Consider the following 57,671-nt stretch of genomic DNA (forward strand, 5'->3'; position numbering starts at 1 on the left):
GACTATCTTTTAATTCAAACAACATGCCGAATTCAGGCAGTTCAGGCAGCCCCACTCCTGGAACGAGGGTTTGACTGATTTCAAGCTCGCTATTCGGTTTGATGTGATAGGTGATGGATAGCGTACTTCCCGGACTAGCGTCCCACGTATAGTCCGTTGTCACATGACAACCCTGCGCATCCGTGTGATGTTCAAAACGAATCAGTTTGTTCGTCGCATGAGCATCCCGCCAGAAGGCAGCACGTTCATTCAGCTTGTTACCCAGATCGTTATCGGTCATCGCACGCCAGAAGTTCGCACGAGCAGGTGCCAGTAACTGCTCCTGAGAGTTAATCTGATAGGAAGTAAGTGCGCCAGTAACCAAACTAAAGCTTACGGAAACTTCACCCGCATTCACTTTCAATTCACCCGTTTGCAGTTCTTCGACTTGAAGCGCGTCACTTGCTCCCGCAGCAGGTTGCTGAATTGCACGCAGACGAGGAGATACGACGAATTGCTCCCAACCAATCTCATGTCCTGCTTCCGCCCACTTCGTAGCCTTCTTGGTTTCCAGAGAGACAGTAAGAACAGCTTCTGTGTACAGGTCGGAAGATGGTGTGTAAGGGATATGAACTTCAACGGATTCAGCAGGCTGTGCAGCAATGTCCAGATGCCCTTTTTCCACAGGTACACCGTTATGGGACAACGTCCAGGCGAGTGCATATTCGTTCAGATCCGTGAACAGGAAATGATTCGTGATGCGAATCAGCCCGGTTTGCAGATTAAGTGCCTGCATGCGGACGTTCTGATAACATTTTTTCACTTCTTCCAGCTTAGGTGTAACGGTTTTATCTGCCAAAATGAGCCCGTTACCGCAGAAGTTGCCGTCATGCGGAGACTCGCCAAAATCTCCACCGTAAGCGAGATATTCTACACCGTCTGCTGTCTTGGTACGGATGGATTGATCCACCCAGTCCCAGATAAATGCTCCTTGTAAAATCTCATATTTATCAAACATTTCCCAGTACAGGTGCAGTCCGCCACAGGAGTTGCCCATCGCATGGCTGTATTCACAGATGATATAAGGTTTTTTGTCCCCTTTCATACGTGCATACTGTTCAATATCATTCGGGCTGATATACATCGTGGACTCAATATCGCTCGCCGAATCGGAAGGGCGGTAGTGATACGTGCCTTCATAATGAACGAGTCTTGTTGGATCGGCTTGTTTCAGATAGTCGTACATCGCGATAAAGTTATCGCCGCCAAACGATTCATTACCAAGCGACCAGATGATGATGGACGCATGGTTTTTATCCCGTTGGAACATCGAATTACAGCGATCAATGACGTTGTCGCGCCATTCCGGCTTGCTTGCCGGGATGTTGTCGTCGTTCATTTCTTTTTGCCCATAGTACCATGTACCATGTGTCTCCAGATTGGTTTCATCAATGACATACAGTCCGTATTCGTCACACAGCTCATACCAGAGCGTCTGGTTCGGATAGTGCGATGTGCGCACAGCGTTGACATTATAGGCTTTCATCAGCTCGATATCACGAATCATATCCTCACGGCCGATGGCCCGTCCTGAATCCGGCGAGAATTCATGGCGATTGACACCCTTGAACACGATGCGTTTGCCGTTAATTTTCATCAAGCCGTCCTTGATCCCAAATCTGCGGAAGCCGACACGGGTACGCACAGCCTCCACCGTTTCGCCCGACGTATTCTGGATGGACAGCACCAGTGTGTATAGGTTAGGTGTTTCAGCACTCCACAAGAGCGGGTTCGCAACTGAATCAGAGAGATGTAACGTCACTTCTTCTTCATTATTAAAAGAAACCTCTGCCGCAAGCGGCTGATTCAGAACAAGCTTCTGCTCCCCATCATAAAGCTGCGCTTGAACCGTCAAGCCGTCTACATGCTGTCCGGCGTTATGATTGAAGAGCTTCACATCCAGCTGCAGTTCTGCATTCTGAAAAGCCTCATCCAGTTCCGTACGAACGAAGAAATCAGCGATTTGAACCGGTGAAGGCGAGTGCAGATATACTCCACGGAAAATACCGCTAAGACGCCAGAAATCCTGATTTTCCAGCCAGCTTGCATCACACCAGCGATAAACTTCAACCGCGAGCTTGTTCTCGCCTTCTGTCAGGTATGCCGTGATATCAAATTCCGCAGGTGTGAAGGTGTCCTCACTGTAACCAACAAGCTCCCCATTCACCCACACATAGAAGGCAGATTCAACGCCTTCAAAGTGCAACAAGACCGGACGGTCTTTCCAGTCCGCAGGGACTGTGAACGTGCGAATATAGGAACCGACAGGATTATAGGTTGCTGGTGCAAAAGGTGGTTTTAACTCAGGCTCGCGCTCCACCCAAGGATACGTCATGTTCGTGTAGTGAGGGTAATCATAGCCCTGCAACTGCCAGTTGGATGGGACAGCGATGTCATCCCAGTTGCTGGCATCATAGCTGGTTTCGTAAAAAGAAGTAATGCGCTGTTCTGGCGTTTCGGCAAAGCTGAACTTCCATGAACCATTCAAAGTCTGATACCAAGGGGACGAAGTGAATTCATTGGACAAGGCTTCTTCTATCGTTGGGAACGCTATCATATTGGCATGGGCTGGCAACCTATTGACCTGAAATGTCTCAGGATTATTATTCCATTCTGGATATCCGTTAGCCGGAGGGGTGTGCACGAGTTTCTTTCGCATATCAGCAGCTCCTTTGATCATGTTATAATATATTCACAGTATAGAATTGATCAGGTACTTAGAAAATAAAGAATATTGCCCATATATATCACAATATGAAACTAAAACTGGAGAGCGTGGTGTACCGCATGAATACACGAATCTTTTTTGGTAAAACAGACGAAGCCGCACGTCTGCCAGTCTATATGACAACCGTTGGGTATTGGGAACATCAATTTGAAACGGAGCGCCCGGAAGGCTTTCCCGATTACCAGATTCATCAGGTCATTCAGGGACAAGGCAGGCTGATTATAGAGGGTGAAGGAGAATATATCGTTGGCCCAGGGGAAGTGTTTATCACCTACCCCGACATTCCGCATGAGTATAGACCTATTACGGGTCAATGGGAACTGGCGTGGGTATCCTTTCAGGGGCGGGAGGCAAGTCAGCTACTGGCCTATGCGGGAATCACCAGTTCAGGAGTATATAAGCTTAGAAAACCCGAACTGCTGAACGCTCTGGAACTGTTGCTTGTAAGGGGGGAAGGTACAGGGGATACGATGAATGCTGCCGATGATCGGGACAGTTCCAAACATCTGTATGGCTTGCTTCTGGATTTGAAGCCTTTGCTTATTGTGTCGGACAACGATAATGACGAGATGGAACGTCTGAAACCCGTGCTGCGTTACATTAAAGAGCACTTGGATCAGCCTTTGTCGCTGAAAGAGCTGTCGGATGTAGCTGTCGTATCCCCTCAATATCTATGTCGGTTGTTTCAGAAAGCACTTCGTGTCAGACCTGTGTTCTACGTCAACCAGGAACGAATCAATCGCAGCAAACAGCTGATGTTCAGTGAGCGGGAGCTCCGAATTTATGAAGTGGCCGACCGGGTAGGATATGAAAATGCGAGTTATTTCTGTACGATATTTAAACGACATACGGGCATGAGTCCCGAAAAATTTCGCAAACTGCATGGTTTAGGCTGAAAACGAGTAGCTATGTCTAACACATGTATCATTCGTTCTTCGTTCATTTTTTGATCTGTTCTTCATCTGGATTTCAGTTTCTCTTAAGGTTGAGAGACTAATATAAATCTTGTAAACCCCTTCTCGTGTTAAATAGATGTGTGACTGGCCCTGTTCGGATTGTCCTCCGAGCAGGGCACTTTTTTTATGTTTAGCTGAGCGATCATACTCATGATATGATGAGAGAGAAGAATGAGCATAATAATATAATGTGAACCAAGAGATACTGAGAGATACCGATCGGATGAAGCTCTATTTTCACAATAATGATGGGAAGGCAGGGAAGTGCATGGACGCTCGTCTGCACGCATTGTATCGTCCAGTACAGATGAATGGAATGGACCCCCGTACATACTATATAGAGAATAGTCCTTCCCCTGTGCTTACACCTTATGTAGCCTGTTATTGGGAGTCAGGAACTCGGGAACATATGGAATACGGCAAGTATGGCATAGATGGAATGGACATGTACATTAAGGTCAATGACTTAATGTTGAAATTTCCGGCCTCTGCCCGGGTGTTACCAGATGGTTGCACTGACATCCTGATCGATTATAATCCAGAGCAAGAAAGGTATACGTATAGCTATTGTGGCAATTATATGCAGCCTTTTGCTTTTCCGTTATCGTTGACAGCGCCTCCGGCGGGAGCCTATACGTTTGGGGTTCGCTTTTTTCCGGGGGGAGCTCCTTTTCTACACGGTCAGTCACTGGATTTGTTTACAGACCGTCGTGTACCACTGGAAGACTGCTGGCCAGACCGATGGGACGAGCTGCAATTGAAGATGGAGGAAACGAGGGATTTTGCCCAGCGTGTGCAGGTGATGGAGTCTTACCTCCGACGAGTGACCCTGCGTAGCAGCCCGATTCATCATCATGCTGATCAGGATTTGCTTCGTAATGTGCTCTACCGGATCTTCAAGGATAATGGTCGCTTGAGTATACGAGACCTTGCCCAGGGAGAAGCCGTCAGTGAACGTCAGCTGCATCGCAAATTGACCGAACAAGTTGGGATCAGTCCCAAGCGTTTTAGTGAAATTGTTCGTTTCCATCAAGTGTTGCATGGTATCCGTAAAGGTCGAGCTACTGACGGAGCTGAACTGGCACAGACGTATGGTTTTTACGATCAGGCACATCTGATCAGGCAATTCCGCAAATTTTACGGCGATACACCACTAGTTGCTGTCCAGGAACATCAACAGATGTTGTCCGAAAAGTACAATGATGCGGCAGTATCTTCCGTTATACTATGAATCATAGACTTATCACAAAGGAGTAATGAATCATGAATGGAACGTTGCAAATTCGGGAACATCTGTTAACGGAACTGGAAACAGGCGTGCGCACAGGGGCTTCGTTAATTCGGCTAATTCGTCCAGAGGACTGGGCGTATCGTCCGCAGGACAATATGCGTTCCCTCGTGGAACTGGTGCATCATTTTATCCAGATTACGGCTTCGGATCTTGTCATTATGCAAGAGAAAGGTGAAGCTGAAGTAGGTCAAGTGGAGAACCGTTTATCTGGAAACCAGGATATTGTGCAACTGGAGAAGACATTATGGAGTAATTTTGAGGCGTACAAAGCATATATCACAAGTCTCAGCGAAGAGGACTTTTTGAACCGCTCTACCAAAGCTTTCTACGCAGAGCATGGACACCTGCAGGTGCAATGGCAGATCGAAACGCTCACACATGTGTTCCACCATCGCTCACAGCTCTATAATTACCTCAAACAGCAAGGTCACGAATTGAACTTTTTTATGCTGTATGCATAGTTTGTTCTTGGACAAGCAGCTCCGCCGGATCATTCGGTGGGGCTTTTTTTGGTTTATTGCGGGATACGGTATCTATTAAACTTGCATGTAAGCTATAAATGTACGTTCTACCACGGTCTATTCACCGTGGCTTTACTAGATTTCAGACATAGAATACCGTATCAAAGCAAAAAGGAGGTGATTTTGATGGCCATCCTTTTACCATTACAGTTCTACAATCTGCCAGCGGGTGTAGGGAAATCCTACTATGAAAACCTGTCTGGCGGCGCCAATGCAAGTGTTACGGTGAACAACAATGGTCCGTTTCCGGTATCTCTCGTCATCACTCGTGTAAATGCTCCAGTTGTCACTTATGTTGTTCCGGTGAACAGCAGTTTGAGCATTACTGCAAGTCAGGTGCTGGTCTTCGCGTTGTTGGCGAACCAGGGAGGTGCTGCTTCCGGTACGATTGAAGTTGCTTTGGCGTAATCTATCGGATGATAGTAGAACGTATGAACCTCTGCCGACCGGGTCGGCAGAGGTCTTTTTAACCATTTCAACCAGATGATTGTAAGAGGAAGCATATCAAACTACATAAAAATGTTGGGGCCTGAGAGTTTACCCTGAACCGTACACGATTAATGGAATAGTATAAACCGCACGTTGAGATCGTGCCTGTAATTCGGGAGGTTGATAGAATATGAACCGTAAGCGAGCGAAAATATTGGAAACGGAACGACTTGTATTTACGACATGGGACGAAGGTGATCGTGCCCTCGCGTTTGCGCTCTGGGGTGATCACGAAGTGACCCGGTGGGTTAATGGCAAAGAGGTTCTGAGCGAAGAGGAAGTTGAGGCGAGGCTAACTCAGGAAATCGAGCGTGAGAAGCAGGAGGGGGTGCAGTACTGGCCCCTTTTTCGAAAAGATTCAGATGTCTTCATCGGCTGTTGCGGTCTTTGCCCCTATGATCCAGAGGAGAACATCTATGAGCTTGGTTTCCTGCTGACTCGGGGTCACTGGGGACAAGGATATGCACAGGAAGCAGCACAAGGCGCTGTGCGGTACGCTTTTGACAAGTTAAAGGTAGCGACGCTGGTGGGCAGTCATCATCCGGATAATGAAGCGGCGTGTCACATTTTGAGCCAACTGGGATTTGAACAAATGCACGAGCGGCGGGATGAAGCAACAGGTATGATGAAACCCTTCTATAGGTTACGGAAAAACAGTACTGTCCACTGAGTAACATTTTAAAGTATGATATCGCGAGTCGTTTTCATGTATTTTTTATTTCACATTCAGCTTCTATTAAGGTGGGAAGGATAAGATAATCCTTGTAAACCCCTTCTCGTGTTAAATAGATGTGTGACTGACCCTGCCGGGCGACGGTGGGGTATTTTTTTGCTTGTTTTCGACATTTTATAAAAAAAATAAAGATAAACAAAAATAAATAAAATAATTATCTTTGTTTATTATTGACTAACAAACAAAAACAAAGGTATAATGAATGTGAAAAAAGGAACTTACCTTGATCGTGACAGCCCAACTTTATACTTGAACATAGGAGAGGATAAACATGAACGTGACCCTTCATACCGAAAGATTACGACCTGCCGGATTCGATATTCCTTTTGTACGCGAGATGGCAGAGATTACGCAGCATATGTGGAAGAACGGATGGGATGAGCGTAATGGCGGGAATGTCAGCTATCTACTGAAAGAGGAAGAGGTTGCACCGTACATTGATATTCATCGGGTGATCCGCACCATCACACCTGCCTTTTCCGTGCAAGAGCTGGCGGGACAGTATTTGATTGTTACGGCATCGGGCAAATATTTCAAAAACGTGCTGGCAGACCCGGAAGGCAATCTGGGTGTACTGCGTGTATCTGCGGATGGCCAGGAGCTGGAGGTATTATGGGGACTGAATGGTGGTGCGAACCCGACAAGTGAACTGCCGACCCATTTTATGAGCCATATTGAACGGTTGAAAAAAGACCCGAATCACCGGGTGGTCATGCACAACCACGCGACACATGTACTTGCCATGACCTTCATCCATGAGCTGGATGAGGCCAAGTTTACCAAGACACTCTGGCAGATGTGCACTGAATGTGTGGTGGTATTTCCAGATGGCGTTGGGATCATACCTTGGATGATGCCCGGTTCGAATGAAATCGGCCGCGCAACTGCGGAGAAAATGCAGGAGTATCACGCGGTCATCTGGCCGCAGCACGGCATCTTCGGAACAGGCACAACCATCGACGAAGCGTTTGGTCTGATTGAGACCATCGAGAAAGCAGCACAAGTGTATATGCTTGTGGCGGGTCATGATATTCGGCAGCGGATAACGGATGAGCAGCTTCGGGCCCTGGCAGAGCAATTTGACGTAATTCCTCGTCCCGGTATTATTCAAAGTTAATTGCAAACAAGCTACATATGACAAATATGTTATATGACCCTGATCATATGAAATAGTAAACATGGCTTTAGGTTCTCTGAACCGAAGGCCATTTTCTTTTTTCAGGCAAACAATCGTCGTTTTCGCTCAAAAACGTTCAAATTGCCGAATAAGAATGGCTTTGTTATCAAATATTGAATCGTAGAATGCATTATCACGCGCTGGCGATTTTCGGGTGAAATGACGTATTGTCAATGGCTCTGCGATTTTGCATAATAACTATGCTTCATAGATAAGAACAGACATTGTTATCCAGATGAGAAGCAAAGAAGCTTATAGACAAGAGATGGAAGGAAGTTATGATCATGCTTGGCAAAATGAAGAGAATCTTAATCGGCAAGCCAATGAAGTCGGCTGAATTGGATGCAGAAAAATTGGGGAAATGGAAGGCGCTCGCCATTCTGTCCTCCGATGCTTTATCATCCGTGGCCTACGGTACGGAACAGATTTTGCTGGTGCTGGTTGCGGCGGGATTCGCAGCCCTATGGTACTCGGTTCCGATTTCTATCGCCGTGCTGGGATTGCTCGTCATTTTAATTTTTTCGTATCGCCAGACCATATTTGCTTATCCTACAGGGGGCGGCGCGTATATCGTAGCCAAGGATAACCTGGGCACCACACCGAGCTTGATTGCCGGAGGTTCATTGTTAGTCGATTATATCCTGACCGTGGCGGTAAGTTCGTCCGCAGGTACGGATGCGATCACATCCGCTTTTCCTGTACTGCATGACTATAGTGTCATTATTGCGCTTATTATGATTGTGTTTCTGACCGTTATGAACTTGCGGGGGGTTACGGAGTCAGCTTCGGTGCTGGCAATCCCTATTTACCTGTTTATCTTTTCGATTGCCATTCTCATTATTTCGGGTGGTATCAAGTTTATGGCTGGTGGCATGCATGCCGCGGCTCCGGAGTTTGGAACAAGTTTGTCGCATGTTAGCATCTTCCTGCTGCTTAAAGCGTTCAGCTCTGGATGCTCGGCATTGACCGGGGTTGAGGCAGTTAGTAACGCCATTCCGAACTTCAAACAGCCTGCGGAGAAAAATGCTGCCGGGACGCTGCTGCTGATGGGATGTATCCTTGGCGCCATGTTCATTGGTATCACGCTGTTAGCCTTTGGATACGGGATCAAGCCTGATCCCAAAGCAACGGTCATTTCCCAGATTGCCGAAGCAACATTTGGCAGAGGATGGATGTATTTTATCATCCAGGGAGTTACGGCTCTGATCTTGTTCCTCGCGGCGAATACGGCATACTCCGCCTTCCCGCTGTTGTCCTTCATGATGGCTAAGGATAAATATATGCCACATATGTTCATGGTGCGAGGAGACCGTCTAGGCTTCTCGAACGGGATTATTTTTCTCAGCGTCATGTCGGCACTTCTGGTCGTTGGATTTAAAGGGGATACCGGAAACCTGATTCCGCTCTATGCGGTCGGGGTGTTCATTCCATTCACATTGTCCCAGCTCGGCATGATGATACGCTGGATTAAAATCAAGCCGTCTGGCTGGAAAACAAAACTGCTGGTGAATACAATCGGTATGCTGACTACGTTGTCCATTACGCTGATTTTTATTTTCACCAAGTTCACGCAGACATGGGTTATCTTTATCTTCCTGCCACTGGTCGTTTATGTGTTCATGCGCATTCGCAGTCATTACTGCAATATCGCGGACGAACTTCGTATCGATATTCAGGTGGATAAACCGGCGAAGAAAGGCAATACGATCGTTATTCCGGTGGCGGGCATTACTCGGGTGGTGATGAATACCATCAGTTACGCCCAGACGATGTCGGATCATGTGGTCGCCCTGTACATCGGCTTTGATGATGAGGCTATACGTAAGATGGAGCAAAAGTGGGAAGAATGGAATCCGGGCGTCCGTCTGGTCGTGATCAAATCGAGGTACCGCAGCATTATGGGTCCGCTGAAGAAGTTCATTGATACCGTGGAATGGAAAACAGCTGAAACCGACCATATCACTATCCTGATTCCGCAATTTATTACGAAACACTGGTGGCAAAATGTACTGCATAACCAGACCAGCTTCATGATTCGGGCATATCTGATTAATTACAAAGATGTGATTGTGACGACGGTTCCGTATCATCTGAATCGTTAATGGGAGGATGGGCCGCAACGATATAAAAAAGGTTCATCGATGTACGGTGATATTTAGTATAGAATGTACACATCATGTTATCGCAAGGAAAACTCCGGGGTGGAGTGTCCTTGCGTTTTTCTTGTCTATTTACGTTTGTGTAATGTGCAATACGCTTCTATGTTATCTATGTTATGTAAAGTGCTTTCTTCAAACCAGAATCATGATTATGTTAACAATGGAATTGGTAGAAGCAAATACTTCCCAATTACGACATTAGCTTACGTTCAGCAAGTATTGAAGGATAAAATGACGAAATATCCGCAGTTCCAGACAGTAGTCGACTAATTGCACGCCTCAGCCAATTCGACAGCAACATTCGGCGTAGTTATGGGTGTTTTTCCAGCCACGTGGCAAATTGTCGAAGGAGCGATTGAAATGGTGTTGAATGGACAAGGAACGTCACAAGAAACACTTGATGTAGCTGCAAAGTAAATTACAGACAAAATCACCCCGTACACTAGCACAGTGAAGAAGTAATTCATTACTTGTAGGGTTGACGAGTGGGAAAATGAATGCGGGCTGTATGCCGCATTCATTTTTTTGTAATTGATTAACAAAGAGGATGAATTTTTAAAAAAAATACTGAAAAAAGATGTATAGTAAGGAAGGGAGGCAAAGTTACCAATAAACAAAGATGATTTGAAGAAGTGAAGAAGCAAAGAGACAACATACGTGAAGGAGAAGAAAGAATGAAGAAACTGAGTTTACTTGCGATGTTTTTTATGCTTTTATTTAGTTCCAATGTGTTTGCAGAGGATTTAAAAGTGAAGGATGTTGAACTCGATCCTGCCATTACGGCTTCTGTAGGAGATAAGTTTAATTTGAATATCTATGTTATTTATGATGACGAATTCACATTACATGATGCCAATGATCCGTATTATAAGAGAGCTGTCGGTCTTACGAAAACAGATTATACTATTAGTGATCCCCACCTGCTTCAAGTATTAAGCAATGGCATGGTCAAAATTCTAGGAGTTGGCTCTTCCAAAATTACAGTTAAGGTTGAAAATATAGAAAAGTCGGTTATCATTTCAGGAAGCTTAGACAATCCAATAGATGGGGGGTATCTAAAAAATGGCGTGACATTTGTTCCTATGAAAGAGGTAGTCCAAGCTTTGGGAGGCAGTGTCAATTATTTGGCTCAGCAGGGTCTCTTTGAAATTAAAGTTGGTTCTACGCAAGTGAGTTTGCCTAAATCAGGTACAAAGGCTAGTTTGAATGGAAATTCTCTCACTTTAAAGTCTCCACTTCTTGTAGAGAATGGCGTGACTTTAATGCCTGCTTCAGTGCTATCTGATGCTTTCGGAGCAGGATTAAAAAATAATGGCGAAACGATGCAAGTATCTATTGGTCAAGGGAAAATGAATATCCAGATTGAAAAGCCAAAGAAACAAAGCAGTACAACAGTGACTAAACCGACTAAAAAAGGAAAACTATATGCTGTACCGGCAACAGGGGATATGAAAGGCTGGAGTATTCTCAAAGGTCATCCATATGAGAAGAGTGTTATTGTATACTTCAAAGTCGACGGATCGATTGTACAAATCCATACGAAGGACATCAGTAAGGTGGACCTGAACAAAAAGGTAAAGTGGACAGACCTGAACGGTAAAAAGCATACGAATACGGTAAAGGAGCTATACCTCTTTTTCGGAAAAACAAGTGGTCTGTATTCAAGTGAATTACTGTATAAAATGTTCGGAGAGACCTACGCTAACTGGATTGCCATAGGCTCTATTAACGCAGAACAATATGTTGATCAGTATTTACAAAAATAGGGATCTGTTGATCGTCTTCGGAAAATAAAATTTGTTTTAACGAAGACAAGTGAGGATAATTGAATTCATGACTTGTTATTTTCTTCACTATATAAACAGCTTACAGGCAAAAGTCTGTAAGCTGTTTTTTTTGCGAACGAATCGATTAAAGATGATTGACATGCTATCGACTCATATCATATAATCAACACGTTCATTAAATTGATAATGATTATCATTAACGATTAGGGGAGACTATACAGATGAAAAAGAAATGGATTCTACCGTTTATCGTACTGATGTTATTTACGATAATTGCCAGTGCATGTGGTAACGGGGCTTCAAACGGTGCGTCAGACAACGGCAACCAAGAGGCAACTGCAACAGAAGGGACAAGCAGTGAAGCAGCGAATACTTCGGATACGATAACGTATCAATCCGAAACAGGGCCTGTGGAAATTCCGGCTAAACCGCAACGTATCGTGGCTTTGACAAACGGACCCAATATCCTTTCTATGGATGTAACGCCAGTGGGCGTAGATAAGTGGACAGCAGAAAATCCGCTGTTCAAGGATAAATTAAAAGATGTTGCTATCGTAAGTGAAGAAGATCCGGAGAGTGTCTCCGCTTTGAACCCAGATTTGATCATTGCAGGTTCACATATGAAAAATCTTGAACAGCTTTCCAAAATTGCTCCAACGATCGTATACACATGGGGTAAACTCGACTATCTGCAACAGCAGCTGGAGATTGGCAAAGTACTAAACAAAGAGTCAGAAGCACAAGCATGGATTGATGATTTCACCAAAAGAGCCGGAGAGATCGGCAATGAGATTAAAGCTAAATATGGTGACAATGTAACAGTGTCCACGATTGAAATTGCGGATAAAGAAGTTTTTGCCATGGGGGATCACTGGGCACGTGGAACAGAAGCGCTGTACCAAGCGATGAAGCTGAATATGCCTGAAAAAGTAAAGAATGATACGTTAAAAGAAGGCTATCATTCCTTGTCACTTGAAGTTCTTCCGGAATACATGGGTGATTTCATCGTGGTCAGCAGAGACATGACCCGGGATAATGAGATTATGAAGTCGGGAATCTGGAGTAAAATTCCGGCCGTTCAGAACAAACAGGTTATCGAGTTGGATACCAAAGCGGTGACGTACAGCGACCCGATTACGCTCGACTATGTATTGAATATTTTCAAAGAAGGATTTCTTGGCACAGGGAAATAATCAAGCGATTAACACCTAAAAGGATTCCGGGTAAACCTTTCATAATAAAAATGATATAAGAGAAGAGACGAAGAAGGCACAGAAGTCCTTTTCGTCTCTTTTTTTAGTTTAACGAAAACCACCTATCTCGTACATTCGAGATAGGTGGTTTTCATTGAAAGAACAACGTTATAAGAACAATATCAACTTCAACTTAATGCATCAAAGAATAATTGAAAAAGAAATGATTTATTTATCTTTTAAGTCTGCTATAGATTTGACATCCATGTATGCTGGAACAACAAGCCCCGTTTTTACACCTGTCATATTGGCACCAAGGTCATCCAATTGATCCTTGTATTTAGCCCAATAATCAGCATGTGTCAGAGGAAGCCATGCAGCCGGAGAAGCATCCACGTCGCCTGACGCAACACCCGTCCACATCGGTCCGGCTTCAACTTGTAATGCGTTGACTTTATACCCGAGTTTTGTTTCCATTACATATTTCAGTAGATTTGTACTAGCAATCTCGGAGTCCCAAGCAACATAGCCTAGTTTGAAAGTGTCGCCGCCCACCGGTGTCAGACCTTTTGTCCATTCATCAATTTGATCGGCATGTTTCTCGGCATAGGCTTTGGCAGCCTGTTCAGGCGATGTACCGCCTTGAATGGCAATCATCATCTCGCCCATTTCATCGGAATTCCACTTGAAGCGCTTCAGAAATTCATAAGCGACCGGGTGATCTTCCTTCAGACCTTTACGAGCGATCGTATGAATTTCTTCGGCATCTCCATAGACTTTATCTGGATCTTCCAAGTATTTCAGATCATATTGGTTGAACATCCAATGCGGAGTCCAGCCTGTAATGATAATTGGTTCTTTATTCTTGTAAGCTTTGTCCAGCGTAGCCGTCATGGCTGCGCCGGACCCTTCTACCAAATTCCAGTCGGTCAGGCCATACTTTTCAATGGCACTGCCGGTGGATTTCATAATACCGGCACCTGGATCAATACCGATAATCCGGTGATTGACTTCATCTCCAACGTTGGCATTTGCCGCAGGCTCAGAGGATGAAGCAGAAGTTGAAGCACCCGTTTCCAAATCTTCAATCGAGTTAACGTCCGTCATATATTTAGGAACAACCAGACCTGTGCGTACACCTGTCATATTGGCTCCAAGATCCTCAACCTGATCTTTGTAACGTGCCCAGTAGTCTGCATGTGTCAGTGGCAACCAGGCTGCTGGAGAAGCATCTACGTCACCTGAGGCCACACCCGTCCACATCGGTCCGGCTTCTACCTGAAGTGCATTGACTTTATAACCCAGTTTGTTCTCCATGACATATTTCAGCAAGTTGGTACTCGCAATCTCAGAATCCCATGCAACATAGCTCAGTTTGAACGCGTCACCGCCCACCGGTGTCAGACCTTTTGTCCATTCGTCAATCTGATCCGCATGTTTCTCGGCATAATCTTTGGCAGCCTGTTCAGGGGACGTACCATCCTGAATGGCAATCATCATCTCACCCATCTCATCGGAAGTCCATTTAAAGCGCTTCAGGAATTCGTAAGCAACGGGATGATCTTCTTTCAGACCTTTGCGAGCGATGGTATGAATTTCTTCGGCATCACCAAACGATTTTTTCGGGTCTTCTAAATATTTCAGATCATACTTATTGAACATCCAGTGAGGAGTCCAACCAGTGATGATAATCGGTTGTTCATTTTTGATGGCTTTGTCGAGTGTAGCTGTCATCGCGGCACCCGAACCTTCAATCAGATTCCAGTCAGACAAGTTATAATCCTTGATGGCTTTGGCGGTTGATTTCATAATGCCTGCACCTGGATCGATACCGATAATCTGATAGTTCACTTCCTTACCTACAGCATTGGCTGCCCCGTTGTTGTCACCAGCAGATGTTGTGCTGCCTGTGAAGTATTGAGAGAAGCCAGCGACCAACACAACGAGTGTTGCTGCCGCAGTAATCCAAGCTTTTTGTTTCGCGGAGAAACGGGAAGTTTTTTTGCGGCCAGGCATAAACAGGTTTTGCGTAAAGCGGTCAAGCACGATGGCAAGAACTACGACAGCAAGACCAGCTTCAAATCCTTTACCAATCTGTAGCTGCGTTACAGCCCGGTATACTTCTGCACCGATACCCTGTGCACCGATCATGGATGCAATAACAACCATGGATAGGGACAACATGATTGTCTGGTTAATACCGGACATCACCGTAGGCAAGGCAAGTGGAAGCTGTACCTTAAACAATTTCTGAGCCGAAGTTGATCCGAAAGCATCCGCTGCCTCAACCAGTTCGCTCGAAACCTGTTTAATCCCCAGGTGAGTCAGGCGAATGGTTGGCGGGATAGCGAAGATCACCGATGCAATAACGCCGGGAACAACGCCGAGACTGAAGAACGTAACGGCTGGCAACAGATAAACGAATGCAGGCATCGTCTGCATGAAGTCCAGCAGTGGCGTGATAATGCGCGCGGCTGTTTTACTGTATGCCAGCCAAATACCAACAGGCACACCGAGCAGAATTGAGATCAATCCTGACGTAATAACCAGTCCGAGTGTGTCCATGGATTGGGACCAGTAGCCCAGGTTATCCACGAGCAGGAACCCGATAACGGTAAACAAAGTAAGTGGCAACCTGCCTACCAGAAAAGCTAGTACGCCTAATATGGCGATGAACAGAAGTGGATGAGGCAGCATAAACAGCCCCGAGAAAAATCCAACCACATCCTGAATAACGACAGAGATCACTTTAAACAATCCGGAGAGCGAGGAGCTCATCCAGTCAACGATGGATTCAATCCACGATGCTAGTGGTATTTTGGGTATCATTCAGAGCTTCCTCCTTTTCTGCAACTTCACCGCTTAGTGCACCGAGCAGGGCACCGCGAACGATAACACCTTGCAGACGGCCAGTCTCGCTTACAACGGCAAGCGGCACATGGGCTGAACTTACAATCTCAAACAATTCATGAATCAGGGTCTCAGGTGACACTGTCGGCCCATCTGTAATGAGAATGTCGTTTAATACTTTATTTTCGCGCATTGCACGGGTCGCGTCTTCTGCTGTAATGACACCCAGCAGTTTTTTAGAGCGGTCAATGACAAACAGGTTCGATATGCCTCGTTCACGCATTAACTCAAGAGCAACACGAGGACCGCGATCGGTTGTAATGGTTTCAGGACGGCGCATAACGTGTGATGCTGTGAGGACCTTGGACAAGTCCACGTCTTCGACGAAGCGGGCCACGTATGAGTTGGCCGGTTGAATCATAATTTCCTCCGGTGTACCGATCTGCACAACGGCGCCGTCTTTCATAAGAGCAATCCGATCGCCGATGCGCAGCGCTTCGTCCAAGTCATGGGTAATGAAAATAATCGTCTTTTTCATTTTATCCTGAAGCTCAATCAACTCATCTTGCATATCACGACGAATCAATGGATCAAGCGCACTGAAAGCTTCGTCCATCAGCAGTACTTCCGGGTCATTCGCAAGTGCGCGAGCGAGGCCGACACGTTGTTGCATCCCGCCGCTCAGCTCATCCGGCATTTTATCTTCCCAGCCTTTGAGGCCAACGAGTTCTAGTGAGGTCTTGGCTTTCTCACGGCGAACTTCCTTATCTACCTTTTGAATTTCCAAACCATATTCCACATTATCAAGAACAGTGCGGTGCGGAAACAACGCAAACTTCTGGAACACCATGCTGATCGTTTTCCGGCGTACTTCTCGCAATTGTTCTTTGTTCATTTTTCGCAAATCTTTGCCATGAACCAAAATTTCTCCGGATGTTGGTTCAATCAGACGATTGAACATCCGAACCAGTGTGGACTTACCACTACCGGACAGGCCCATAATTACGAAAATTTCACCTTCTTTGATCTCCATGTTGACCCGATTGACACCAACCGTTATCTGTTTTTCTTTGGCCAACTTTTCTTTGCCCCAACCTTGCTCCAGTAATTCCAGACCTTGCTCGGTTTGGGGGCCAAACAGTTTACTTACGTTTTTCACTTCAAGTATGGTCATGTTTTCACCCCTTCTGATGTGTTGTGCACTTCGAACGGCTTTTAGCAGTCACAAGCCCATACACTTGTGCGCCCAGCCACGAAATCCGGTAATTTTTGCTTCGCTTCCCGTCTTTCTGGGTAACGGTTTGTATTCTAACAGTAGTTAACCAGTATAGCAACCGAATAAACAGTACATAATGTTTATACAGTAAAAACTGTACAAAGTTTTCCTGCCATATGCTCTGTTTATCTCCTTTTTCTGGCTAATGAGACATCTTTACATTTATTATTGCTTTTCCTACAATAGAAAATGAGTTGAATTAAAGCTTATTTTTTTGGTTAAATGATCATCGTAGGCAAATTGAAGCATGGTAAAGTTCCCAATATAAACCATTGGGTGTGAGGTGTTTTCTAGCTTATAGAATATCCAGTTGCATGCTTTCCCATGTAAGCAGAGCTTGAACATGTCGATTTTTTGCCAAGACTGGAATGTCAGAATGGAGGTTGCAAGCATGAGCTTGGACCATTTGCAAGAGGATCAGCAGACAGCGGTGCTGAAGATCCGTAAACGCGTTATCGAAGCCATTGGACGAAATATGGATCTATACGGCGTAACGTTGTCCACGGGACATTTATATGGATTGCTATTTTTCGCAGAAAAACCGATGACCCTCGATGATATGGGCCGGGAAATGGAAATGAGCAAAACAAGCATGAGCACCGGAGTACGAACGCTGCTGGATCTCAAAATGGTAAATAAGGTGTGGAGCAAAGGCTCCAGAAAAGATCTATATGAAGTGGAGTATGACTGGCATCAGACGTTTACGGATTTTTTCGCAATTAAATGGAGAAAAGCGGTGGAGAGTAACCTTCAGATTCTTCGCAAATCCGTTGACGAGATGAATCGGTTGATTGACCAGCTTGATGAACAGACGGATGCCGATCTTCTGCGAGTACTACACGAGGACAAACGTAAAGTATTGCAAGCGGAAGCATACTACCGATGGCTCGACAGGCTTATCGATGCGATGGAAGATGAAGAAATCTATAAGCTTGTTCCAAAAGAAGAGATTAAAGAAGAAATGAAAGAACAGTCATAAGAGCGAAACAAAGGACCCATTCCGTCAGGAAGGGTCCCTTTTCATTTTATCGTCCGATAACACTCAAGTTTTCGTGTGCCAATGCTGTAGAGGGGTGCATGACAACGGGCTTCAATAGGTTTTTTCGATGTATGCGCTGTGCAGGAATTTGCAATGCGGAGTCTTTATCTTGTGAGTGAATAAGCCGTGTATTCATTTGGTCTGTCCAAGTGACATGTTTCCGGTCGCGACTAGATGTAAGTGTAGTGGAAGGAGCGACTTCTACTAAACGATGAAGTGCAAGTTCCTTCAAATACAGTTTTGCTTGCTTCTCACGCCCGGTAAGTTCTGCCAATCGGATATGAGTTTCTTCCCAATCATCGGTCACTTCAACAATAACCACAGGGGCAATCCCTTTCATTTGATCATAATAAGGTTGGCAGGAACCGTCGCCAATAATCAGATCCGGTTTAGCCTTGCGAAGTTGTTCAAGGTGGTTTGTAAGGTTACGTTCTTGCTCAGCTGCTTTCTTATTCTGATTATCTCCGACATTAAATGATTCTACCGGCTTAAGTCCTAACGAGTACAGGTGCTCATCAAAGCCAGCGCTTGATACTGTGGCTACACGTAAACGATGTTTCTTCATATATATACTTGGCGCAATGCCAGTCATCTGCTTGAATTTACGACTAAAATAATATTCATTGCCATATCCAACGGATGCTGCAACTTCTTTGAGAACACAGTTTTCCTTTATCAGTTGTTTTTTGGCTTCTTCAATTCGGAGCTGATTTAGATAATCAGTAGGTGACATGCCTTTTGCTTTTTTGAAGCTGCGGGAATATGAGCTTGGGGTCAGACCGGCAATTTTAGCCAGATGATCCATGCTAATGCCTTCACTCATAAAACGACGCATATAAGAAATGCTTCGTTCCAGTGCTGGATCTACCTTTTCAAGGTTCTCTTCCAGTCGATGCTCTGACAGGAATTGCAACAGTTCATGTAACTGACTATGTATGCTGACAAAGTGATCTGTCTGCTCGCCTCGATAGGAATCGTACAACTTGGTCATTCGTTCTGTTACCTGCTGTTCATGGCGGATGCGAATTTTTCCCTCCTGCCATTCAAATGGAAGAGAGGAAGAAGCGGTCATTTTCCATTTGCCTCGTACTCGCTGCATATTGACTTGTTCCATACTTAACATGAGGAATTCAGTCATTTCTGAGTGAGCCACTGCATCGATGGTCAAGCCGGGTTTGATTAGAAATATTTCACCAGCTTGTGCTTCATATACGATGTCGTCCAGAACCAGAATACCTTCGCCTTTTAAAATAAGACAAAGTATGGGCCGGCTTACCGTGATGCCTTGTATACGGAAGTTTTTCCCGCGACGTACTCGGCACATTGAAGAGAGCAGCGGCAAAGAAGAGGTTTCAGTTAGTACGGGAAACGATTCATTCATACGGACCATCCTTTTGTCTTATTTTCTTAATGATAACAATTATCATTCTCAAATGGAAGGTGTTTTTGAAAATTAATTTGGACAAATTAGAAAACGTGAAACGAGAAATGCAAAACGTATCTAGAGAACACGAAAAGAAAATGGAAATGTATCGTCAAGTGTAAGCACAAAAAAATGGCACCCAGCACCAAAGCTGTAGAGCCATCTCATCTGTAATACAACCTGAAATCGGACGAATCTGGAACAAACTTAATTCAGTGTAATCAAAAGAATATTGTCCAGGAAAATATCACTAAGTGCTTGTTGTCCTGTTCCATTGGCCGCTGCATGATATAAACGGAATTCATCTTTCGCGTGGATGTAGAAGATTCCTGGAACATCATCTCGCAAGTGGAATGTTTCCCATTCGTCAGCGGCTATTTTGCTTACTTTTAGTGATGTATTGACCGAATAAAGACCATTTTTGCCGGAAATGTAGGCAACCTCCGGTTTATCATTCATCAGTTGATTCGTAACGTAAGTTACGTTACTCAAGTTGAGATTAGACGTTTTGCTCACCTTGCTCGCAGTAACCGTTTTGGCATACGCTTTTTGATCCGCATCAATGATTACTACCTTGTCTGCTCCAACTGCACTGACTTCTCGCACACTTTTGGAGTGAAGCTGAAATGTTTTACCGGATGTTGTTAATGCATAAGCTTTGCCCAGGGTATAGTTGTAATCCTTATTGCTGTCCAGCTTAATGCCGCTATTGTAGACATAGAGATTGTTGCTCCAGCCACCGGAATAAACGGCGTTCACATCAAGCTTGGCTTTTGCATTCACGGCCTTACCTTTACCTGTGTTGTAGTTGGCCTTGTACATCACAATAGCTTCCGTAGAGTAAAATTGCTCGTCCGGATTGGTGTTAACCATGAGTTGTAATTCGTTTTTGGCAAAGTTCACAAAATAACGACTCTCCACAGCACCTTGGGCCAAGTTCTGTACATTTCCAGTACCGTTTGATGCTTTGGAAGCCACCCACGTAGTCCCGCCAACCAAGGCATTATAGTAGACACGCCCTTTGGTCACGATTAGAAGTGGATAATCCGTATTAACGTTGTCCGCGATTTTGGTTGCTGATGAACTACCTTGGTCGCCATCGGCGCGATAAATACTCCCCTTGGAATCCAGGTAATAGATAAATCCGTTATCCGCATAATAATTGATCACATCGGAAGCAAATGTTTCGGCGGCATCGCTGGAACCGTCATTCGGTACCCGAAGCAGCGTTGTGGAAGTTGGAGACTGGGTGTAGTAAAGATACGATCCCGCCTCAGTCAAATCTACGCCTTCAAAATCAATTAATACCTCGGTTGGATTGCTTCCGTCTCCGGAAACTTTGTAAAGAACGCCATCGGAGTCATAATAGACTGTCGATTGGCTTAGCGAAGCTGCTTGGGCAGTGGTTCCTCCTGCTAGCGTAGCTGCTGTAATGAGTGTAAATAACAGCAATGTACCGATGGTGCGTTGTATGTATGTATACCCTGTTTTCATTCGTTCATCCTCCCTTTGGATCTATAGATGTCGTTCATTTCTTATGTTATATCGGTAAACTATGGAATTTATGTTAGATCCAGAATGGGGGTAAGAATGGAATGGGACAGGAAAGAAAATGAGAAAGAGTGGGGAATGAAATTGAATTTCATACATGTACAAACTTGAAACCGAATTACGCATGATGCTGCCATTCTAGGCCCGAAGCATTCTCCACCTGACCTGGTCGTGATAATATTTATGTGACAGAATCACCAACGACAGGAGCGAAACCATATGATGAATATAGCAACGATTGGTACAGGTTCCATTGTGGATGCCATTTTATCCGCGATTAATGAACTGGAAGATGTGATCGTCACTGCGATGTACTCCAGGAAGAGAGAGACAGCGCAAGAACTTGCAGATAAATATGGGATAAGTACAATATATACAGACTTGGAATCTTTATTTTCAGACCCCAAAGTAGACCTCATTTATATTGCTTCACCAAATAGCATGCACTTCGAACAGGCCTATCAGGCACTTCAACAGGGTAAACATGTCGTATGTGAAAAACCGTTCACGTCCACCCTCAAGGAAGCAGAAACGCTGATCACGCTTGCGCAAGAAAAGAACCTGTTTTTGTTTGAGGCCATCTCCAACATTCATTTGCCCAATATTAAAGTCATAAAAGAGCAATTACCGAGACTTGGTCCAATCAAGCTCATTCAGTGTAATTACAGTCAATACTCGCGTAAATACAATGATCTTCTCGCCGGACAGACACCGAACGTGTTTAATCCCCAATTCTCTGGTGGAGCGTTGATGGATATCAACATTTACAATCTGCATCTGGTTATGAGTTTGTTTGGCAGTCCGAATACCGTGTCATATACGGCGAACCAGCATGCGAACGGGATTGATACATCGGGAGTTGTGGTCCTCAAGTATCCAGAGTTCATTGCAGCATGTGTAGGCGCTAAAGATACGAATGGCATGAACAATGTGCTCATTCAAGGAGAAAAAGGTTACCTTCAGGTTGCGGAAGGAGCGAACGGTTGCCGGGAGATCAAGCTTCAGATCGGGAAAGAGCCACCTGAGGAGTATAATGCGCAGAACAAAGCCAATTGGCTGTACTATGAGTGGGAAGCGTTCAGAGACATTTATCTGGCTAAAGATTATAAGCGGTGTTATGAACTGCTCGAACACAGCCGTTCTGTAATGAACGTACTTGCGGAGGCTCGCAAGCATGCGGGGATTGCGTTTGCAGCGGATAAATGTATACATGTTTAATCTCAATAGTTGTCGCTGATGCTCGCCATATACAGCATATCAAACAGATAGAGTACCGAGATCATGGAAGACATTTTGGACAGCCTCAATTGTTCATTATAACTGTAGGTTAGCAACGTTTCATCACAATGTCTGGACAATCCGGCATGATTGTTTCCGGTCACCGCGATGACGTTCCGTTGCTTATGGTTCAATACTTTGGCGACTTCAATCATGGATGAGTTTTCTCCCGTATGGGAAATGACAAAAGACAGTATGAATTGGCTGGAATTCATCGTGTTCAAATAATGCATATTGGGACCATTGTGCGCAACCGCCGCAATGCCAAGTTCATTCCATTTGGCACAAGCTTGCTGTGCCAAATAATAATTCAAATCACTGCCGTAGATGTCAATACGTGCGGACTGTCTAACCCAATTGGCGACACGCATCAAAACAGGAGCGTTTAACATACGGCGTGTCTCATCCAGCGCCTGGTGATACAGGTATGGAACCGAGTCGATCGCAGCCAGTACATTGCCTTGTTCTGTAAATGCATGATCCGGCGTCCGTAATGAGGGAGACGGTTGTTGTTGATATTCTAGCGCAAGCTTTAACTGAAAGTCTGGGTACCCTTTGGTACCCAGCTTTTTGCATAGGCGAACGATGGTGGACGCGCTTGTATAAGTCTGCTGAGCCAGTTCATGGGCTGTAGAATGGAATACAACTTCGGGGTCGTTCAGAATAAAGTCTACAATATGTTTCTCCTGTGCCGTTAATGGCGAAGCATATTTTAATTTTTGAAGTAGGTTGTATTCCATGCTGTTGTTCCATTCCTCTCTATAATTATCCCCAAGTACACGTCTCCACATCATAACCCGCGTTTGTTTATTTCTCAATCAAATCTGACTCTCCGCAAGTTGCTGACGGCGGTTCCACATGGTTACGAGGCGAAGTAAAACAACGCTCGTGAGCAGCAACACTGCACCAGTGCCTAGCAGCATCCATGGCCCAATCATTAACATACCGGTAGCCTGACCAGCAATCAGGGCGACCAGAGGCAGGACAACAAGTCCGCCAAGCTGGTAGGCTTCCTGAAATCCTCGCACTTTAGCCGAGATGAGCACATTCAGCAGAATGACGGCTAAACTGCATGTAGGGACCACCCAAAGGATCAGAATGATCCAGTTCCAGTTCGGAAACATCAATGTGCCGAAGATCGGATACATCAGGATATTGGCAATAACCCCATAGATGATGAAGGTCACCCAGGACAACAACAGTGACGGAATGAGAGCAGCCAGTACTTTACCTTTGAACAGTGTGCTCATGCTCATTGGTGTAAACAGCAATCCTTCCAGTGTCTTGCGTTCCTTCTCGCCAGCGAAACTGTTGGCAGTCAGGATGCTGGAAGCCATTACTGGAATGATGAGAAACAAGGGGGCGAACATATACAAGCCAAGAAAATAAACAATACGTTGATTGTCTGTGGTCATGGTAGCAAGGGAGGGCAACTGTCCACTCTGAATGAGCTTGTCTAATGTGTCCAATACCACATTTAAGTTACTTATCGAGTGTAGATTCACGCGGGATGCAGCCCACAACATAGCAGACGGAACAAGGATTCCGATGATTAGCGGTACAATCAGCATGGGCAGCCACAGCTGCACGCTGGATGTGACAGAACGGATGTCTTTAAGAATGAGTGCACGTATCGCTTGACGATTATTCATGTGCATTCGCCTCCCTTATCGCAAAATAGATGCTTTCCAGATCATTGCCTTCAATACGTGCCTGATAAACCTGACCATGCTCGGTCAGCTGTCTAAGCAGCAACGGAATATGCTCACGAGACGAGAGTTGGTAGGTTGCTGTGTGCGCTGTAACCGTCTCAGGCGAATATATTCCGGTTTTCCACCCGTTTGGCATATCTGCTTCGACCTCTAGCCGCGGTGCGGATTGATATCGTTGAATGATCTCCTGTTCAGTCCCTTTCTCAACAACACGACCCTTTTCCATAAAAATATAATGATCGCACACGGCGGAAAGCTGAGTAAGCACGTGTGAGGAGATGAGAATGGTCAAGCTCAGCTCCGTATTTAACTGACGAATGATGCGAAGCACCATCTGGATTCCATCAGGATCAAGCCCATTGGTTGGCTCATCGAGAAATAGAATAGAAGGACGGTGCAATAGCACCCGTGCGAGACCCAAACGTTTTTTCATCCCTGTGCTGTAGGTACCGACTTTACGATGCTGGTAATCCTGAATCTCAAGGAGGTGTACCAACTCATCAATACGTTCAGTTGCACGTTGTAGCCCAAAGGCATCCGCAAAAAATAGCAGATTATCCCGCCCGCTCATATTTTCGTACAAACCGCTTTGTTCAGTCAGTGTACCGCAGATCGCCAGCACCTTTTCTGTTTGTTGCGAAGTATCCATGCCTTGGATGGTAACCTGCCCGCTGTTTGCGCCCAGAACTCCGTTCATGATCCGAATGAGGGTTGTTTTACCTGAGCCGTTTGGGCCAATAAGCCCGGTTATACTGCCTTGTTTAATCGTAAAGCTGACTCTCTGCAGCGCTTGCTGCTCACCAAAATGTTTATTTATATCCCGTACCTCAATCATGTATACTCACCGTCCATTTTCTAATTTGATGATTATACGTCCAGTGGTATCAGATCGTTCAACTAAGACTTAAGAAATATATTATTGCTTCAATAGTCCTGAAATCCTAGTGCATAATTCCCCGGCGAATTCCACTAAATCGGGTCTAAGGTTTGTTTTTTTGGGAGGCTGTACAAGGTATCCTTGAAAAGAAGGATATGAAGGCCGTTTCATTGCTGTTTCATTGACATAGATAATGGAGTAATAGAGTATAGGCCGATATATACATAATGAGTTCGTCTAACACATCCATTTATTCAGTGTGAAGATATTAAAGCCCCCTGAGTGTTGTGTTGGACCCAAAGGAAAGGTGAAGTGATTGATTCATGAGTACACCGAACGAATATCGTTTTCAGGTGAACCTGAGCGGAATGATCCAAATTTTATCCAACCATTTATACAGCAGCCCAAAAGTTTTTCTGCGTGAACTTATGCAGAATGCAACAGATGCGATCACGGCACGCAAGGAAGTGGAGCCGGGATACCAGGGAGAAGCCCGTATTGAGCTAACAGGAACCGGAGATCAATTGACGATGATGGTGGAGGATAACGGAGTTGGTTTGACCGAAGCGGACATCCATGAGTTTCTAGCGATGATTGGACAATCCTCGAAGCGGGGACAACAGGCATTGCTGGATGGCGAGACATCGTTTATTGGACGTTTTGGTATTGGTCTGCTGAGCTGTTTCATGGTCAGTCATGAGATCGTCATGCTGACTCAATCGGTGAAGGGCGGCCCTTCAATGGAATGGCGCGGCAAGCCGGACGGTACATATACGATTAGGCAGCTGGACACGCAATTGTCTCCCGGAACGAAAGTATATCTGCGTTGTACGCCGGAAGCGGCACACTACTTTGAAGCGGAGTATGTGAAAGAAGCATTATTTTATTATGGTGCGCTCCTGCCTTATCCGGTTACGCTGATTCATGACGGGGTGCAGTCTGTTGTTAATCAGGATTCTCCAATCTGGTTAACACGTCCAGAGCTTGCTCGGTCCTGCCGCGCGGAAGTTCTTGCTTTTGGTGAACGTCTGCTGGGGGAGAAGTTCCAGGATTTCATCCCCCTGACAACAGCTTCGGGGCGTACTGGAGGCATTGCCTATGTGTTGCCACACGCGGTGAATCTGAATGCTAAGCGTTCTCACCGGGTTTATCTGAAACGCATGCTGATTTCGGAGAAAGCCGAGAACATTTTGCCGGAGTGGGCGTTCTTTGTAAAATGTCTGATTTGGACCGATGAACTACAGCCGACAGCTTCAAGAGAGCATTTTTATGAAAATGAAAAGCTGGAAGAAGTGCGCTCCGAGCTCGGAGACGCCTTGCGGTTGGGACTGACCGAAATGGCTGAACAGCAGACTGAACGTCTACAGAAGTTGATTCGTCTGCACGCCCTTTCGATGAAGGCGCTGGCTGTTCAGGATCAGGAATTTTACGCGATGATTCACCGCTGGTTGCCTTTCGATACAACGCGAGGACACCGGGAACTGGGTGAACTGATTGATGAAGGAGAGACGCTGTACTACACCAGCACCATTGATGAATACCGCCAGATTAACCATGTGGCTTCTGCACAGTCCATGCTGGTTGTTAACGCAGGTTACATCTACGATAAAGAACTGATGGGGATGTTGCCTGTCATCCTGAATCATGTAGAGACCGAGCGAATTGAGCCGGATGAAGTATCGATGACTTTCACGGATGTTGCACCGGCCGAGCGTAATCAGTACTATGATGCGCTGCGTCTGGCAGATTCGGCGTTACAACGTTTCCGTTGCCGCGCAGAAGTGAAAGGATTTAAGCCAGCTGACTTGCCGGTGTTGTTCACCCTTTCGCAGGAGTCATCCACGCTGCGTGCGCTGGAAAAAGCGAGCGAAGAGAGTACAGACTTGTTCTCCTCTGTTCTCGGTTCGTTGTCGTCAGGCATTAATTCGGCAGGGTACTCGACGTTGTATCTGAATGTGAACAATCCCATCATCAAACGGGTGTTGACTTCACCAGATAATCAGATGACACCGATTGCTATAGAAATGCTGTATGTTAACGCACTAATGATGGGGCATTATGCCATGAATAAACAGGAGCTTGAAGTGTTGAACCAGGGAATCGTACGTTTTATTGATTGGGGTTTACGCGCAAATATGAATCCAGAGGGAGATGTCTGATGAAGACAGAGATGGAATTTGAAGATTTGATGGAAGAAGCCTACCAGCTGCCGAATGGTTCGGCAAAGCTTGGTTTTTTGGAGGAAGCAGCGCGGGTGGCCGATCTCAATGGTATGGTTGAGGAGGCGTATGAAGCACGCTCAGAGATTGTGGATGTCGCCACCTTCTGTGGATATCCGATGAAAGCTTTGATCGCTTTCTCCTGGCAACTAGGCAAGTTTGATCAGCAACCAGAGCTGTATGATGAAGAAACGTTATTGTGGTCTTATAAATGGATTCTCGGCAAAATGCCCGATTTCCCTGAAATTTCACGCGAGAAGATTATGGAGCTGTTAGAGGACTTCGGGGCACGCTTCAAGTCTTATGGGTACAGCGAACGTTCTTACTGGTACTACCGTTTCCGCATTTTTATGGATTTCGGAGAGCTGGAAGAAGCGGGGCGCAGTTATGACAAGTTTAGAGCGTTAGACCGCGACTTCATGAGTGACTGCGAGGCGTGTGAGCAGGATGAGATTATGCGTTATTTTATGTTAAAAGGAGACGACGAGAAGGTGTTGGAAGTGGCCAAGCCGATTCTCAAAGGACGCATGAGCTGTGCGGAGATCCCACATCTGACCTTGTCCGAAGTTCTGATGCCGCTGTATCGTCTGGGACGGAAGGATGAGGCAGATAAACATCAGGTCAAAGGATATCGTTTGATCAAAGGCGAAAATGATTTCGTGCAGAGTTTTTCAGAGCAGATGGAGTATCTCACGCTTACGAATCCGGCCAAAGGGATTGATATCCTCGAAGAAACACTGGTGCTGGCAGCCGATCATGAAGATATGTATGCCAAAATGATGTATTATGCGAAGGCGGCTCCGTTATTGCGGCGCTGGTCTGAAGAAAAAGAATCGGAAGGCTATCGCCTGCGTCTGCCAGCTTCCTTCCCGTATGAGGGAGACCCGGGAGATCTCCTCAAACTTGCAGATTATTTTGAAGAGTATGCCCAAGTTACAGCAACCAAGTTTGATCAGCGCAACGGAAACACACATGTATCCTCGTTAATTGCATAATTTAAAAGGCTTGTTCGTAAAGGGGAATCCCTATCGAACAAGCCTTTTTGTTGTTAGCATTTATGGCATATCTATTGAACGGATGCTGCTGGAGGAGTGCTCTCTGTCGTTGGCATTGGTGTAGTCTCTGGCTTGCTCTCAGGCGCTTCAACTTCCTTAGCCGCTTCCTCCGCTGATGGCTGCTGTGGTTGCTCTGATTGCTGTGCGGCCATCAACTCAGCGACAATGCGATTGGTCGGCTGTGTTATTAACGCATACATGATAGCAGCCTGTTCCTGGCGAATGAGCGGTTTGCGGGAGAGGAAGTCCGCAGAACCGTCCTCCAGCATTTTAACCTCAGGGCCGTAGATACCCAGCTTCACCATCATTTGCACCGCAGGCACAGCCCAGGCATCTGTCTGGCCTGCAAGCTTAACATCTTTAAACAGTTCGCTCGGATATTGCAGTTGCATTGTTCTCCACATCATGACCGCTGCTTCCTGCCGAACGATGGCTTGATCCGGTTTGAACTGTTTCTCGTCGGAACCTGCGATCATTCCTATCTCATAACCAAGCTGGATATACCCGGCTGAGGTATGATTGGCCCAGTCGGTATCAGCAGGCGGAGTTGTTTTGCTAGGTTTGAGCCCGCTCAACTTCAGGATATCTTCGATAAATTCAGCTCGCGTTACAGTCGTTTTTGGTTGGAAGACTTGGTTAGCGCCATTCTCCAAATATCCGAGGGATTGCAGCCCATGAATCGCTTGAGCATAAGGACTGTTCTTCGGCACATCTCGGAAACCTACAGCTTTTTGTCCTTTTTTAGCATAACCAAATGGATTGAGATAAGGTTCTCTCATGTAAGTTGTACCGTCTTCGTATGTTTTAAAGGCTGTAAACTGTCCGGTTAATTCATCTTTGAACAGATTGTCTTCTAGTTGAATCAGCTTACGTTCGCCCAGGAACGGATCACTAATGCTCAACGAACTGGACGTTTCGCCGTCAGCTTGCAGTTTGCTGATGATTGTGCTGATACGAAGGTCAGCATACAATCCGTTAAAACGCTTCAGCTCTTCCGCAGATTGCGGTGTGTATTCCTTGAATTGTACGGGTTTAGCGTACTGCGGGAAGAAGTTTTGAATAAAGGCCGAGTAGAGCAGGCTGCGAAGAGCTCCATTCTGATTATAGGTCAAGAAGACGCCTGTGTTTTGCTCAGGAATAAAAAATAGATAAGAGCTGTAACCTGTCAGGTCGCCTGCTTTGGTAATTACTTTGGAACTACTCCCTGCCCCAGTGAGCTGAAATGGTGCTTCGAATCCGTAAGTGGTATCTGGCAGCAGCGGGTGAATGGAAGAGCGATACTGCTCCATACTTTTTACCGTTTCCGGTTGCAAAATCTGCTGGTTGTCTTTCTTGCCGTCATTCAGGAAAGCAATCATGAACTTACCGATGTCTTCGGCAGTAGACAGCATGCCGCCTTGAGGCAATGGATTTGGATCAATGAAGTACAGATCGACCGGCTTGTGTGCTGCATCATAACCAGTGGCAAGCTGTTTCTGGAATTTTTCATTTAGCATAAAACTGCTGTTGTTCATGCCTAAAGGCTTAAAGATATGCTCTTGCATGTACGTCTCAAACGGCTCGCCGCTGACATTTTCAACAATCAACCCGAGTAGCAAAAACGAGAAGTTATCATACATGTAGGCGCTACCAGGCTTTCGCACAACAGGAGGCATATGCTGCTCGGCGTAATCCTCCATCGTTATGTACTTGCCTTGGTCTGTGTGGATGTCTTCCGGCTGTGGATCACGAATCTCAAACCCGGTGGTGTGTGTCAATAGATGTTCTACGGTTACTGGCGCATCGAATGGATTCTCGAAGTGTAAACCCTTCACATAGGTCTGAAAATCAGCCTTCAGGTCGACCTTGCCTTGCTCCACAAGCTGCATGACCGCAGCGGCTGTGAAGGTTTTGGAGACAGAGGCGACACGAAAAGCGGTGTTTTTCGGATCGACAGGTGTTTTTTTGTCCAGATCGGCATGGCCGTAACCTTTTTCTGCAATAACTTGACCATCCTTCACAACGACAACAGATGCACCGACGTAATGTGGTTTAGTTTCAGGCGATGCGAAGAACTTATCCAGAAAAGCATTAGCCGATTCGGCATTCAGTGTTACAGGCTGTTTCGAGCCGTCAGAGACAGGGGCTGTTGCCCCGGTCTGAGCCTGAACCTGGGGAGCGCAGAGGCTGAGAGAAAGAACAAGTGCCATACATGCGCTGGTCAAGGCACTCCATTTGGACCGGGTATTTCGATTGAATAAATGCACATCATCACTCCTTTAGTCATTTTTACCAAAGTAGGTAGTTCACAGTGTATTACTGCTTCTGGGCCCGATAAGTTTCACGAAAATAAACGCCGATGTTGATGATCCAGATGACAGACACCAGTATGATCGGGAAAGCGGCAAAGGAAAACAAGATCGAATATACGACTAAAGCTGCCATGCCGACGCCAAGCAGGAGGTTCAACATCTGAAACGAGCGGTAGGCTGCGCGATACACGATCCATTTCTCGCCCTCATCCAGCTTTTCGAAGTGATTTTTTTGCATGTTGCGGGAGTTCAAGTCCAGTGCGCGATCAGGGAAGTAGCGATTGTAACGTTTGATCGTCACGTTCTGTAACACAACGACGACGATGATTACAGAGATGCAGGCGGCGACCAAATTTCCAAGCGTAAACAGATTTGTAGACTTGGGTAAGTCTCTGCTCGATGGAAGTAGGGACAGCTTGTCATTTCGTGTTTGGTTTATTTTTTTTCAGATTCAGGAAGTCTGGTGAATACAATCGGATTAGCATTCGGTTCTAATACGAAAGGGACGGAGACCGATGAAGCAACCTGCTCCTCGTTTACCTTGAATGTACAATCCAGATTCCAACCAAAATGGGCCAATGAGACGGAGAAACAATCCTTTCCGACATACTGCAGTGGCATATCAATGTCGTTCAGTCTCGTCTGTAAACCGTCATCGGTCTCATGTACAAGCAAATCCCCATAGCCTGGGTGGTTGTAGACTCCCGTATATACAGAGACCGGTCGATCAAGATGCTGAACAGATGGTGATTCCTCATGTTGATCTTTTTGTTGCTGTTGATCAACGTGTTCCTCAACTTCCGCATGTTCTCCTTGTCCCATGAGTCCCAAAAAAGTAGAAGTCCAGTCAGTGGGCTCCAATCCAAGTAGACGATCCATGATATAAAAGGCAACCGTATAGGGAATGACACTTCCGTTGGTATTACTCAAAACGACGATTCCAATCTCTTCATCCGGCAAGAGGGCAACCTGTGAGGCAAAACCATCGATAGCTCCGCCGTGATGAATCATCGAATGTCCGCGGTAAGGCTCAATAATCCAGCCGAGGCCGTATGCACTTATAGGCAACTCTTTGCTAAGGAATGGCGACTCACAAGCCATCTGTGGACTGTGCATCTCGGTCATCTGCTCTTTGGAAACGAGAGTTTTGCCTTTCCATATTCCTTGCTGTACCTGAAATTGAAGCCAGGCTGTCATATCCGTGAGGTTACTGTTGATTGACCCTGAAGGGCCAATGGCATTAACAGAGCGGAAAGGAATTCTCACCTTTTGCTCCCCTTGATTTGTGTAAGGGAAGGCGTAATTGGATTGTTGCTGCATTTTCTCCACGGAAAAGAGACTAGCATTCATCTCGAGCGGGTTAAACAATGTTTCTTGAACAACTTGCTCCCAAGATGTTCCTTTGAGATGACCAATCAGATAACCAGCAGCCATATAAACGATATTCTGATACTGCCATTTGTTACGGAAGTCTTGATTTGGTTCCAGATGACGTAAGTTAAAGACGAGTTCTTCCCTAGAACGTGGAGAGTTGTACCAGACCATTTCATGTCTGGGCAGACCTGAGCGATGACATAGCATGTCCCGGATGGTGAGGCGTTCCGTCGCAACGGAATCACACATTTTGAATTCTGGCAAATAGGTTTTGACTGGAACGTCCCAATCCAGTAGTCCCTCATCCACAAGTTGTGCCGCCGCTGCTGCTGTGAACGATTTGGTACTAGAGCCGATGGCGAATAACGTGTCTGGTGTGACCTCAAGTCCTGCCTCCAAATCGCGATAGCCGTATCCTTTATTCCAGACGACCTGATCCTTATGAACAATTGCGACTGCTGTACCTACGCCGTTCCATTGTTCAAGTTGGCTGGTGATGAATTCATCCAATCCCTGTAGTTTGGACTGAAGCGATGCAGTTGCAGTAATCGTTGAAGTTGAAGTTGAATTTGAATTTGTCATGTAAGTCCCCTCCAAAACGCTTTGATATTCCAGAGATAATCGTTATCGGTTAATGAGATGATCTAGATGGATGAATGTAAAAAGCTGATTAATGATAGGTGCATTGGATTTTAGTATCCCTTATATGGATGGTATTGGCATCCTACTCGAGACTGATTTACTTTTCTAAAACAGTTTCATGCTATGCTTGTCAAACTAGTCCGCATATATCGAACAAGTCCCTCATAACATGTACTAATCAAGTAGGGGTTCTGCTGTACGCACAATCCTGAAGTGAAAACATGTGCTAAAGGGGATGATGTCATGCGCCGAATATCATGGATGCTTGCCATGGTATTGGTCTTATCGGCCTTACTTGCCGCCTGCGGGAAGAAGGATGCGGCAGCTGTGGTCAAAGATCTGAACGAAGTCGTTGGAGAGATGGAAAGTTATCAGGGAGCAGGCGTTATGACGTTGCATACCGGAGAAACACCGCAGCAGTACAAGGTCGAGGTATGGCATCAGAAGCCTTCGTATTACCGCATTGCGTTAACCAATGCCAAGAAGGATGTTACGCAAATCGTTCTTCGTAATGATGAAGGTGTGTTTGTACTCACGCCGAGTCAGAATAAAAGCTTCCGCTTCCAAAGTGACTGGCCAGATAACCAGGGTCAGGTTTACTTGTATGAAACGTTGATCCGAAGCATTACAGGGGATACAACCCGTCAGTTTGCAGATGAAAAGGAAAGTTATGTATTTGATGTTGCTGCCAACTACAATACACATGCTCTTGTAAGACAGAAAATCTGGCTGAACAAGAGTGATTACGCGCCAAAACAAGTGGAGGTATCCGACTCCAACGCCAATGTGGTGGTGGACGTGAAGTTTGACAGTTTCAAATTCGGAGCTGAATTTGGAAAAGATGCCTTTGACATGCAGCGGAACATGACGGCTGCAACCGAAGAAGGAAATAAGACAGGCACTGATGCTGGTGCGGCTCCAGCGGAGAAAACGGATGATGCAGGAGCACAGCAACCTGCCAATCCTCAGGCTGCGCCAGGCTCCGAGGGAACCGAGGGAGCTGTTGATGGGCAGACCGGTGTAAGTGAGGGCACAAATCAACAAGGAACACAAGGAGCAGAAGGTTCAGAAGGGGCAGCAAGTGGACAGGGCACCGAAGAACCTACCGCGGCTGAACCGCAAGAAGCAGACAGCTTTGGTGTCATTCAACCGACATATGCTCCGGAAGGTGTCAAGCTGAAGGATGATCAGATTCTGGAGGAATCCGGTGATTATTCCGTACTGCTGCGGTATGAGGGCACCTATAATTACACCATATTTGAAGCAAGACCTCAGGATCGTGCTGTATCCCTTGCCCCTTCCCGTCTGGTTGATCTTGGGTTTACAGCAGGTATGATTAGCGGAGATGCCTTGCAGACGCTGACCTGGACTTCTGATGGCGTGGAATACCGGATTACAAGCGCGGATCTGCCTGAGAATGAAATGGTACGTATAGCGACCTCCATGCAGGAAGAGTCAGGTAAATAAAACGAGAACGCATAGCTGTTCTATCCCAAGGAATGCTATAGAGCATCGGAGAATTCAATTCTCCGGTGCTTTATCTATTTTTACAGTGCAGAAGAACATGCCGAGTTCAGTCTAAAAATACAAAATACGCTTCTATGCGGAGAGAACCGGGTAATAAGCTGATGTAAGCAAGTTATATACAGCTGTATGTTGAAGACCCAACCGGACTGGAATAACTGTGCTTATCGGCCGTCTTCTGCACTTGATTATGGTTCTCTGCAGGCTCCTACAGCATATGATGTGAGAAGCGAAATTTCTGCATATTTGACAGTGACATGCTGGAGCATTACGATGGAGTCTGACGTGAGCCGGATTAAGAAGATTAGAGAAGGTGACTTAACGTGCAAGGACAATATAGGCCGACCCAGGCGGAGATTAATCTGGACCATCTGCGAGGCAACGTAACCGCTTTTCGTGAGGTGTTGCCTCAGGGTACGAGATTTCTCGCTTGCGTAAAGGCTAACGCTTACGGGCATGGAGCAGTAGAGACAGCCAGAGAATTGGAACGAGTGGGCGTGGATTACTTAAGTGTAGCGTTTCTCGACGAAGCTCTTGAACTGCGTCTGCACGGCATTACAAGCCCGATTCTGGTATTGGGGTATACGCCGCCTGAAGGAGTCGCTGTAGCGTGGCAACATGATGTGACGATTACATTGTTTAGCAGAGAAGTGCTGGAGGCTATTAAACAGGTGAATCCAGGCACATTTGCAAATCAGTTGAAAGTTCACATCAAAATCGACAGTGGCATGGGCAGATTGGGTCTGTTACCTGGCAAAGAGGCCATTGACTTTATACAAGAGGTGTCCTCACTTAATCAGGTAATGCTGGAAGGCATGTTTACTCACTATGCCAAAGCAGATGAAAAAGACAAGACCTATACCCTGGAACAGTATCGACGGTTTCAGAGCGTTACAGAGACGCTTCGGAATCAGGGATGTGTCATCCCGATTATACATACGGCGAACAGTGCCGCTGCCATTGATACACCTGAATTATCCTATGATATGGTACGTGTGGGCATAAGTCTGTATGGATTGTATCCTTCGGTAGAGGTGAATCACCAGGTAGTGAAGCTGCTCCCGGTAATGACACTGAAGACAAAAGCGGTTCTGGTCAAAACACTGCCGTCCCATTGGGGAGTCAGTTATGGAACCCGTTATTTTACACAGGAAAATGAACGAATAGCGACCTTGCCTATCGGCTATGCAGACGGATTTTCAAGAATGCTGACAGGAAAAGCACAAGTGCTTGTACGTGGCCGCCGCGTTCCTGTCGTCGGTACGATCTGCATGGATCAGTGTATGGTGTCGCTACAATCTTTCGCAGAAGAAGCGGAAGCAATTCAAGCCGGCGAAGAGGTTGTTCTCATCGGTCACCAGTCCGGCGGTGTAATTACTGCTGGTGAGGTGGCAGACCAGCTCGGTACGATTCACTATGAAGTGATCTGCATGATGGCACATCGCATTCCTCGGGTCTATACCCGGGGGGGAGAGGTAGTCGCCAGAATCAATCCCCTTTTGACAACGTAATTCGCAAATTGGACACGATTCCCAGCAAAGTTTTTTTCAGAACAGAAGGAATACTGTCGCAGCATCTCGAAATATGTACGATGTCAGGAATTAAATCCTGAAATGTGATGTTTAGTCTGTACGAATAATGATTCCCGTGTTTATAATGGAGTACAGCATACTTGATATACGCGGGGCATATATATTCCTTTGTATAAAAGTTCTGGAAAAGCGTAATACTGGTTCACAATGGCGAAAGGTTTGTGGGGGTGGAAGAAAGGTGGCCAACTTGCAGAACACCAAGCGGATTATGATCAGTTTGCCTGATTATCTTTTGCAGGAAGTGGATGGCATCGTAGCGCTGGAGAATTCCAACCGCAGCGAATTGATTAGGCAAGCAATGAAGCTGTACTTGACGGAGCGGAAGAAACGTTACATCCGTGAATCAATGCAGCGTGGGTACATGGAGATGGCGAAGATTAACCTGACCATGGCATCCGAAGCCTTTCACGCGGAGGAAGATGCGGACAGCACTCTGGACCGCTTAGTTAGCGGGGTGTAGACAGTGATCGTAAAACGTGGTGACGTTTTTTTTGCGGATCTTTCTCCCGTTGTCGGTTCTGAGCAAGGTGGCGTCAGGCCGGTTCTGGTCATCCAGAACGATATCGGCAACCGGTTCAGTCCAACTTGTATCGTGGCGGCTATTACCGCCCAGATTCAGAAGGCAAAGCTGCCGACGCACGTCGAGATTGATGCGGCGGCGCATGGCTTTGACCGGGACTCGGTAATTTTGCTCGAACAGATTCGGACGATTGATAAGCAGAGGCTGACCGACAAGATTACGCATTTGGACGAGGAGACCATGAAACTGGTCAACGAGGCCTTGCAGATCAGCCTGGGCTTAATCGATTTTTAAGGCTACAGAACGGTAGTTTATTCGTTGATGTGCCTGTCCGTTGACAACGGATGTTCCTGGAAGGGAACACACAATTTCAGAATGTTACCTTAAGAGCGTACGATACCTATATGGGTGTTGTGCGCTCTTTTGGCTAAGACTTGGTGAAAGCGTAGAACAATGCTGATCTTTTCGTTATAATGGAACCTGAGAAACCGTTTACCCGAAAGACCTATATAGATAGATGGAGGAGACATATGAGCATTTACATCAATCAGGAGAAACTTCAGTTTCATTTACAGACCCGCGAGGCGAGCTACGTATTTCAGGTATTGCCTTCGGGATATTTGGTGCATTTGTATTATGGCAAAAAACTGCGTGATACCGACCTGAGCTGGCTTCATGTTCGGACGGAAAGAGCATCCTTTAGTCCAAATCCGGTGCCGGAGGATCGTACGATTTCGTTTGACACCCTGCCAGTGGAACTGCCGGTCTACGGAACGAGTGATTTCCGCAACCCGGCCATCCAACTGGAGCTGGAGAACGGCTCAACGGTATCCGAGTTTATGTATACTGGCCATCGTTTGGTCAAGGGAAAAGAGGCGTTAACGGGACTCCCGGCAACGTATGTTGAATCTGAGGATGAAGCGGATACGCTCATTATTGAAATGCAAGATCAGGTGTCAGGCGTAAAAATTGAGTTAACGTATACCGCGTTCACTGCCTTTAACGCCATTACACGCTCGATGCGTATCGTGAATGAGAGCGCTAACGTAGTGAATGTACTGCGCGCACTCAGCTCTTCTGTAGACCTGCCACATGCAGATTATGAATTGCTGCAGCTGTCGGGTGCATGGACTCGTGAACGGGATATTGTTCGTCGTCCGCTCGCTTCCGGATTGCAAGGGATCGAGAGCCGCCGTGGCTCCAGCAGTCACCAGCAAAATCCGTTCATTGCCCTGATGACACCGGGAACGGATGAAGATCAAGGCGAAGTGTATGGATTCAGTTTAGTATATAGCGGCAGCTTTACTGCACAGGCAGAAGTGGATCAGTTCTATACCACTCGTGTATCTGTTGGTATCAATCCGTTTGAGTTCAGCTGGAAGCTTGAACCGCAGGAGTCGTTCCAGACACCTGAGACCGTTATGGTCTACTCAGCTGCGGGTCTGGATGGCATGTCTCAATCCTACCATGAGTTATACCGGGAACGTCTGGCACGTGGACAATTCCGTAATGCTGAGCGTCCTGTGCTGGTGAACAACTGGGAAGCAACGTATTTTGGCTTTAATGCCGATAAGATTGAGCAGATCGCACGTGCAGGGCAGAAGCTGGGCATTGAGTTGTTTGTGCTTGATGACGGCTGGTTTGGTCATCGGGACAGTGATAATTCATCGTTGGGCGACTGGATTGTGGACAAAAACAAGCTTCCGCAGGGACTGGATGACTTGGCTAACCGTGTCACAGGTCTGGACATGCAGTTTGGACTGTGGTTCGAGCCAGAGATGATCTCCCCGGACAGTGAACTGTATCGTAAGCATCCGGACTGGTGTCTGCATGTGCCGGATCGCCGCCGTACCGAAGGGAGACAACAACTTGTGCTGGACTTCTCCCGTCAGGATGTGCGTGACGAGATCGTTCGGATGTTGTCCGATGTTCTAAGCTCTGCACCGATCACTTATGTGAAGTGGGACATGAATCGGAACATGACAGAGGTCGGCTCTGCATTGCTTCCGGCGGACAGACAGCGCGAAACGGCGCACCGTTATATGCTGGGACTGTACGAAGTAATGGAGCGTATTGTTACCTCCTTCCCGCATATTCTGTTTGAAAGCTGCTCTGGCGGAGGCGGACGTTTTGACCCGGGAATGCTGTATTACATGCCACAAGCATGGACCAGCGATAACACGGATGCGATCTCCCGTTTGCGGATTCAATATGGTACAAGCCTTGTATATCCTGTAAGTTCCATGGGTTCACACATTTCGGCTGTGCCAAATCATCAGGTTAATCGCATCACTTCTCTGGAGATTCGCGGTCATGTTGCGATGTCGGGCAACTTCGGATATGAGCTGGATCTGACGAAGTTTACAGACGAAGAGAATGCAATTGTAAAAGCACAGGTTGAACTATACAAGGAAATCCGCAGTACAGTACAATACGGTACTTTCCGTCGCCTGCTCAGTCCGTTTGAAGGCAATGAAACGGCATGGATGTTCATTGCACCAGATGGCAGTGAAGTGATTGTATTCTACTTCCGTGTACTCTCTGAACCGAATGCACCGCTTCAACGCCTGAAGCTGAAAGGGCTTGATCCAAATGCGGATTATCGCCTGAAAGGCGGCTCAGAGACGTTTACAGGCGACGCCTTGATGTATGGGGGTATTGCTGTAGGTAGTGAGTCTGGAGACTACCTGAGCGAAATGTTCCGGTTTGAGCGGGTCTAAATCAGTTGAACTAGAGATTTTACACAGTCCACTCCGATGACAGAATAACCTTCCATTCGCTGTTATCCCCAGATTTTTTTGATTCCCTTTTCTAAAGTGAAAAATCCGGTGATAAGCATATGCTTCCGATGTAGCTTTCCTTCAGAAAGCTTTTAGGCGAGCGCTTTGCTATTCCAGGTTTTTTCTGTTCTCTCCGTTAACGTGTAAAAGAAACTTTCAACTGATTTAGATGAATTGGTTATTTCTAAAGAAGACCCGAGGATGTCATGGTGACGTTCCCGGTCTTTTTTTTCGTCCAACGGGGAAGGATGTTTAGGAGTGCAATAACGCAAGTGACAGACGTGCCATAGGAATGATAGAAATCTCAACGTGATTTTGTGATAATATAGAGTAGAGTGTTATTTAAAGCTTGAGAAGTTTGAGATCAACTTCGGATGATCGACCATACTGTTATTATGCAGCACAGCTGCCCTGAAATGAGTATTATGAACGATTCAGGAAGGAAAGAGGGATTTATTTGTCTGAACAGGAAACGGTTCTGGAACCCAATGAAGAAACATTAAAGGCGGAACGCCAAGAACGAATCATCAAACAGGTAGCCAAGGAACTGTCACTGTCCTTGAAGCAGATTCGCACCACATCGGAGCTTCTGGACGAAGGCAATACGATTCCATTTATCGCCCGCTACCGTAAAGAAATGACTGGAGAACTGGATGAGAACCAGCTGCGGCAGATTGAAGAACGTCTGGTGTATTTGCGCAATCTGGAAGACCGTAAACTGGAAGTTATCCGTATTATAGAGGAACAGGGCAAGCTGACCAAAGAGTTGCAGAAATCCATTACGCAAGCTGTCAAGCTGCAGGAAGTAGAGGATCTGTACCGTCCTTATCGTCAGAAACGGAAGACGCGTGCTAGTGTAGCCAAGGAAAAAGGCCTGGAGCCGCTCGCCGTATGGATCTGGGAACAGCCGAAACAAGGAGATGCACTTCAGGAGTCTGCGCGTTATATCAATGCAGAACTCGGGGTAGAGGATGCAGAGTCAGCTCTTCAAGGGGCTAAGGATATTCTCGCTGAAAATATTGCCGATGATGCAGCTATTCGTGCCTGGATTCGCAGATATACACTGGATCACGGCATGCTGACTTCAGAAGCCAAGGATACGGAGCAAGAGTCCGTATACGAGAATTATTACAGTTATCGCGAATTAGCCAAAAAGATGCCGCCGCACCGCATTCTTGCGATTAACCGCGGAGAACGTGAAGGCATTCTCAAGGTTGGACTGGACGTGCAAGCCGAACCGGCTCATCGCCATATGGAAAGCCAAATCATTCGTGGTGCTTCTGTGGTGCAAGATATTTTGCGTGCCGTTATTGAAGATGCGTACAAACGGTTGATTGCTCCGTCCATTGAACGCGAAGTGCGTGCCGAGTTGACGGAAAAAGGAGAAAATCAGGCGATTTCGGTATTCTCCGCGAATCTTCGTAACCTGCTTTTACAGCCTCCGATTCATGGAAAACGCGTATTGGGTGTCGATCCGGCCTACCGGACAGGCTGTAAACTGGCGGTTGTCGACGATACAGGGAAGTTGCTCGAAGTAGCTGTAACTTACCCGACACCTCCTCATAACAAGAAGCGTGAAGCAGCGGAAGTGTTCCACCGGATGATCAAGCAGTATGATATCGGACTGATCGTTATTGGTAACGGGACAGGTTCGCGCGAAACAGAGCAGTTTGTAGCCGAGATCATTCAGGAGAATGGTGACGAGAGCCTGGTTTACCTGATTGTGAACGAGGCTGGTGCAAGTGTGTACTCTGCATCCAAGCTTGCTCAGGAGGAGTTCCCGGATCTGGATGTTGCCGAGCGCAGCGCTGCTTCTATTGCTCGCCGGGTGCAAGACCCGCTGGCTGAACTCGTTAAAATTGATCCAAAAGCGATTGGTGTCGGCCAATACCAGCATGATGTATCCCAGAAGGTTCTGGAAGAGAGCTTGAAGGCTGTCGTAGAATCTGCAGTTAACCATGTTGGCGTGGATGTTAATACGGCTTCACCTTCCTTGTTGTCATATGTTGCCGGTGTTAATGCAACCATTGCCAAAAACATCGTTAAATATCGCGAAGAGAACGGTCGTTTCACGAGCCGTCGCCAGTTGCAAAAAGTGCCACGTTTAGGTGCTAAAACGTATGAACAATGCGTAGGCTTTATGCGTATCTCGGAAGGGGAAAATCCACTGGATCGTACGCCAATCCACCCTGAATCGTATAAGGTAGTTGATCTGCTCTTCAAAGAGCTTCAGGTCGAGTTGGACAAACTCGGAAGCAAAGAACTGTCTGTCCTTCTATCCGAACAGCAGACAGAACAGTTGGCCGTTAAACTGAATGTCGGGGTGCCTACACTGCGTGACATTTTGGACAGTTTACAGCGCCCGGGTCGTGACCCTCGTGAAGAGATGCCGCTGCCGATTTTCCGCACCGATGTACTCAAGATTGAAGATCTGGTGGAAGGTATGGAATTGCAAGGTACCGTTCGCAACGTCATTGACTTTGGTGCCTTCGTTGACATCGGCATCAAGAGTGATGGGCTTGTCCATATCTCTCAACTGAGTAACGGGTACGTTAAACATCCGATGGATGTTGTTTCCGTTGGGGATAATGTGACCGTCTGGGTGATGAATGTGGATACGAAAAAAGGTCGTGTTGGCCTGACGATGAAAAAACCTGCATCTGCAAATTAATTATGAATTATCGTTCTGGCATCATGATGTGATGTCAAAGTCAGCATACGTCCGCAAAAGTATATGCGTGTAAACGTATAAGGGGACAGCCTTCCCGCATGGGGAAGGCTGTTTGCTGTTAAGTATTATCCTTTTTCGTGCAATGGTATGGATTGGGATGGTTTGGTTTACAAGGCTTAAATTTCGTTCTCCATGTTGCGCTGTGAACCGCTGGCAGGTTTGTTGCGATAGAAGTACCAGCATTCGTTCAGCAACTTGATTTGACGACTGTCCTTTTTGTGGAACGCTCGCATGAGTTGGTTGCAGAGCCATTGAGGCAAAGGAATCTCCTCCTTTTGCTAATTCATCTGTACGTTAGCATATGTGGCAATAGCCTGGACTGTGCGAGATAACTCCATGTCAATTGAAAATTGAAAATGATCATAATCTGTTGAACCGGAACGAATCGCATCCTTTTGGCGACAAACTAAGGTTGCTGGGCTGAAGTGATGTCGTTAGTGCGGTGGGCCAAGCTCAAAAAAACAAGGATGAAAAAACAAGAAAAAAGCACATTCCCCGGTGCGGGAAGTGCGCCTTTTGCATTGTAATGAATTTTGCCTATCAAAAGAGAAGAACTACAATATTGCGTTAATGAATGGTCATACATCAGATTTTTAAAACGAAGTCATCTCCCTATGAAGGAGAACTACTCCATCTCTTCTTCATACCATTGTTCCAATTGGGCCTGTAGTGCCCGGATCTCGGTAAGCAGGGAAATCAAAGGATAATTGCTTTCACGCAGAGCGGCAAAACGAGCTTCAAGGGCATTGATATAATCAAGGCCGCCAATGATGGACAAGTTTTCGTTTAACAGATCGAGATGATCACATTCGGCAATAGCCCAGGGTAGAACGGGTACATCTGTTGCCGTGAGTTTGTCGATTTCCTTGTGCAGACGCAGATTAAGAGCGCTGAGCTGATAAGCATAGTCCGCGGGCATTTCAACAAACTGCAATTGTTGTTCCTGCTGCAGGATGACGTAGCGCATTGTAGGCATAACGAGTATTAATCTCCCCTCATACATTCTACTTGACAGTGTAGCCTACGAAACGGTTAAAATTCAAGTATTGTACAGGAAAAACAGTGTGCTCGAGCGGGTGGAGAGAGAGGAGAATGATGGAAAATAAGGAATTGCAACAATGGATCGAGCAGATTTCTCTGGAGCATTTCGGAGTTCCGTTTACTCATGAAGCAATATTTAACCGTCGTCTAACGACAACAGGTGGGCGATATATGCTCAAAAGCCATCGGATCGAGATAAATCCACATCAGTTAGAAGTCTACGGAAAAGACGAGGTTGAGAAAATTATCAAACATGAATTATGCCACTATCATCTGCATATTCGAGGGCGGGGATACCAGCATAGAGATCCGGAATTCAAGGCGCTATTGCAAAAAGTGGGTGGCTCAAGGTTCTGTCAGTCTCTCCCCGGAGACAAGGGCAGAAAACCGCTGCCGTATCGGTACAAGCTGGTCTGCAAGAGCTGCGGGATGGAATATTTGCGTAAACGGAAAATAGATCCCCAGCGTTATCGCTGCGGTCGTTGTTCTGGCAAACTTACACTTCAAACCATCTGATGTACACTATGAATAATCTGTTGTAGAAAGTGAGTCAAAGGCAGGTTGACTTGAATTATTAATCATGATAAATTAATGTTATTCAAGTTAATTTTCCCTGATAGCTCAGTTGGTAGAGCACTCGACTGTTAATCGAGTTGTCACAGGTTCGAGTCCTGTTCGGGGAGCCATTTCTTGGAGAGATACCCAAGTGGCTATAAGGGGACCCTCTGCTAAGGGGTTAGACTGCGTAAGCGGTGCGAGGGTTCGAATCCCTCTCTCTCCGTTCTGAATATACTTTATACATTTTTAATCCTCTTTACGTGAATGAGTAAACTCTTCATGTAAAGAGGATTTTTTGGTTTTTTAGCATCTGAGCCGTTTACAGGGAAATCCCCAAAAGCTCGTACAAACCTGATTTTCCAGCCTCGGTCACTTCAACAGAGCGACTTCCTGTTTTTTGACGAATCCAATCCAGTTCAAGTAATCGGTGAACGAGCTGCTCACCAAGCAAGCCGGACAGGTGATGACGGCGTTCGCTCCAGTCCAGACATTTACGAGCGATGGCCCGGCGTGATCCTGGCTTCAATTGTAGCTTAATTCCAAATGAGCTAAACCACTGCAATCCTTTTTCCGTAATTAGATAATCCTTGTCTTGCACTTCTTTGTGTTCAACCAGATAACCTCTTTTGAGCAATGCTTCGCAGAGTAAAACCCCGAGTTTCCCGGCTAGATGACCGTAACAGGTGCGAGCATAACTTAATTGTTGCAGTTGATTGGATTGCTTCAATGAGCGAATCTGTGCAGGTGGAGCGATGCTGGCCATTTTCTCAATCAGATCCGCAATGTCCTCGTTCGCGAGACGATAATACCGATGACGACCTTGCTGTTCTACTTCCAATAGTCCTCCCGTTACAAGTTTAGCAAGGTGATTACTTGCGGTCTGTGGACTGACCGCGGCCATATAGGCCAGCTCGCCGGCAGGTAGAGCCCTTCCATCCAGCAAAGCGGAGAGAAATATAGAACGGCTTGTATCAGCAATAAGTGAGGCGATAACAGTGATATTCGGATATGCATTCATACTTCGATGATAATTGAAATAATGCTGTATTACAATTGGCTATGAATTCATTATCTGAACAGGAGAGGTATAAGGTGAGCAACGATATGAAGCAACAGTATAGCACAAAACAAACGACCCAATCGGCTCAGATGAATCAGCACGAGATTATCAACCCCAGTATTTTATACTATGGCACCCCTGTTATCATCCTTAGTACTTTAAACGAAGATGGGTCTACGAATCTTTCCCCATTATCGTCTTCTTGGGCGCTGGGGGATTGTCTGGTGCTAGGGATAGGTACACAGGGCAAGGCTTATGAGAATCTCTGTCATCATCCTGAATGTGTTATTAATCTGCCGGATGACTCGATGTGGGGAAAAGTTGAAGCGCTGGGGCGGTTGACGGGAAGCTCTCCCGTGCCAGAAGTTAAAGAACAAATGGGATATACGTTTTGCCAAGATAAATTTAGGACAGTAGGTCTGACGTCTCAAAGTTCAGTTCAAGTAGCGCCAGATAAAATAGCTGAATGTCCGCTTCAGATTGAAGCGGCTGTACAATATATACGTATCCCGGAGCATACGCCGAATATGGCGATTGTAGAAGTGAAAGCGGTGAAGGTGCATGCACATTCTCATTTGATATCAGATAGCAATAAGATTGATCCGAAGCAATGGCATCCGTTGATTTATAATTTCAGGCATTATTACGGACTTGGGGAGAGACAAGGGGAGAATTTTCGGGCATAGAAATAAATGGCTGATGAGATCGAGTAAGAGGCCAAATAAGAGGTCGAGTGAGAATTACACTCCTTGGCATGTTGCGGAACCAAAAAAACAAGCACAGGCTGGCTCGGTTAAGGAGACTGCTGTGCTTGTTTTCACTTCACTAATGTCATTAACCTTTCATTGGCCTTGTATTAGCCCTCCGAGACAATCGTTTCTTCTGGAGCGATCGGTTTGCCTTCTAACAGGCTATGAATCGCATGAGCGACGCCATGCTCCACATTGGTCCGTGTAATCGTTTTAGCCAACGCACGAATTTCGGGTTCGGCATTGCCCATTGCGATACCTAGCCCAGCCATTTGCAACATGGAAACATCATTAAAGTTATCTCCGATAGCGGCTGTGTCTTTCATCGAAATGTTCAAATGCTCCGCCAGTTTGGAGAGGGCATTGCCTTTGGATACATCCGGGTGCTGCATTTCAAAATTATGCTCAAAGGAGACAACCATTGCAACATCGGTTCTGGAAGAGAAGTATTCTCGTCCGAGTTGCACTTTTTCAGGATTCATCGAGAAGGCCATAATATTGTAAATGCATGCTTCTGCCGGAATTTCAAGGTGGCTGTTCACACGATGATAGTCTTTTTTAGTGTAATGTTTCTTGATTGAATGGATCATCCGCTCGATATCTTCACCGGGTTTTGAACCTAGGACACGTTCGAGCTCGGCGAGCATCGTTTCATGCGTACTGATTGCAGCGAAGATGCCCATCTGAGTTGAAGCTTCATAATAGATATGCTGATCTTCCAGCCATTGCATGACAGAAGCGGCTGTTTCGCGTTCCAAAGGGAGGTGGAATAAGCGTTCTCCATTCTCATCATGAATGGTCGCGCCGTTGGAACCGATAATTGGTGTTTTGATTCCCCCTTGGCGGCTGATCGCCACAACATCTGAATATACGCGTCCGGTCGCTATGGTGACTTTCATGCCAGTCTGTTGCGCCTTCTGGATGGCATCGGCGTTCTCGCGGCTAATTTGGCTGTCTCGATTCAACAATGTTCCATCTAGATCGGTAGCAAATAATTTCATATCTTTTACAACTCCTTATCTTGTGTAGGTTCGGGGATTAAAATCTCAACCTTTTGCTCGTTTAAAAAATCTAGCCATTCCTGATCCGGCCATTGATCTGTAATTAATACATCTACCAGTGACCAATCTGCAAAACGATAACCGTAACGTTTGCCCATCTTGGAATGATCGGCGAGCACAATGACCTTTTTGGCGGATTTCATCATCTGATGTTTGATCTTGCCTTCTTCTTCGGAAGCACTGAATCCATCCATCGTAAAACCACCAATGCCAATAAAGGCTTTATCCACATAGTAGTGGGAGAGTGTCTCAATAACAGGTGTTCCATAGACATAACGCTGTTCCTTATCTAATCGGCCCCCGAGCAGTCGAATCTGGACAGCTGTGTGTTTGGAGAGCGAATCAGCAGAATGGATGGAATTTGTAATAACAGTACAGGATTTACCGTTCAAATTCTCTGCGCAGGATTGAACGGTTGTGGAGGAATCCAAAATGATCGTTTCTCCTGAACGAACCAGAGCCGCGGCCAGTTTGCCAATGGCCCGTTTTTCTTCAGATACATACTTCAGCCGATCTTGATACGACTTGAACTCTTGTGGGGGAGAGGGGAGGATTGCACCGCCGCGTGTGCGAATAATGGCTTCCTGTTCTTCAAGTTTAATCAGATCCCGGCGTGCTGTATCTCGTGAGACATCAAATAAAGATACAATCTCTTCTGCCGAGATACGATGATGTTTGCGCAGGTGCTCTATGATGAGTTGCATGCGTTCTTCTTGAAACAAACGTAAAGCCTCCTTATATTCATGGATGACCGTGCGTTGTACTATAGTTTAATTATAAGTAATTATAATGTGATCTGCAATATTTTAAGGGAGAATAAGTTTTTGTAAGTTTTTTGATCATTAATTTACAAAATTAAAGTATAGTCATGACACGAATATGATTTTGGATTTAAAGAGTAAAGTTTAAATTAAGAAGAGAGATAAGCAGACAAGATGTAGACTGATCGGATAAAAAATGACCTGTAAATACAAGCGAAAATTTGGATTTTAAAAGAAAATAAAAAAAGTATTGCACTATTCTATTTTTCTGTGGTATACTCATTCTTGTCGCCAAGAAGACAAGATGTTTATAAGGCCCGTTGGTCAAGGGGTTAAGACACCTCCCTTTCACGGAGGTAACAGGGGTTCGAATCCCCTACGGGTCATAGTATTACCTCATTATTCACCGTTAAGAGATTCGCCTTTGAGAAGGATTTCTTTGAAAGTCACTGCTCTGTAACATCCGATAGGAAGCATGGCATAACATCAGGTGAAGTTACATTGAGAGCCATTAGCTCAGTTGGTAGAGCACCTGACTTTTAATCAGGGTGTCGAAGGTTCGAGTCCTTCATGGCTCACCATTTACAATTTTATATGCGGTCGTGGTGGAATGGCAGACACGCTATCTTGAGGGGGTAGTGGGTGTATACCCGTGGAGGTTCGAGTCCTCTCGACCGCATCAGATTAAAAAAGCAAAAACTCTGGGTGCCCAGGGTTTTTGCTTTTTTTTATGTAAGTCAAAGTGGTTTATCAAATAAATAATTTATGGACAAATTTGTAGCCTAGATTCTATTTAAGGTGTCTATATTTTTTTCGATGGATTGAAAAAACTGATCCTCTGCAAGAAGTGCGTTGTTCATCCGTTCTTCGAACGAATGAGAGAGTGTAAAATTTTTTGTTAAATATTGTTTGGTTAAGTATTTTCTCAAGAGATCCCATTGTTTGATGGCTTGTTGTGTAGTTTGAATAATTTCATTCAATGTATTGGAGTTTGTGGATGAACTTAGCAGCGATATTAGTACTTTTTTTCTGTCCGAGTGTCGATTCAAAATTGTGTGAAGCAGAGAATAGGCATCATGTATGCGGTTAGGTATCTTTCTGTTAAGGGGGATGAGCCCGCTAGCCAATAGGTTGTTCAATTCCAAAATCGCTGATCTTCCGAAACTTTCGATATATCCATCAACAATTGAGTCGGGCTTATAATAATTTTCCAGTGTTTGCTTAAAAATCTTGGGTACTCTATCGGGTAAATCATGGAGCTCGTCTTGATTAGGGTGTATCGTAAAACAGTTGAATTGGTGATTAAAAGCATTCATAAATGAATGTTTAGTATCTTGGCCAATGCCTTTGTTGACGAGGTAGGGTTTAAAGAATTGTGGATTATAGTTTATGTGATTATCTAAAAAATAAAAGTCTGTATCGGTTTGTCCCAGAATTAAGAATATATGTCCGTCAATAGCAGCTTCTGTTTCATAAGCTGAATTTAATTCATATGTTTTGTAATAGGGGACTTTCTTCATGAAAGTGTTAACAAACACAACCTCGCCGTTAGCCAGAAGGGTCTCTAATTTATCGATGGCGGATGGAGCATCATTGTTAAAGGTATGTTGGTTTGATTTAATTACATAATCTTCTGGAGATTTGATGTTGTTTAATTTAACGTCCAAAGGGTAATTCGCGAGGTCTTTAACGATCTTAAGATTAAAATCATCGAGAAACATTTTATAAGAAAGATTTGAATTTTTTAATTCTTTCTTTAACATGAAGAAAATATTACGAGTATAACAGTCTCCAAGTGCCTGTACTTCAGAATTCGGTTCTCCTTGAGGGGTATAGTAATAATCCATCTCTAATGGATGAAGCGCTCCCATATTGTGCCCTCCCAAAATGATATTTAGTTTATGATGTTTTGTAATCTATACTGTGGTTATCTCTGTCATTAAAAAGGAATATTGTAGATTTTTATATGTATTATTCAGCGTGATATAAAATGTATATAATGACTCTTATGATGAATATTATGGTAATTATAATCATATTTTATATTTATTTCAAGTTTGGTTTGGGACTCTGATCGTCTGGATAAAAGGGCTGAGGATTCAGAAATATTGTGCTATAATTCAATCATATGGCATTTAAGTTGATTATTACGGTTGGAAGGCGGTTCTTGCATGCAGTCAATCTATGAGCGAATTGAACATCTGATTGCCGAAAGAGGGATGACGAAGAAGGCCTTCTGTGAACAGCTGAAGATAAGCACAGGCAATTTGGGTGACTGGAAACGTGGTAAATCAATCCCAAGTACCAATAAACTGATTGAAATTGCTTCATTTTTTGATGTGAGTCTGGACTGGTTAATGATTGGGCGTTTATCGAAGGAAGCCATTGTGCGGGAAAAGCGGGAAGATTATTTTTTTAACGTGTTGCGGCAAATGAATTGCCAAGAGAGTGAATTATCGACTGTGGAACAGTCTTTTATTAGTGAATATATCGAGTTTACTCGTTATCGTAAATTTAAAGAGAGTAAAGATGCCGGAAACTATCGTTACCAACCTGAATTGGAATACGAAAATAAGTCAGAGCTGGATGAAAGGTGAAATGGTTTCTGGAACTCCCGACGCGCGTGTGTCATATGCCTCGTGGAAAGAGTAGATGAAAACCTCCAGTGGTGCTAAAACAGCATGGAGGTTGTTTGTGTTAAAATGTTGATTATTACGGTTGGAAGGCGGTTCTTGCATGCAGTCAATCTATGAGCGAATTGAACACCTGATTGCCGAAAGAGGGATGACAAAGAAGGCCTTCTGTGAACAGCTGAAGATAAGCACAGGCAATTTGGGTGACTGGAAACGTGGTAAATCAATCCCAAGTACCAATAAACTGATTGAAATTGCTTCATTTTTTGATGTGAGTCTGGACTGGTTAATGATTGGGCGTTTATCGAAGGAAGCCATTGTGCGGGAAAAGCGGGAAGATTATTTTTTTAACGTGTTGCGGCAAATGAATTGCCAAGAGAGTGAATTATCGACTGTAGAACAGTCTTTTATTAGTGAATATATCGAGTTCACTCGTTATCGCAAATTTAAAGAGAGTAAAGATGCCGGAAACTATCGTTACCAACCTGAAACGGAAGACGAAAATAAGTCAGAGCAGGAAGGGACGTAATTGCCTCTGGATGACAAAAAACCTCCATTTGTGCCGCAGGGAATACCTTTGGTACAAATGGAGGTTTTTTTATGTAGAAATATCCGTTTAGTGATGCTGATCAAGAATGCTGGAGTATTGGGGGTACAACTCACGGATACACTCTGGGCAGATGTCATGAGTAAACTCGGCGGAAGTGTGTTTCTCCAGATAATGTTCAACGCTGCTCCATTCGTCTGATTCATCCTTGATGTGTTTGCAAACGGCACAAATAGGCAGCAGTCCATGGAGTGTGCGAGCTTCAGTCAAGGCTTGTCGCAGCTGAAGCTCTGTCTGCTTCTGTTCTGTAATATCTGTGTGAGCAACCAATGCGAGGTCGGTATCTAACGCAGGCCCATCCTGTAAGGGAGTAAGTTCTACGCGAAACCATTTCTCTTCATTGTGTGGTGTGGTAACAGAGATGTCGTATGTATGGGTTTTGTTAAAAGGAACAACGTTATGTCTCAGATACCTCGCGAACTTGGTTGGATAGTGGTTTTTCTGTTGTGCTGCCCAAGCTTCCATCAGGTGAAGATAATGATTGTGGCGGCTGGCTGCGTGTAAGAAAAGTTTATGAAGTCCGTGCTGCCAGGCGCGATTGCAGCTCCGTATCATCCATTGATGATCAATAATGATCAACTGATGCTTGGTGGCCTGGAATGATAGGCTTTCTAGGTCGGATGTAATAGGTCTCATGGGAGAAGTCCTCCTTATGATGGATGAAAGTGTTCTTATCTCAGTTCCTCTGGTATGTTCAAAATGTCAGCGACCTGATGTCTGAATCGGGTTGCTTTGCGTGTGCCATGAATAAGGTTGGATAGACGGTAAGGAGGAATGCCGTGTTGTTCACAAAAGGTTTTCTGGTCGACCTGAAGTTCGGTTAGCCTTCGTTTGATAGCCCATCCGAACGGAGTGACTGGCTTTTTCTTGTTCAATAGGGTTCACCCCTGAGTAGATTTTATAGTATTCAGCAGGTTGTTCTTCGTGTAAAATGGATAGAAATACGTGCTGTTAATTCCATTATATACGTAAATTCGTCATCTAACAATTAAAAGATACGGAAATAAGTGTATTTTTTGAATTATTATGACGTAAATACGCTTTTTGTGATTGGATAAAATATAAAAAACACGCCAGCAAGGGGATTGCGGCGTGTTTTTGGTGTGCTCTGAAGAGAGGGAGAGAGGAGTGTGGAATTTATGCTCTGTAAGCATGGAGGCCTGCTCCAAGCATATGGAAGCTGGGGAATAACGACTTCATAGACATGGACGTAGGGTGCACATGTGCATCCGGTGAGGAGGCACTCACGGTAGTCCATTCATCCTCAAGGTCTGCGGTCAGGCGAGCCAACAGTTCCCGAGTGGTATTTTCACTTAGAGGTATAACTTTGCTAGCTTCGGATACACACGCATTCATGGCTGAATGCAAGTAACCGAGAACCGCCTCCTCGACGGGGATGTCGAGGTGGTGGTTGATCCAGGCGTGAACGGTGGGGAGACAGCCTACTGAATTGTATTTTGCGAAGATTTGTTCAAGTGGGCTAAAGTCGATCCAAGGATGCAAGGCGCGAGAAAGTTTGATTAAACGTTTGCCTATGATTGTTGCTTGCTCTCTCAGTTCAGGAGGGGTTCGCTGTACATGCACAAGTTTGTCGATCAGGGCAATCCGCCAAGTATCCTTATGATCTGTTGCGGTATATATCCCCTTGATGGCCATACCTTCGAGACGAACGAGACTGGGGTGTAACTGGCAGCGCATAAACGATTCGAGTTCCTCGGCTGTTCGAATGGTGCCTTCCTTGATGTGAGTGTCCATGCCGAAGAAATGGGTGAATCCTCCCACCTGGACAGAGGGATCAAGCAGTTTCGCATAATCGAGCAGCTTATTCCCGCGGTTCACGATCTTTCGCCTCCTGTACTTTAATGTGTTAGTTTTAATTACACAAATTATTTTTTCTTAAGTTTTATGTGTAAATCCGAATTATATGATATATATATTCACATAAATATCCGTATTTTGTCAATGGTTTATGAGAAAATAAAGACTTTATTAGATATGCATCGCTTATTGTGTTAACTAAAGTTACATGATTATTCTATCTGTGTTATATATTCATCTTTAAAATCATTTTGGTTCTTTTTACCGAATCGGATTAATGATATGTGTTTTTCGAGGAAATATGACTACATTTTGCAGGGGGGAGATTGGAATGGAAAAGGGGTTTTTTAGAATTAGAGTAAATCCGATTGTGATGAAAAAAATAATAAAGTGAATCATAAATGCTTTACTTTTGTTTGAGAATCCGGTATAATCAATTCTGTTGCCGATAATTTACGACATGCGGTCGTGGTGGAATGGCAGACACGCTATCTTGAGGGGGTAGTGGGCGTACGCCCGTGGAGGTTCGAGTCCTCTCGACCGCATTATTATGAAGTGTTACCGTGGGAAGCTTTCCGTGATGGAGAGCTTCTTTTTTTTTTGTTGTCACATCGAAACAAGGGCGAATTATTAAGGATGTGCCTCAAAAGAGGGGGTAAAAAATCCACCTAAAAGCTTGAGCAGTGTCGGGCTCTTTGCTTTGTAGGTGGCTTGTTTTTGTTCGTTCGAACGTCTACATTTTATTTGTTAATCAGCTTCTGAATATCCTCTTCGATTTTATCCGGTGTAGTCTGTGGAGCATATCGTTTCACAACTTTACCGTCTTGATCGACAAGGAATTTGGTGAAGTTCCATTTGATGGCTTTGGAACCGAGCAAGCCTGGTGCTTCTTTCGTAATGTGCTGGAAGAGCGGATGAGCGCTGGAACCATTGACGTCAATTTTTTCAAACATAGGGAAGCTTACGCCATAATTCATCTGACAGAATTCAGCAATATCGTCGGAAGATCCTTTTTCCTGCGCGAACTGATTGCTTGGAAAACCAAGTACTTCGAACGGTGCATCCTGGAATTTATCCTGCAACTCTTGCAATCCCTTGAATTGAGGTGTTAGTCCACATTGGCTTGCGGTATTCACAATTAACAACACTTTGCCGCGATATTGGGACATCTCAATTTCTTGTCCGCGGAGGGTGTTTACTTTGTAATCATAAACTGACATGGGGAAAGCCTCCATCCTTTTATTCTTAATATACTTATTATATTTTAAACAATTAAATAATGCAAAATTTATTTTGGTTTACCGTTGTTATAACCATTAACTTGCTGGAGTCCCAAATGGATAAGAGATATATGAATCAATTTTTGTGCGGTTGAGAATTAGATAGATTGGAAGAGAGGGATGGCGTATAACCTTATTGTAAGCGTTATTATCGCTGGTTATTGCCGGAAATCTGGCGATTCGGTGATCTGTATGCACTTTACATGATCATGGCACGGGTGTATGATTCATAGCGTAATTTGAATTTTAATTAAATTGTACCTGAAAAACGAAACAAACGATAATATCGATCGGTCTTATAATCAAGATGTACGAACGATGTTTTAATCGCTGAGTTTCCATTCATTGTGGGTGGAAAACGGGGGAACCAACAGAATGGGCTGTATGACAGCAGCAGACATTCATGGGGTGAATTTTCCGGTGAAAGCTGGAAATAGGGCGACTCTCGCGCCCGAATCCGTCAGCTAACCTCGTAAGCGTTAAAGGGAGAGGCAACAAACCGCACGCTGGTTCATGGCGCATTTGTCATGGATTATTTAAGAAGCGTTTCGGAGGCCTTGGTCCCCACGCTTCTTTTTTGTTGTCTTTTCACGCCAAGGGAGGAACAAAGAATGGATAAAGAGATGATTTTGGTAACCGCTCCAAATGAAGCAGGACGTAAATTTGTGAAATTGCTGATGTATAAAAAAATGCCATTTGCCGTTCTGACGAACAGTGCTGATGAGGAGCGCAAACTTCGCCGTATTGGCGTAGAACACGTCATCCGTATGAATACAGCAGCTGCTGAGAAATGGTTTTTGCCGCAAGGCAGTGTAGGCAATGTGTTTATTTTTGAGAACAGTTTGAACTTGACATGTCGCTATCTTCAAATTTGTCGCTCCTGGACATCGAAGTCCTTGTGTGTGATCACGGAGCAGAGCCATCCTAAAGGGATTTATCGTGGAATGGGCGCGGATAAAATTGTGTATTCACTGAATGGAGAAGTTGGGTTCCTTCTCAATAGTTGCAATAAACCGGAAGCTGAAGTGAGTAGCTTGTGATTGACATTGATCCCAGGTAGGACGCCTGTTATAATTGCAGGTATAGACTAACGGAATTTGAGGAGACTCATGCTTGTCGTGAGTCTTCTTTTTTTATGGAAACTGTACGGTAGTATAGAAGCTAGGGGTAACCTGTAGCTTACGAGGAGGAATCAGCGTGCCGGATATTGCCGGATTGAAGTGGTTGTTTTTTGATGTGGGGGATACGCTGGTGGATGAATGGGAGCCAGTAGATGATATTATTGGGCAGTTCGTTCGTGAGGCTAATGATTACGGCTATCCAGTAAAGATTGAGGCGGTACGAGAACTGTTTGCTACCTGTTACCGTAATTATGAACAGTGGCCTATGAAAGTAGCCATACGTACATATATTCATGATGAAGACCACCGCATTCAGATTCAGAACAAGCTGAAATTCCATAAAGAATTGGAGCAACCGTTTCCTTCTGCAACCAAGGTGCTTGAACAGCTTTCGGAGCATTATCGTATTGGCATCATTGCGAATCAGAGTCCTGGGACTGAAGCAAGGCTGGAGAGCTACGGACTTCGTAAATACGTTCATGTTTTGGCCTGTTCGGCAGAAGAAGGGGTGTCCAAGCCTGATCCGGAGTTGTATGCAGTTGCTCTGAAGCAGGCTGAATGCTTGCCCGAAGAAGCGGTTATGATTGGTGATCGAATCGACAATGATATTATGCCAGCACGTAGTTTGGGCTTACGCACCATTCGTATTTTGCAGGGGTACGGAAGGTTCCAGCCAGAGCTTTCGGATGGCGAGCGTGCAGACTGGACGGTTGAGTCGCTCGATGAACTTCTACCCCTGCTACTACCTGATAACGATGCTAAAGAATCCTTGTGAGTATCTAGTTAAATCAGTGGATTTAGAGGGGATAACGGCTACTCGCCAGGTTCTTCTGTCATCGGAGTGGACTGTGTAAAATCTTTAGTTCAACTTATATAGAAAAGGCTGATTCGCCCGGTATGTGAATACCGTGGGCGCATCAGCCTTTTTTAAAATTTATGATACATAAAAAGTTGAACAAGTTTTTTTACACAGTAACGGAGTGAAAGTGTAAACATCCTTAGTTTGACTTATATATAAGCTTAGAACAGCATGATGGTCTGGATGATTAAATACACATTCAGGACAACGATAATAGCCGCGATAATCCAGGAAACGGTTTTGAGCCACAGTTTGTTTGCAAAAGGCCCCATGCTTTTTTTGTCACTTGTGAACATCACAAGCGGGATGACGGCAAATGGCAGTTGCAGGGATAGGATGACCTGACTCAAGATCAGTAACTCTTCTGTGCCGCGCTCACCGGCAATAGCAGTGACGATGACAGCAGGGATGATGGCGATCAGTCGGGTAACCAGTCTACGCAACCACGCCGGGATACGGATATTCAGGAAGCCTTCCATAACGATCTGTCCTGCGAGCGTGCCTGTAAGGGTTGAGTTCTGACCGGATGCGAGCAAAGCTACGCCGAACAGGACGCTGGCAATGGTTGTGCCAAGCAGCGGAGTTAGTAGATGATACGCATCGGATATCTCTGCTACCTGTGTCATGCCAGCGCTGTGGAATACAGCTGCAGATACGATCAGGATGGCCGCGTTAATGAATAGAGCTAGCGTCAAAGCAATGGTTGAATCCAGTGTGGTGTAGCGAATAGCTTCTCTCTTGCCCTGAGTCGTCTGCTCAATCTGGCGGGTCTGCACGATGGATGAATGCAGATACAGATTGTGCGGCATAACGGTAGCTCCGATGATGCCAATGGCGATGTAGAGCATGGCTGGGTTCTGCAAAATTTCGGTACTAGGAACGAATCCGTGAAGAACACCGCCCATATCCGGTTTCGCCAAAAATAGGTCGATGCCAAAACAAAGAGCTATGGTCGCCATCAGCACGATGACGAGTGTTTCCAGCGCACGGAATCCTTTATTTTGCAACACGAGAATGAGTAACACATCCACGGCGGTAATAATCACGCCGTATAACATGGGAATATTAAACAAAAGTTTAAGGGCGATTGCTGAGCCGATGACTTCAGCGAGGTCCGTAGCGGCTATAGCCAGTTCGCATAAAATCCATAACATCATGACAACGGGAGCGCTAAAGCGTTCACGACAGGCCTGGGCAAGATCACGCCCAGTGACAATACCCAGCTTGCCTGCGAGGGATTGAAGCACCACAGCCATCATGTTGGAAAAAAGGATGACGGACAATAACGTATATCCGAATTGCGAGCCGCCTGCGATATCCGTAGCCCAGTTGCCGGGGTCCATATAACCGACAGCGACAAGATAACCTGGGCCGACAAAGGCGAGGAACTTTTTCCACCACGCCGCATTTTTGGGTACTTTCATGGAACTGTGTGCCTCGCCTAGCGAAGGGGTCATCGTAGCTGCAGAAGCAGACGCATATTCGCTGGATGGAGGATTGAACGGATTTTTTTGACTCATACATGGATCACCTGACTTTACAATAAGATGTGGCCGGCTTGTAGCCGGAATAAATTCAATGTTAGGATGTGCTCTGGCACAAACGCTGTGACAAACGCACGGCATGAATAGGGGTGCTAATATATCTAAAATTGTATGTTGATATTTACATTGTACATCCTCAATAATTTTTGTCTAGTGCAACTTTTGTGTATTCGGACAAAACATGAGACGAATCAGAGGTTATATTTTCAAATAACCTCTTTGTATCGTACCCAATACGTAAAAAGATACGACTTTTACCAAGTGCGCATGAAATACAGCAAGATGTAAAAGCTGATAAAGTACACAATCAGACGTTTCAAATTGAGCCAGAAGTTTAAAATGAATTGTAGGCAGTTAAAACTTTATTAACGAAGGAGAGATTCTGATGGAAGCTTTATATACAGCAACAGCGACAGTAAAAGGTGGACGAACAGGTTCGGTGGCTTCTTCGGACGGTGTACTGCAACATGATCTGAAAATGCCGAAAGAGCTTGGCGGTGCCGGTGGAGAAGGCACGAATCCCGAGCAACTTTTTGCAGCTGGATACGGTGCATGTTACGAGAGCGCTCTGGCTAACGTGGCACGCAAAGCAGGTGTGAAATTGGAGAATGTCGTTGTAACCAGCAACGTATCGATCGGCAAAGATCCAACAGATGACGGATTCAAGCTAGCGGTTCGTCTGGATGTGAGTATGCCGGGAGTGGATCGCAGCCAGGCTGAGGATCTTGCCCGCAAGGCGCATGACTTCTGTCCTTATTCAAAAGCAACACGC

Annotated in this window: 48 protein-coding genes, 6 tRNA genes, 1 pseudogene and 1 riboswitch (2 of these 56 running past the window's edge); of the genes and pseudogenes, 33 read left to right on the plus strand and 22 right to left on the minus strand. The window is 45.4% G+C overall.

Annotated features, from left to right (window positions below):
- Positions 1 to 2,698: the 5' portion of a glycoside hydrolase family 2 TIM barrel-domain containing protein gene (locus EC604_RS06050; protein ID WP_123063263.1), read on the minus strand. Its footprint begins 443 nt before the window's first position; the window shows 2,698 of its 3,141 coding nt (coding positions 1–2,698); its start codon is at positions 2,696 to 2,698; its stop codon lies beyond the left edge, outside the window.
- A 95-nt stretch (positions 2,699 to 2,793) separates the two neighbouring features.
- Between EC604_RS06050 and EC604_RS06055 the strand changes: the two genes are divergently transcribed.
- The 10 genes and pseudogenes from EC604_RS06055 to EC604_RS06100 all read left to right on the plus strand — a co-directional run bounded on the left by EC604_RS06055 (position 2,794) and on the right by EC604_RS06100 (position 13,073).
- Positions 2,794 to 3,663 carry an AraC family transcriptional regulator gene (locus EC604_RS06055; RefSeq protein WP_240036677.1) on the plus strand — a complete coding sequence of 290 codons (870 nt, stop codon included), beginning with the start codon at positions 2,794 to 2,796 and terminating at the stop codon, positions 3,661 to 3,663.
- Positions 3,664 to 3,913: 250 nt separating this feature from the next.
- Entirely contained in the window at positions 3,914 to 4,954 is a 1,041-nt protein-coding gene (locus EC604_RS06060; protein WP_240036678.1) for a helix-turn-helix domain-containing protein, read from the plus strand.
- Positions 4,955 to 4,986: 32 nt separating this feature from the next.
- On the plus strand, positions 4,987 to 5,475 hold the full coding sequence (locus EC604_RS06065; RefSeq protein WP_123063265.1) for a DinB family protein: 489 nt from the start codon (positions 4,987 to 4,989) through the stop codon (positions 5,473 to 5,475).
- 186 nt (positions 5,476 to 5,661) lie between these two features.
- Positions 5,662 to 5,943, plus strand: a complete 282-nt coding sequence (locus tag EC604_RS06070) for a hypothetical protein (RefSeq protein ID WP_123063266.1) — start codon at positions 5,662 to 5,664, stop codon at positions 5,941 to 5,943.
- 211 nt (positions 5,944 to 6,154) lie between these two features.
- Positions 6,155 to 6,694, plus strand: coding sequence for a GNAT family N-acetyltransferase (locus tag EC604_RS06075; protein ID WP_123063267.1), 540 nt, complete (start codon positions 6,155 to 6,157; stop codon positions 6,692 to 6,694).
- A gap of 334 nt (positions 6,695 to 7,028) precedes the next feature.
- Entirely contained in the window at positions 7,029 to 7,874 is an 846-nt protein-coding gene (gene rhaD, locus EC604_RS06080) for a rhamnulose-1-phosphate aldolase (protein ID WP_123063268.1), read from the plus strand.
- A 344-nt stretch (positions 7,875 to 8,218) separates the two neighbouring features.
- Positions 8,219 to 10,036, plus strand: a complete 1,818-nt coding sequence (locus tag EC604_RS06085) for an APC family permease (protein WP_123063269.1) — start codon at positions 8,219 to 8,221, stop codon at positions 10,034 to 10,036.
- Between the two features lie 237 nt (positions 10,037 to 10,273).
- Positions 10,274 to 10,510, plus strand: a pseudogene (locus EC604_RS30405) (ABC transporter substrate-binding protein); the annotation flags it as partial.
- Positions 10,511 to 10,767: 257 nt separating this feature from the next.
- Positions 10,768 to 11,859, plus strand: coding sequence for a copper amine oxidase N-terminal domain-containing protein (locus EC604_RS06095; protein WP_123063270.1), 1,092 nt, complete (start codon positions 10,768 to 10,770; stop codon positions 11,857 to 11,859).
- 242 nt (positions 11,860 to 12,101) lie between these two features.
- Positions 12,102 to 13,073 (plus strand): ABC transporter substrate-binding protein, encoded by a 972-nt coding sequence (locus EC604_RS06100; protein ID WP_123063271.1) that lies wholly within the window; start codon positions 12,102 to 12,104, stop codon positions 13,071 to 13,073.
- Between the two features lie 228 nt (positions 13,074 to 13,301).
- Here EC604_RS06100 and EC604_RS06105 read toward each other — a convergent pair whose 3' ends face one another.
- Together EC604_RS06105 and EC604_RS06110 are read right to left on the minus strand one after the other, a co-directional pair.
- On the minus strand, positions 13,302 to 15,902 hold the full coding sequence (locus tag EC604_RS06105) for a glycine betaine ABC transporter substrate-binding protein (protein ID WP_123063272.1): 2,601 nt from the start codon (positions 15,900 to 15,902) through the stop codon (positions 13,302 to 13,304).
- Positions 15,868 to 17,097: a quaternary amine ABC transporter ATP-binding protein gene (locus tag EC604_RS06110; RefSeq protein WP_123063273.1), complete on the minus strand. Its 1,230-nt coding sequence runs from the start codon at positions 17,095 to 17,097 to the stop codon at positions 15,868 to 15,870. Before EC604_RS06110 ends, EC604_RS06105 begins: the two co-directional genes overlap by 35 nt.
- 493 nt (positions 17,098 to 17,590) lie before the next feature.
- Here EC604_RS06110 and EC604_RS06115 point away from each other — a divergent pair, with 493 nt between their 5' ends.
- On the plus strand, positions 17,591 to 18,178 hold the full coding sequence (locus EC604_RS06115; RefSeq protein WP_123063274.1) for a GbsR/MarR family transcriptional regulator: 588 nt from the start codon (positions 17,591 to 17,593) through the stop codon (positions 18,176 to 18,178).
- 46 nt (positions 18,179 to 18,224) lie between these two features.
- Here the strand turns inward: EC604_RS06115 and EC604_RS06120 are convergent, their stop codons facing one another.
- Complete coding sequence (locus tag EC604_RS06120) at positions 18,225 to 19,619, minus strand: helix-turn-helix domain-containing protein (RefSeq protein WP_161556867.1); 1,395 nt, start codon at positions 19,617 to 19,619, stop codon at positions 18,225 to 18,227.
- 249 nt (positions 19,620 to 19,868) lie between these two features.
- On the minus strand, positions 19,869 to 21,155 hold the full coding sequence (locus EC604_RS06125; RefSeq protein WP_123063276.1) for a DUF5050 domain-containing protein: 1,287 nt from the start codon (positions 21,153 to 21,155) through the stop codon (positions 19,869 to 19,871).
- 279 nt (positions 21,156 to 21,434) lie between these two features.
- Between EC604_RS06125 and EC604_RS06130 the strand changes: the two genes are divergently transcribed.
- Positions 21,435 to 22,430, plus strand: coding sequence for a Gfo/Idh/MocA family protein (locus EC604_RS06130; protein WP_192895068.1), 996 nt, complete (start codon positions 21,435 to 21,437; stop codon positions 22,428 to 22,430).
- A gap of 2 nt (positions 22,431 to 22,432) precedes the next feature.
- On the opposite strand, the gene EC604_RS06135 is transcribed toward EC604_RS06130, so the two are convergent.
- The 3 genes from EC604_RS06135 to EC604_RS06145 are packed head-to-tail and all read right to left on the minus strand — an operon-like array spanning position 22,433 to position 25,037.
- Positions 22,433 to 23,308: a MurR/RpiR family transcriptional regulator gene (locus tag EC604_RS06135; protein WP_240036679.1), complete on the minus strand. Its 876-nt coding sequence runs from the start codon at positions 23,306 to 23,308 to the stop codon at positions 22,433 to 22,435.
- Positions 23,309 to 24,142, minus strand: coding sequence for an ABC transporter permease subunit (locus tag EC604_RS06140; RefSeq protein ID WP_161556868.1), 834 nt, complete (start codon positions 24,140 to 24,142; stop codon positions 23,309 to 23,311).
- A complete protein-coding gene (locus EC604_RS06145) occupies positions 24,135 to 25,037 on the minus strand; it encodes an ABC transporter ATP-binding protein (RefSeq protein ID WP_123063279.1) in 903 nt (300 codons plus the stop codon). The genes EC604_RS06140 and EC604_RS06145 overlap by 8 nt, the downstream gene beginning before the upstream one ends.
- Positions 25,038 to 25,402: 365 nt before the next feature.
- Here EC604_RS06145 and EC604_RS06150 point away from each other — a divergent pair, with 365 nt between their 5' ends.
- On the plus strand, positions 25,403 to 27,238 hold the full coding sequence (locus EC604_RS06150; protein ID WP_123063280.1) for an HSP90 family protein: 1,836 nt from the start codon (positions 25,403 to 25,405) through the stop codon (positions 27,236 to 27,238).
- On the plus strand, positions 27,238 to 28,293 hold the full coding sequence (locus EC604_RS06155) for a hypothetical protein (RefSeq protein WP_123063281.1): 1,056 nt from the start codon (positions 27,238 to 27,240) through the stop codon (positions 28,291 to 28,293). Before EC604_RS06150 ends, EC604_RS06155 begins: the two co-directional genes overlap by 1 nt.
- A gap of 71 nt (positions 28,294 to 28,364) precedes the next feature.
- Here EC604_RS06155 and EC604_RS06160 read toward each other — a convergent pair whose 3' ends face one another.
- The 3 genes from EC604_RS06160 to EC604_RS06170 all read right to left on the minus strand — a co-directional run bounded on the left by EC604_RS06160 (position 28,365) and on the right by EC604_RS06170 (position 32,600).
- Positions 28,365 to 30,599 carry a serine hydrolase gene (locus EC604_RS06160; protein WP_123063282.1) on the minus strand — a complete coding sequence of 745 codons (2,235 nt, stop codon included), beginning with the start codon at positions 30,597 to 30,599 and terminating at the stop codon, positions 28,365 to 28,367.
- 49 nt (positions 30,600 to 30,648) lie between these two features.
- Complete coding sequence (locus EC604_RS06165) at positions 30,649 to 30,996, minus strand: DUF3169 family protein (RefSeq protein ID WP_161556869.1); 348 nt, start codon at positions 30,994 to 30,996, stop codon at positions 30,649 to 30,651.
- 83 nt (positions 30,997 to 31,079) lie between these two features.
- On the minus strand, positions 31,080 to 32,600 hold the full coding sequence (locus EC604_RS06170) for a serine hydrolase (protein WP_123063284.1): 1,521 nt from the start codon (positions 32,598 to 32,600) through the stop codon (positions 31,080 to 31,082).
- 303 nt (positions 32,601 to 32,903) lie between these two features.
- Here EC604_RS06170 and EC604_RS06175 point away from each other — a divergent pair, with 303 nt between their 5' ends.
- The 6 genes from EC604_RS06175 (at position 32,904) to EC604_RS06200 (ending at position 41,747) form a co-directional block, all read left to right on the plus strand.
- Entirely contained in the window at positions 32,904 to 34,127 is a 1,224-nt protein-coding gene (locus tag EC604_RS06175) for a DUF4367 domain-containing protein (RefSeq protein WP_123063285.1), read from the plus strand.
- A gap of 380 nt (positions 34,128 to 34,507) precedes the next feature.
- On the plus strand, positions 34,508 to 35,695 hold the full coding sequence (alr, locus tag EC604_RS06180) for an alanine racemase (RefSeq protein ID WP_123063286.1): 1,188 nt from the start codon (positions 34,508 to 34,510) through the stop codon (positions 35,693 to 35,695).
- Positions 35,696 to 35,954: 259 nt separating this feature from the next.
- Positions 35,955 to 36,236, plus strand: coding sequence for a CopG family ribbon-helix-helix protein (locus EC604_RS06185; RefSeq protein WP_024630715.1), 282 nt, complete (start codon positions 35,955 to 35,957; stop codon positions 36,234 to 36,236).
- A 3-nt stretch (positions 36,237 to 36,239) separates the two neighbouring features.
- A complete protein-coding gene (locus EC604_RS06190) occupies positions 36,240 to 36,590 on the plus strand; it encodes a type II toxin-antitoxin system PemK/MazF family toxin (protein ID WP_024630714.1) in 351 nt (116 codons plus the stop codon).
- 236 nt (positions 36,591 to 36,826) lie between these two features.
- Positions 36,827 to 39,016 carry an alpha-galactosidase gene (locus EC604_RS06195; protein ID WP_123063287.1) on the plus strand — a complete coding sequence of 730 codons (2,190 nt, stop codon included), beginning with the start codon at positions 36,827 to 36,829 and terminating at the stop codon, positions 39,014 to 39,016.
- Between the two features lie 517 nt (positions 39,017 to 39,533).
- Entirely contained in the window at positions 39,534 to 41,747 is a 2,214-nt protein-coding gene (locus tag EC604_RS06200; protein ID WP_123063288.1) for a Tex family protein, read from the plus strand.
- A 176-nt stretch (positions 41,748 to 41,923) separates the two neighbouring features.
- On the opposite strand, the gene cmpA is transcribed toward EC604_RS06200, so the two are convergent.
- Both cmpA and EC604_RS06210 read right to left on the minus strand, forming a co-directional pair.
- A complete protein-coding gene (cmpA, locus tag EC604_RS06205) occupies positions 41,924 to 42,067 on the minus strand; it encodes a cortex morphogenetic protein CmpA (RefSeq protein WP_123063289.1) in 144 nt (47 codons plus the stop codon).
- Between the two features lie 365 nt (positions 42,068 to 42,432).
- On the minus strand, positions 42,433 to 42,783 hold the full coding sequence (locus EC604_RS06210; protein WP_123063290.1) for a hydrolase/acyltransferase: 351 nt from the start codon (positions 42,781 to 42,783) through the stop codon (positions 42,433 to 42,435).
- Positions 42,784 to 42,902: 119 nt separating this feature from the next.
- Between EC604_RS06210 and EC604_RS06215 the strand changes: the two genes are divergently transcribed.
- From EC604_RS06215 to EC604_RS06225, 3 genes are all read left to right on the plus strand, one after another.
- Positions 42,903 to 43,364, plus strand: coding sequence for a SprT family protein (locus EC604_RS06215; protein ID WP_123063428.1), 462 nt, complete (start codon positions 42,903 to 42,905; stop codon positions 43,362 to 43,364).
- Positions 43,365 to 43,458: 94 nt separating this feature from the next.
- Positions 43,459 to 43,534, plus strand: a tRNA-Asn gene (locus EC604_RS06220).
- A 6-nt stretch (positions 43,535 to 43,540) separates the two neighbouring features.
- Positions 43,541 to 43,629: transfer RNA gene (locus EC604_RS06225), tRNA-Ser, on the plus strand.
- 96 nt (positions 43,630 to 43,725) lie between these two features.
- Here EC604_RS06225 and EC604_RS06230 read toward each other — a convergent pair.
- Positions 43,726 to 44,424 (minus strand): ArsR/SmtB family transcription factor, encoded by a 699-nt coding sequence (locus EC604_RS06230; RefSeq protein WP_123063291.1) that lies wholly within the window; start codon positions 44,422 to 44,424, stop codon positions 43,726 to 43,728.
- A gap of 131 nt (positions 44,425 to 44,555) precedes the next feature.
- On the opposite strand from EC604_RS06230, the gene EC604_RS06235 reads away from it, so the two are divergent.
- A complete protein-coding gene (locus EC604_RS06235; protein ID WP_123063429.1) occupies positions 44,556 to 45,152 on the plus strand; it encodes a flavin reductase family protein in 597 nt (198 codons plus the stop codon).
- Positions 45,153 to 45,322: 170 nt separating this feature from the next.
- Here the strand turns inward: EC604_RS06235 and EC604_RS06240 are convergent, their stop codons facing one another.
- Both EC604_RS06240 and EC604_RS06245 read right to left on the minus strand, forming a co-directional pair.
- Positions 45,323 to 46,216, minus strand: a complete 894-nt coding sequence (locus EC604_RS06240; protein ID WP_123063292.1) for a Cof-type HAD-IIB family hydrolase — start codon at positions 46,214 to 46,216, stop codon at positions 45,323 to 45,325.
- Between the two features lie 5 nt (positions 46,217 to 46,221).
- On the minus strand, positions 46,222 to 46,998 hold the full coding sequence (locus EC604_RS06245) for a DeoR/GlpR family DNA-binding transcription regulator (RefSeq protein ID WP_123063293.1): 777 nt from the start codon (positions 46,996 to 46,998) through the stop codon (positions 46,222 to 46,224).
- 353 nt (positions 46,999 to 47,351) lie between these two features.
- Between EC604_RS06245 and EC604_RS06250 the strand changes: the two genes are divergently transcribed.
- The 3 genes from EC604_RS06250 (at position 47,352) to EC604_RS06260 (ending at position 47,716) form a co-directional block, all read left to right on the plus strand.
- Positions 47,352 to 47,423, plus strand: a tRNA-Glu gene (locus tag EC604_RS06250).
- Positions 47,424 to 47,542: 119 nt separating this feature from the next.
- Positions 47,543 to 47,618, plus strand: a tRNA-Lys gene (locus EC604_RS06255).
- Positions 47,619 to 47,633: 15 nt separating this feature from the next.
- A tRNA-Leu gene (locus tag EC604_RS06260) sits at positions 47,634 to 47,716 on the plus strand.
- 103 nt (positions 47,717 to 47,819) lie between these two features.
- Here the strand turns inward: EC604_RS06260 and EC604_RS06265 are convergent.
- Complete coding sequence (locus EC604_RS06265) at positions 47,820 to 48,908, minus strand: hypothetical protein (RefSeq protein WP_123063294.1); 1,089 nt, start codon at positions 48,906 to 48,908, stop codon at positions 47,820 to 47,822.
- A gap of 300 nt (positions 48,909 to 49,208) precedes the next feature.
- Between EC604_RS06265 and EC604_RS06270 the strand changes: the two genes are divergently transcribed.
- A complete protein-coding gene (locus EC604_RS06270) occupies positions 49,209 to 49,634 on the plus strand; it encodes a helix-turn-helix domain-containing protein (protein ID WP_123063295.1) in 426 nt (141 codons plus the stop codon).
- Positions 49,635 to 49,773: 139 nt separating this feature from the next.
- A complete protein-coding gene (locus EC604_RS06275; RefSeq protein ID WP_123063296.1) occupies positions 49,774 to 50,199 on the plus strand; it encodes a helix-turn-helix domain-containing protein in 426 nt (141 codons plus the stop codon).
- Positions 50,200 to 50,286: 87 nt separating this feature from the next.
- Here EC604_RS06275 and EC604_RS06280 read toward each other — a convergent pair whose 3' ends face one another.
- From EC604_RS06280 to EC604_RS06290, 3 genes are all read right to left on the minus strand, one after another.
- Positions 50,287 to 50,913, minus strand: coding sequence for a hypothetical protein (locus tag EC604_RS06280; RefSeq protein ID WP_123063297.1), 627 nt, complete (start codon positions 50,911 to 50,913; stop codon positions 50,287 to 50,289).
- 35 nt (positions 50,914 to 50,948) lie between these two features.
- A complete protein-coding gene (locus EC604_RS06285; protein ID WP_123063298.1) occupies positions 50,949 to 51,152 on the minus strand; it encodes an XRE family transcriptional regulator in 204 nt (67 codons plus the stop codon).
- A gap of 262 nt (positions 51,153 to 51,414) precedes the next feature.
- Positions 51,415 to 52,116, minus strand: a complete 702-nt coding sequence (locus EC604_RS06290) for an urease accessory protein UreF (RefSeq protein WP_123063299.1) — start codon at positions 52,114 to 52,116, stop codon at positions 51,415 to 51,417.
- 441 nt (positions 52,117 to 52,557) lie between these two features.
- On the opposite strand from EC604_RS06290, the gene EC604_RS06295 reads away from it, so the two are divergent.
- A tRNA-Leu gene (locus tag EC604_RS06295) sits at positions 52,558 to 52,640 on the plus strand.
- A gap of 195 nt (positions 52,641 to 52,835) precedes the next feature.
- On the opposite strand, the gene EC604_RS06300 is transcribed toward EC604_RS06295, so the two are convergent.
- Positions 52,836 to 53,315, minus strand: a complete 480-nt coding sequence (locus tag EC604_RS06300) for a glutathione peroxidase (protein WP_123063300.1) — start codon at positions 53,313 to 53,315, stop codon at positions 52,836 to 52,838.
- A 378-nt stretch (positions 53,316 to 53,693) separates the two neighbouring features.
- Positions 53,694 to 53,869: riboswitch (cyclic di-AMP (ydaO/yuaA leader) on the plus strand.
- A 117-nt stretch (positions 53,870 to 53,986) separates the two neighbouring features.
- On the opposite strand from EC604_RS06300, the gene EC604_RS06305 reads away from it, so the two are divergent.
- Positions 53,987 to 54,415 carry a hypothetical protein gene (locus tag EC604_RS06305; protein ID WP_123063301.1) on the plus strand — a complete coding sequence of 143 codons (429 nt, stop codon included), beginning with the start codon at positions 53,987 to 53,989 and terminating at the stop codon, positions 54,413 to 54,415.
- Positions 54,416 to 54,572: 157 nt separating this feature from the next.
- Positions 54,573 to 55,271: an HAD family hydrolase gene (locus EC604_RS06310; protein WP_161556870.1), complete on the plus strand. Its 699-nt coding sequence runs from the start codon at positions 54,573 to 54,575 to the stop codon at positions 55,269 to 55,271.
- Positions 55,272 to 55,516: 245 nt separating this feature from the next.
- On the opposite strand, the gene EC604_RS06315 is transcribed toward EC604_RS06310, so the two are convergent.
- Entirely contained in the window at positions 55,517 to 56,875 is a 1,359-nt protein-coding gene (locus tag EC604_RS06315) for an Nramp family divalent metal transporter (RefSeq protein WP_275670033.1), read from the minus strand.
- Between the two features lie 409 nt (positions 56,876 to 57,284).
- On the opposite strand from EC604_RS06315, the gene EC604_RS06320 reads away from it, so the two are divergent.
- A protein-coding gene (locus EC604_RS06320) for an organic hydroperoxide resistance protein (RefSeq protein WP_123063303.1) crosses the window boundary here: on the plus strand, positions 57,285 to 57,671 show its 5' portion. It continues 33 nt past the right edge of the window; only the first 387 of its 420 coding nucleotides appear in the window; the start codon lies at positions 57,285 to 57,287; the stop codon falls past the right edge of the window.

This window comes from Paenibacillus amylolyticus (assembly GCF_003719335.1).
Classification (GTDB): Bacteria; Bacillota; Bacilli; order Paenibacillales; family Paenibacillaceae; genus Paenibacillus; species Paenibacillus amylolyticus_D.

Excerpts from the sequence above, each read along its gene's own strand:
- EC604_RS06055 (WP_240036677.1), top strand. The coding sequence starts at position 2,794 with ATGAAACTAAAACTGGAGAGCGTGGTGTACCGCATGAATACACGAATC.
- EC604_RS06065 (WP_123063265.1), top strand. The coding sequence starts at position 4,987 with ATGAATGGAACGTTGCAAATTCGGGAACATCTGTTAACGGAACTGGAA.
- EC604_RS06070 (WP_123063266.1), top strand. The coding sequence starts at position 5,662 with ATGGCCATCCTTTTACCATTACAGTTCTACAATCTGCCAGCGGGTGTA.
- EC604_RS06075 (WP_123063267.1), top strand. The coding sequence starts at position 6,155 with ATGAACCGTAAGCGAGCGAAAATATTGGAAACGGAACGACTTGTATTT.
- rhaD (WP_123063268.1), top strand. The coding sequence starts at position 7,029 with ATGAACGTGACCCTTCATACCGAAAGATTACGACCTGCCGGATTCGAT.
- EC604_RS06085 (WP_123063269.1), top strand. The coding sequence starts at position 8,219 with ATGCTTGGCAAAATGAAGAGAATCTTAATCGGCAAGCCAATGAAGTCG.
- EC604_RS06095 (WP_123063270.1), top strand. The coding sequence starts at position 10,768 with ATGAAGAAACTGAGTTTACTTGCGATGTTTTTTATGCTTTTATTTAGT.
- EC604_RS06100 (WP_123063271.1), top strand. The coding sequence starts at position 12,102 with ATGAAAAAGAAATGGATTCTACCGTTTATCGTACTGATGTTATTTACG.
- EC604_RS06105 (WP_123063272.1), bottom strand. The coding sequence starts at position 15,902 with ATGATACCCAAAATACCACTAGCATCGTGGATTGAATCCATCGTTGAC.
- EC604_RS06110 (WP_123063273.1), bottom strand. The coding sequence starts at position 17,097 with ATGACCATACTTGAAGTGAAAAACGTAAGTAAACTGTTTGGCCCCCAA.
- EC604_RS06115 (WP_123063274.1), top strand. The coding sequence starts at position 17,591 with ATGAGCTTGGACCATTTGCAAGAGGATCAGCAGACAGCGGTGCTGAAG.
- EC604_RS06120 (WP_161556867.1), bottom strand. The coding sequence starts at position 19,619 with ATGAATGAATCGTTTCCCGTACTAACTGAAACCTCTTCTTTGCCGCTG.
- EC604_RS06125 (WP_123063276.1), bottom strand. The coding sequence starts at position 21,155 with ATGAAAACAGGGTATACATACATACAACGCACCATCGGTACATTGCTG.
- EC604_RS06130 (WP_192895068.1), top strand. The coding sequence starts at position 21,435 with ATGAATATAGCAACGATTGGTACAGGTTCCATTGTGGATGCCATTTTA.
- EC604_RS06140 (WP_161556868.1), bottom strand. The coding sequence starts at position 24,142 with ATGAATAATCGTCAAGCGATACGTGCACTCATTCTTAAAGACATCCGT.
- EC604_RS06145 (WP_123063279.1), bottom strand. The coding sequence starts at position 25,037 with ATGATTGAGGTACGGGATATAAATAAACATTTTGGTGAGCAGCAAGCG.
- EC604_RS06150 (WP_123063280.1), top strand. The coding sequence starts at position 25,403 with ATGAGTACACCGAACGAATATCGTTTTCAGGTGAACCTGAGCGGAATG.
- EC604_RS06155 (WP_123063281.1), top strand. The coding sequence starts at position 27,238 with ATGAAGACAGAGATGGAATTTGAAGATTTGATGGAAGAAGCCTACCAG.
- EC604_RS06170 (WP_123063284.1), bottom strand. The coding sequence starts at position 32,600 with ATGACAAATTCAAATTCAACTTCAACTTCAACGATTACTGCAACTGCA.
- EC604_RS06175 (WP_123063285.1), top strand. The coding sequence starts at position 32,904 with ATGCGCCGAATATCATGGATGCTTGCCATGGTATTGGTCTTATCGGCC.
- EC604_RS06195 (WP_123063287.1), top strand. The coding sequence starts at position 36,827 with ATGAGCATTTACATCAATCAGGAGAAACTTCAGTTTCATTTACAGACC.
- EC604_RS06210 (WP_123063290.1), bottom strand. The coding sequence starts at position 42,783 with ATGCCTACAATGCGCTACGTCATCCTGCAGCAGGAACAACAATTGCAG.
- EC604_RS06215 (WP_123063428.1), top strand. The coding sequence starts at position 42,903 with ATGGAAAATAAGGAATTGCAACAATGGATCGAGCAGATTTCTCTGGAG.
- EC604_RS06230 (WP_123063291.1), bottom strand. The coding sequence starts at position 44,424 with ATGAATGCATATCCGAATATCACTGTTATCGCCTCACTTATTGCTGAT.
- EC604_RS06235 (WP_123063429.1), top strand. The coding sequence starts at position 44,556 with ATGAATCAGCACGAGATTATCAACCCCAGTATTTTATACTATGGCACC.
- EC604_RS06240 (WP_123063292.1), bottom strand. The coding sequence starts at position 46,216 with ATGAAATTATTTGCTACCGATCTAGATGGAACATTGTTGAATCGAGAC.
- EC604_RS06265 (WP_123063294.1), bottom strand. The coding sequence starts at position 48,908 with ATGGGAGCGCTTCATCCATTAGAGATGGATTATTACTATACCCCTCAA.
- EC604_RS06270 (WP_123063295.1), top strand. The coding sequence starts at position 49,209 with ATGCAGTCAATCTATGAGCGAATTGAACATCTGATTGCCGAAAGAGGG.
- EC604_RS06275 (WP_123063296.1), top strand. The coding sequence starts at position 49,774 with ATGCAGTCAATCTATGAGCGAATTGAACACCTGATTGCCGAAAGAGGG.
- EC604_RS06280 (WP_123063297.1), bottom strand. The coding sequence starts at position 50,913 with ATGAGACCTATTACATCCGACCTAGAAAGCCTATCATTCCAGGCCACC.
- EC604_RS06300 (WP_123063300.1), bottom strand. The coding sequence starts at position 53,315 with ATGTCAGTTTATGATTACAAAGTAAACACCCTCCGCGGACAAGAAATT.
- EC604_RS06305 (WP_123063301.1), top strand. The coding sequence starts at position 53,987 with ATGGATAAAGAGATGATTTTGGTAACCGCTCCAAATGAAGCAGGACGT.
- EC604_RS06315 (WP_275670033.1), bottom strand. The coding sequence starts at position 56,875 with ATGAGTCAAAAAAATCCGTTCAATCCTCCATCCAGCGAATATGCGTCT.